Raw genomic sequence first — 57,671 nt, 5'->3', positions numbered from 1 at the left:
TTTAGTTTTTACAGGTCCATTTTTTGTACCTAATTTTAGATCAGAAGATCATAATAAAAATAAAATTATAGCATACATGGGCAACGGGACAATTTTACCAAAGAAAGTTATATACACTTTAACGCAAGCATTTGAGCAAACTAATTTTCAAATATATATTGCAACAGAACAAGTGAAACCATACAAGAAAAATAATATTAATGTAGATAAAAGATTTGATTTTAGTAAACTTATGCCAGAAGCCATAGCTTATATGAACCATGGTGGTCAAAATAGTATTATGACGGGTTTAATATATGGCGTACCTCAAATTGTATGCCCTGGAAATGTATTTGAGAGAAAGTATAATGCGGCTTCAATATCTAATTTGAAGGCAGGTGTCTCATTAGAAACAAATATTTTTAATGCAGAAACGATTAAGAAAATAGTCAATGAATTTAGTACAAATAATATATATGCAGATAATTCTAAGAAAGCAGGAGAAAAATTATTAAATCTAGGAGGGACAAGTAAAGCAGTACAGGCTATAGAAAATATAATATAATTAACAATATTTTTAAGTATTAGTATAGCAAAATGAAAGATATAATTATTTGGCTGATTACGTCTGTTATCATATTATTATAAAAAATTATGCAATTTTAATCTGATTTTAATCTTTCTTATATTTTAGATTAATTTTCTCTAAGTACTATATAAACATGATAAGTCAATACAAAGTTTTGGAGGATGATTAATATGGAAAGAAATGAAATGATTAAAATTTTAATGGGAAAGACTAAAGTAAGTTATGAAGAAGCAGAAGAAGTGTTGCAAGAATGTGACTTTGATCTTTTAGATGCTATAATTTATTTAGAAAGACAAGGAAAAGTTGAAAATAATGGAGCCAATACAATTATAGAAGTGGCTATAGATAATAATGAAGAAAATAAAAAAGAAAATGAGAAAAATCATAAAAAGAAAAGTGGGGGCATTGGAGAAATTATTGGTAGAATGTTTAAGTTTATAGGAAAGGTTATAAGCAAAGGTAATGAAAACTATTTTGAAATGAAAAAGGAAAATAAAAAGCCAATAAAGATATCACTTACGATAGCAGCGTTACTGTTAATAATCGGTTTTTGGCCTGTTTCAGTATTATTATTAGTTGGTTTATTTTTTGGATATAAATATTCAATAGCAGGTCCTGATATTAATACTGATAAGGTTAATGATATTTTGGATAAAGCTTCAGAATCAGCAGATAATATAAAAAGTGATTTTAAAGAAAGCTATAAAGGATAGGAGTAGTCTAATAGTACAGTACTAGGGGTTTTGAAATTATTCGAGGCCTCTAATTTTGTGTATATAAAAGAATTAGATTAAATGGTATAATTTATCAGATAGCTAGCATCCTTAACAGTCTATTTTATTCTAGTGGGAGATAACGGCTGCACGCTACTACACTAGGTGCCCCTTGTGGGTATAAGTTCAACTAAATTCAGCTGGAGTATGCTCCGCCTGGAAAGTTTCACTTTATCCGATAGCTATGGATATGGAGGGTTACTATGGAAGATTATAAGCTTGTAGAAAAATTAAAAAACGAAGCTAATATAAGTTATGAAGAAGCAAAAATTGCGCTTGAGCAGTCAAACTGGGACATTTTAGATGCGTTTGTTTATTTGGAAGAAAAGGGTAAAGTTCAAAAGCCCTCTGTTAATATCTTTTATACTAATGAATATAAGGAAAATCATAAAAATGGCGTGATAATTAATAATAAGGATCAAGGGAATAATTATAATAATTCAAAAAAGGATAATACCTTTGAAGGAATTTTTGTAAAAGTATGCAAAATAATAGATATATGCAATAATATTTTCTTTGAAATAAAGAAAGGTAATAAAGTATTTCTTAGGATTCCTGTTACAGTGATTATACTTTTATTAATATTCTCCTTTGGTATTGTTATTCCTTTATATATAGTAGGCCTTTTCTTTGATCTTGAATTTTCACTATCAGGAAAAAGGAGAGAAGTGAATAAGATTAATCATATATTTAAGTTAATATCAGAAAATATTAAAAAGATAAAAGGTAAATTAAAGAGGGGATTTAAAAATGGTTAAAATTTTAATTGTTGAGGATGATGAGAAGCTTGCAAGATTTGTAGAGTTAGAATTGTTACATGAAGGATATGAAATCTTAAAAGCGGACAATGGAAGATTAGGTCTTGAAATAGCTGAGAAGGGTGAAGCAGATTTAGTACTTCTTGATATAATGATTCCGCAAATAAATGGATTAGAAGTATTACGTAGAATTAGAAAAAATTCAGATTTGCCTGTTATAATGCTTACTGCAAGGGATGCTGTTATGGATAAAGTATCTGGACTTGATGCAGGAGCAGATGATTATATAACAAAACCTTTTGCAATAGAAGAGTTATTAGCAAGAATAAGAACAGCTCTTAAAAAGCGGACTGTTATTGAAAAAAGAGACACAGATATAATAAGTTGCGGATTATTGTCTTTAGATAAGATGAGACATAAGGTAATGTATGATAATACAGAAATAGAATTAACAAACAGAGAGTTTACTTTACTAAAAATTTTATTGGAAAATAAGAACATAGTATTAACTAGAGATGTACTAATGGAAAAAGTATGTGGCTATGATTATATTGGAGAAACTAATGTAATAGATGTTTATATAAGATTTTTAAGAACAAAAATAGACGATGCATTTAAAACCAAGATAATATCCACAGTGCGTGGGGTAGGATACGTTATTAAAGATGAATAAGGTTAATAAATCAAAAAATGTTACATCTATTGCAATAAAATTGAATTCTATTTTTGTAAGAAAGCTATTTTCAAAGTTTCTTTGGATTGATATATTTTTAATACTCTTTCTTATTGGATATTGGTGCATTGATTTGGAAATTAATTTCTATGGAGAATTTTTGTTAAATGCCAAAAGAACATTTGTCTTTTTTCCCATAGAAAGTTCCACATATACAGTAGTTTTTGATAACGGTAAAACTATGATTAAAGATGCAAGTAGTTATTTATATATAATTCAAAGGGTAGCTCAATCTATAGCTATTATAGAGGGAATATTTTTATTAAAGGAAATCATCTTTGGAACAATGAAAATTAGAAGGACGCTAAAACCTCTTGATCAAATAGCTGAAACTGCAAGCAGACTTAGTAATATGACATTTGATGAAGAAAAGTTTCAAAATCTTGAGGAGGCAATCTCTAAAATTAGTCCTGTAATCTCAGATGAAAGAATATATACAGGGGATAGTGAGCTTCATGGATTAGAGGAGGCAATAAATAATCTTTTGGAAAGAATGAGAGATTCTTATAAACAACAAGCAAGGTTTGTTTCTGATGCATCCCATGAACTTAGGACTCCAATTTCAGTAATTCAAGGTTATGCTAATATGCTGGATCGTTGGGGAAAAAATGATGAAAGTGTATTAAACGAGTCTATTGAAGCCATTAAAAGTGAATCTGAAAATATGAAAAATCTAGTAGAACAGCTGTTATTTTTAGCTCGAGGTATTAATGGTAAAACACAGATTAACCCTAAAGAGTTTTTACTAAATGATATGATGAATGAAGTACTTGAAGAGTCGAAGATGATAGATGAAAAGCACATATATAAATACTATAGTTCGGAAGAAATAATAGTTCAGGGTGATATTGGTTTACTTAAGCAGGCAGCTAGAATATTAATTGAAAATGCAGCTAAGTACACTGAAGAAAATGAAGTTATAATGCTAAAAACAGGAATAAATGAAAAAGGGGAACCTTATTTTTCAATTCAGGATAATGGTATAGGAATGGATGAAAAGGACATACCACATATATTTGAGCGATTCTTTAGAGCTGACACAGCAAGAGTTAGAAAGAACGGTGGTACTGGGTTAGGATTATCTATAGCAAAATGGATTGTTGATGGACATAAAGGATATTTCTCTGTACTAAGCAGAAAAGGCATTGGTACTAGGATAACAATATTTTTACCTGGCAGCTCGATAAATTTTTAACTGAAAGTATAAGTGAAGAAGGATACAGAAGAAGATATTTTAAAAATAAATCTATATAATAATATTTAAATTAAAATACTATTAACCACAATGTATATGTTGCAAAAATAATTCTTCATTATAATTCTAAAAATATTACAAGAATTTTAGCCGTAATTGTAAAATGTGCATTGTGAATTGTAATATATATGAAAACAGAACAAATGAATATTTACAAAATATGTTATAATTGGTTTATAATATATTTTGAGGAGGATATTAATATGAAAGTTTTATTAATCTATTCATCTATACATCATGGCAATACGGAAAAAATAGCAAGGGTAATGGGCGAATCTATAAATGCTGATATAATAGAAACAAGAGATTTAAAGATAAATACATTAAATGAATATGATCTAATAGGTTTTGGTTCTGGAATCTATTATGGGAAGTTACATAAAAATATTCTTGAGCTAATTGACAAGTTACCAACTTTGTCTAATAAAAAAGTGTTTGTTTTTTCTACGAGTGGACAGGGTAAAACCAAATATAATGATTTTGTTGAACAAAAGCTAAAAGAAAAAGGGTTTAATGTTGTTGGTAGCTTTGCATGCAAGGGTTATGATACTTTTGGACCATTTAAATTAATCGGTGGAATCGCTAAAGGTAGGCCAAATGATAAGGATCTTCAAAATGCAAAAGATTTTGCTAAAAAACTTATATCTTTATGATATTTTATCATTATGTACAAGCAAAAGTGGATAACAAATTGAAATATCACATTTAGAAAATGTGGTATTTTTTTATGCAGCTTTAAAGTGTGACAATGCGAGTAGGATTATTATATTTATTATAAAGGATTAAGAGATTTATAGACAATTATTTATAGGAATGGTAAAATTTAATATATTATTAATATTTATTAAGTTTTAGGGGATATAGGAGAGAAATATGAAAAAATTAAAATTAACAAAAGTAATAGCTAGTACATTAGTAGCAGCTTCAGTATTGGCATTAAATCCAATAGGAGCAAATGCAGAATGGAGACAGGATGCAAAAGGCTGGTGGTATACAGAAGGAAACTCATGGGTTGAAGGTTTCAGAGTAATAGGTGGGTATTTATATTTTTTTGATTCAAAAGGATATATTGATCATGGTAAGCCGAATGATTTTGGAGATAAAGTTGGATTAAATGATGATGGTCAATTTACAAATGTCACAATAAATGGGGCATGGGCTTTTTGCAAATTATCAGGTGAAATAGTAGCATATCTAGGTTCTGACAGCAATGTAGTAATTCCAGATAAAATTGATAATGTTGCAGTAACAGGTATAGGTAATAAGGCATTTTATAAACACAATAATATTAAAACTATAATTATTCCTAATAGTGTAACAAACATAGAAGACTCTGCATTTTATGGCTGTGCAAATTTGGCAAGCTTAAATATTCCAACAAGCGTTCAATCTATAGGGGAAAAAGCATTAATAGGTTGTAGTAGCTTAGCAAATATATCTGTAGATGATAATAATATAAGTTATAAAAGTGTTAATGGAGTGTTATATAGTAAAAACGGAACTAATATACTATGTTATCCGGCTGCAAAAGTAGATAAAAATTATACAATTCCGAGTGGTGTAATAATTATAGGAGATAGTGCGTTTAGTAAATGTACAAACCTAACAAGCATAGAAATTCCTGATAGTGTAAAAACCATAGATTACAGAGCATTTGAAGGGTGTATAGGCTTAACAGAGATAAAAATTCCTGATAGTGTAACAAGTATAGTAAATAGTGCATTTATCGGATGTTCAAACTTAACAAGTGCAAACATTCCAAGTGGTTTGACATCTATAGAACCTAGTATATTTGCAGGTTGCACTAACTTAACAAGCATGACAATTCCTAACAGTGTAACTCAAATAGGAATGAGTGCATTTGGTGGATGTAAAAATACCAACTTTTATGTAAAGAGTGAAGCAATGAAACAACTTTTACGTAGATCTGGTGTAAATCAAAATAAGATTGTAGTAAGCGTTTAGTCATAAACAATAATTAAATAAATAATCTTATAGAGTGGCTTAAAGCTGCTCTATTTTTATAAACAAAATTTCTATTTCACATATAGAGTATTTATGAGGTAAGGTATAAAATGATATTTAAAAATTTAGAAGTGTGGTGTTTAGAAGATATGTTATAATAAGTGAAAGAAAAAATAGTGATTTGTGGAGGAGAAAGACGATGGTTAGGGTTGCTACTGTAGATGATATTTTGGAAATAGAAAATATATATAATGAGATTTTGGATTATGAAGAACAAACAGTGTCTTATACAAATTGGCAAAAGGGGCTTTATCCAACAGTTGATTATGCTAGGAGTGCTATTGATAATAATACAATGTTTGTTGGTGAAGACAAAGACGGAATATATGGATGCGTAGTACTTAATAGTATTCAACCCAAAGAATATGACAATATTTCGTGGGTTACAAAGGCAAAACCAAGCGAAATTATGGTCATTCATACTTTGTGTATTCGACCTTCTGCAAGTGGCAAAGGTAAAGCAAAAATAATGATGGAATTTATTGAGAAATACGCTAAAGAGCAAGGATATAAAGTTATTCGCCTTGATACTTATGAAGGCAATATCCCAGCTGCAACGCTATATCCTAAGATTGGATATGTTTATGTAGGTACAACAAAATTTCATTTTCAAAATGTGATATGGGAAGATTTGAAGTGTTTTGAAAAATCATTATAGTAAAAAATATAAACCAAAAGGATATTTAGGAGGTAAAATTCCATGGAAAAATACACAAGAGAAGAATTGGTAGATGCACTAAAAGTTGTGTCTTCAACTATTAATAATTGTGAAAAAGCGAAGCTAAAATTTGCAGAAGGCACCTCACAACATACTCTTCTTAAAAATAGGCTAAAAGCTCTATATATTTCAAAATCATTAATAATAGATGAAGATATTGTGGATAAATATACAAAAGAAGAATTAATGGAAGCACTACCACCAGTAGCTTCTATTATCAGCAAATGTGAAAAAGCTAAACTAAAATTTGAGGAAGGTACATCTCATCATACTCGCCTTAAGAATATCATAAATGCAATGTATATTTCAAAATTGTTAATAACAGATGAAATTAATAAAAGAGAGAGCAAGATTTGATATTATTTTCATATGGTGGAGCAATCTGTAAAGCTTACATAACAAATAAAAATGTTTTTTGAATTGACTGATGTGTTACCTTAAATTGTGTTATAATAGGAATATATTTACAAGGGTGAATGTTAAATAGAACTTATAAAAGCACAAAGTTAGGGGAGAAATAAATACATGAAATATATAAACAATTGCAAAACAGTAGACAAACTGAAAAATATAATTTTTATAGCAATTATTTTCATCAGTTTTTTTATTATTTCATCTAATGTACAAGCAGCAACTCTTACAAATGATCAAACATCAAATTCTAAAATCGGATGGACAATTGATGGGAAGAAGATTAAATCAGGTAGTTTATCAACAGACTATAATACTGAACAAGTGCTAAATGATATAAATAAGTTTCAATTGAATACCTTAAATATACCTGTAATGATAGATATTGATAATATTTCTTCGAGTAATATGATAGTTGATAAAATAAGTGAAGAAAAGGCAATTGATTTAATTAAACAATTGAAGAATACAAATGCAAATATAAATGTAATATTAGAGCCATATCCTTGGATAGAGCAGGGGACAAAGGCTGAAACTGAATGGAAACCTAATAACATGAATGCTTTCTTTTTAAATTGGAAAACCAATATATTAAAGACACTGATAACTGATATTGCAGTGCCATATAATGTAACAGCCCTAAATATAGGAAGTAATCTAGTTAACATGGAATCAGAAGAAAGCAATTGGTGTGATATTATAGATTACGTTAGAACATATTATAAAGGATTGGTAACATACAGAACAAATAAATGGGATACTGCTTCATGGGCTCCTGACAGTATTACTGCATATAATAACAAGTTAAATAATAAGTTATTTTCAAAAGTTGATTTTATTTCTATAGCAGCTTATTTCGAACTTACAAATAATCCTACAAATACAGTTGGAAATCTTACAAGCGCAATAGAAAATTCTCAGATAGATTTTAATGGACAAGTTAGACACCAAAATATAAAACAAGAAATAAAAAACTTCTATGATAAATGGAATAAGCCTATTTTCTTTGGAGAACTTGGTTTTCCTAAATTTGATTACGCATCATATGAGCCATGGAACTGGAATCCATATAAGAATAATGGCATTAATAACGTTGAGCAAGCCAATTGTTTTGAAGCCTATAGAAGAGCGTTTCAAGACGAACCTTGGTTTTTAGGATTTTCTATATTTGCAGTGGGTGAACAAAGCAATGACAAACATTATTATCCAAGTCAAGAAAGTACAGAAGTCATAAAAAAATGGTATAGCAATGGGCAATAAATTATTGTATACAGTTATAAAAATAAATAGTAAATTGAAGTATCACGTATCATATGATATGTGATACTTTTTGTTATAGATTCAGTTAAAAGTTACGTTGAAGAAGAGGTATAGACAATGGCAAATAAAACAGAAAGTATAATATTTAGAAGTCTAATAATGTTATATTGTTAAAAAATGCTATAATAGAAATATAATTGCAATAGATTTATAGAATCTGCTTTTATGGCATGTAATGAAAAAGGATCATTTTTTGATTACTGTAATGTTAGTTATAGCTAAATGTTATTTGAAGATTTAATAGTGCGGCGTCTATAGTGAGAAGCTAATATATTATGAATGGGGGAATTTACATGAAAATATTAGTTTATGGAGCTGGTGTTTTAGGAAGTTATTTGGCTCATGTATTGATACGTGGAGGCAATGATGTTACATTACTTGCTAGAAACGAACGTTTTAAAGAATTGAAGAACAATGGACTTGTTATTCGCCATTATATACAGTGTAAAACTACCACTGACAAAGTAAAAGTGATAGATTTTCTTCCTTCAAATGAAGTGTATGAAATAATATTTGTGGTAATGCAATATACGCATTTAAATTCAATATTACCGTGTCTTTCAAATAATCAAAGTTCTAATATTATATTTGTTGGTAATAATGCAGATCCCCATGCAATTAAGAATTATATGCTAAAAAATAGCTGTAATGAAAAAAATATTGCTTTTGGGTTCCAAAGTACTGGCGGAAGACGTGAAAATGGAAAAGTTATTTGCGTGCGTATAATCGGACAAATGGAGTTAGGTGGACTAGATGGTAACTTATCATGGAAAAACATTATAGATAGAGCTTTTAAAAACACAAAATATAAATTAACTTATTTTGATGATATGGATTCGTGGCTTAAAAGTCATATTGCTCTAATTATGCCTCTTTGTTATGCTTCATATGCATGTGATGGAGATTTACATAAAGTTGCTAAAAGCAAAAAACTTTTAAATCAAATTATAAAAGCAATTGATGAAGGATATAAAGTATTAGAATCACTTGGTTACTCCATTTTACCTAGAAATGAAGAAAATTTTGTTAGAAAGAAATCATATATGTTCTATCTATTATTGAAAATTACTATGATAACACCTATGGGAAGACTAGCAATAAGTGATCATGCTATGTCAGCAGTTAATGAGATGTTCATGTTGAGTGATGCATTCAATATATTAAAGCAAAAATCAAATATTTCAACGCCAAATTGGGATGAACTCCAAAGTCATTTAGAAAAAAATCGTAACAAAGAAACATGCATCAACTGATAATAGATATGGGGGGGCTTGGTATGAAGAAAAAAATACTTTTAATAACACCTGAGAATGAGGAAATAAATAGATTTAGAAAAAATCAATTTAACAATTTTATTCAGATAACTATGCTTTACTTAGCAGCTTTCATAGATGAAAATAAATATGAAATAACTCTAGTTGATGAATATAATCAAAGAGTTCCTTTTGAAGAAAAATTTCATCTGGTTGCAATAACGGTAAACACATCAAATGCTGCCCATTGTTATGATATATCGAAGAAGTTTATGGATAAGAATATTAAAGTTGTAATGGGAGGTCCTCATGCAACATTATTACAAGAAGAGGTAAAAAAACATTGTGATTATATAATGGTGGGAGAAGGCGAAATTATATGGCCAGAATTTTTAGAAGATTTCTATGAGGATAAAGCAAAACCAGAATATATTTGCGAAGAAGTACCTAATCTAAAAAATATGCCAATAGCAAGAAGAGATCTAATTCATAAAAGATACTTTACAAAAGGGGCAGTTATTTCTTCGAGGGGATGTCCTTATAATTGTAGTTATTGCAATTTAAAGCAAATTTATTGTGAGCCGTTTAGAACAAGGCCTATTAAAGAAGTTATTTCTGAGATAAAGACCATGAAAAGTAAGTTTTTTGTATTTTGGGATGATAATTTCTTTGGGGATATAAATTTTGTGAAAGAATTACTGATAGAATTGAAAAAAATTAATAAAAAGTGGGCAGCACAAGTAACGCTAGAGAGATGTAAAGATGATGAATTATTAAAATTAGCTAAAGAGGCTGGCTGTGTATACTTTTTTGTAGGAATAGAATCTTTTTCACAGGATAGTTTAGGAAGCGTAAATAAAGGTATAAATGATGTAGATAAATATAAAAGCATGATAGATAAAATCCATAATAATGGAATTTGTGTACAAGCAGGAATAATATTTGGATTTGATACAGATAAAAAGGATGTATTCAAGAAAACTCTTGATGCCTGCAATGAGCTAGGAATAGATGGAGCTACTGTAAGTATATTAACTCCTCTCCCTAAAACACCAGTATATTCAAAGTTAAAAGAAGAAAATAGATTAATAACAGAGGATTGGAGCTATTACAATGGAAAAACTAGAGTAGCTTTTATTCCTAAAAATATGAGTGCAGAAGAGCTGTTTGAAGGCTATATGTGGTTTAGGAGAGAGTTTTATTCTTTAAAATCTATTTATAAGAGAATAAGAAAATCTAAAACAAACATATTATATAACTTAATTGTAAATTTAGGATATAAGATAAGTCTTAACGGTACAAAAAATAATTTTTAGTATATTAGAGAATTCTTTAAAGTAACTGGTTTATATGAATTATGAAGTTTGTTATAATTTAAACTTTAAATTATTCATATATCAATTGGGTTAATAATCAAAAGATAGGGTTTAGAATTATAAATGAAATACATTTTTTATAATTAAACAGAATGGTATTTATAAGATTTACTATCATTAGCTAAAAGATAAATTGTAATTTGTAGGGTAGTTTAAACTGCTAAATTATTTAGAAATAAAGAGGTGCAATTATGAAAATACATTATAAATGCTTGCCGTGTATGGTCAACCAAGTTATTAAAGTGGCAAATATTACAGGGGTTAACAATAAGGAAGAGTTATTGAAGGAAGTTTTTACATATCTCAGTAAAATGGATTTTGAGGCAACTACACCAGAAATTATTGGAGAAATTTTTGGCATGATAAAAGAACATACTAATAATCAAGATCCATATAAAGAAACTAGAAATTACTATAATACATTATTTTCAAAACTGTTACCTGAATTTGAAAGGAAGATTGAGCAAGATGAAAATTCGTTTCAATTAGCAGTAAGGTATGCCATTGTTGGTAATATCATAGATTTCAATCCTATTCACAATACATTATTAGAGGATATATTTGATTATTTTGAAAAAATGGAGCAGTTAGAACTTGCAATAGATGATTCTAAAGAGCTAGCGAAAGATATTTTAAATTCAAAAACATTATTATACTTAGGTGATAATTGTGGAGAAATATGTATGGACAAGATTCTTTTGAAAAAAATAAAAGAACTAAATCCTAATATTAAAATATTCTTTGGAGTACGAGGTAAACCTGTTGTAAATGACTCTATAGCTGAAGACGCATATGCTGTAGGAATTGATGAATATGCAGAGGTTATTGATAATGGGGATGGCTCTCTTGGAACGGTTCTAGATAGGACAAGTCATGAGTTTAAAGAAGTCTATAAAAAGGCTGATGTAGTAATTGCTAAAGGGCAAGCTAACTATGAATGTTTGAGTGAAGAAAAGAAAAAGATCTATTTTCTTTTAATGACTAAATGTGATGTTATTGCAAATGATATTGGTGTTCCGGAAAAGAAAATGATTTGTATGAAAAACAAATTATAATTACAGGAGGTGTGTAATGAGTAGTCTAATAGTACAAGCAATCCTAGGGATTATATTTAGAATTTTAGTATTAATCTTATGTGTGCTAGGAATATATGCTCTTGTCTTATTAATTAAGGCTATAAAGATCTATATTAAAAAGAATTCTTAGTTCTATACATAAATAAGATAAGCATTAATCAAGAAAGATTTAAAGATATCCAACTGAGAGTTTATCAGCTTTGAGATAAAGGATAATATAAATTTATATACTAATAATGGAGAACAATGAGGAAAAGTCGCTAATGCAATTGATGAGGAATTAGTTAGTGATGTTTTATTATATAAAAGCAGAGATGTAAGGAGAAAGATATTATGGAAAATAAAAATGGAAATCTATTAATGGCTCCGCTATGGTTAATGTATCCTGAAATCCCAAATGGAAGTATTGGATGGAGAATGGGATATGGTGAAGGATATGCTATAGATTTTTACCTATGGTTTAATAAATTAGAAGAGGATGAGAAGAAAAAGTATAAAGAAATGTTTCCAGAGCCTAAAAGATGGGAAAGAGAAGATAATATTTATGAATACAATAATTATTGGACATACACTTGGCAAAAAGATGGCAAGCCTGAATATGATTTAAATGACCTTATTTCAGATTATAAAGATAGAAAGAACTTGGAATATATTTATTTCTGGGGGCATCATCCTAAAAAAGATGGGGGGATTACAAAGTCTTGCTTTAGCCAGTGGTGGAAGAGCAGGTTCAATATTGGACATACTGAATATTTATTTATGGAACAATATATGATGGCAGAAAAAGCTAGATTTTTTGGAGACAAAGAAATAGAAGAAAAAATTATGAATAGTTATGATCCTAAGGAAATAAAGAGCTTTGGACGTAAAGTAAGAGGTTTTGATGAAGAAATTTGGAATAAAGCTAAATATTCAATTGTCATAAATGGAAATTATAATAAGTTCATGCAAAATGAAAGATTAAAAACATTTCTTCTCTCCACAGGGGATAAAATATTAGTAGAGGCAAGTCCATATGATAATGTATGGGGAATACAAATGTCTGAGGAGGATGTTAATATCAAAAATCCAGAATTATGGCGCGGGGAAAATTTACTTGGATTTGCGCTAATGGAAGTTAGAAATGAAATAAAAAGAGTATGTAAAAATAGCAATATGATTGATTGGGTTTCGTTGCATAAGAGATATAGTTAATGTATCCAGATGTATGGCATATTCATTTTATAAAGTAAATTCTAACCAAAATTTTTATTGACAAAATATAGGTTAGAGAATATACTGATAAAAAAAAGTAATCGTATAAAATTAGTATGAATTAAAAAATAAATATAATTATAATATATGCTTAATAAAAATAAATAAGAAATGATTGACTAGAAAGCTAGAGATCGTAGAAATTTAGGGTGGTTAAGTCTTTTTTGGACTTTTACTGCTTAGGGAGTTTTGCGATCTTTTTTGTTTTATTTTAGGCAATAGGCACTATCAAAAAAATTATTTGGCTGTGGGGATGTGTTTATGGATTTACAAAATTTTATTAGGAAATTTCAAATACCAGAGGTGGCTTATCCGTTCATCAACAAGATATTTACTAAAGAAGAAATTGAATTTGTAGATAAGATGGATAAGCATGCATTTACTAAGAAGGATATAGAGAAAATTATATATGAAAATTCAGAGGCGTTTATAAAAAATAGCTATAAAAGAGGTGTTATTTCACTTGTAGATGAAGAAACATCTACATATAAAATAGCAAATTTTTATAGTAGATTAGATATTTTTTCAATATCTGAGCAAGAGGTTTATAGAAGCATTCCAAAGGAAGAGCAACTTGCTATGGATGCCTGGTATTTTAAGGCTTATTATGATGGGCTAGATCTTGATTTTAGTGTAAGGCCTACAGAGGATGAAATCTTACCACTTAATAAAGTGTTAGAATTTATTGATACTCAGGATAGACCTGTTTATCTAAATTACTGTGATTGTAGAAGCCTTAGAGGAGAATGTGGAAAACCAACTAAAACCTGTATTACGTATAGAAATGGAATTAATACATTTGCACATAGAGGTTTATCAGAAGAAATAAATAAAGAAAGAGCAAAAGAAATAGTAAAAAATGCTGATAAGAAAGGTCTTATGCATACAGTTAATTCAAATGGTATATGTAATTGTTGCGGAGATTGCTGTTATTTATTTAGAAGCCAGGAGAAAAGAAATAGCAGTGGATTTTGGCCAAAAACAAATCAAATCATTGAACTTGATTCAGATAAATGTATTAAGTGTGGCGCTTGTATAAAAAGATGTCATTTTGATGTATTTACTAAGGTTGATGGAGTAATAAAAACAGATATTTCAAAATGTGTAGGCTGTGGAATTTGTTCAAATTCGTGTCCTACAAAGGCGCTTAAGTTACAGGAAAGAAAATAATATGCTTGAAGATACACCATATATTTTGAGTTAACAAAGAAAGTGCTTTTGTTTATATAGGGAGCGATTAAATAAACATTGAGTATTAAGTATGGTTCAAAAAGTTTAGGAATACGGTTTGATATATTTTGAATGTGATTAAATTAAAAGAGAGGGATTAAAATGAGTTACGAAGCATATAAAAATAATCAGTTAGGTTTTACTACAAGACAATTACATGCAGGTTATAATCCAGCAGAACATTATAGATCAAAAGCAGTTCCAATTTACCAAACAGCAGCTTTTGAACTTGGGGATTTTGAGAGATGTATTAGATTATTTGATTATTCTGAAGAAGGTCATTCTTACGTAAGATTTTCAAATCCAACTAATACGGTACTTGAAAGAAGATTAGCATCACTTGAGGGAGGCATAGAAGCAATTGCATTAGGTTCAGGAATGGCAGCAATATCTAATACTTTTTTGAATATCGCAAAATCAGGGGATGAAATATTAGCTGTTAATACTTTATATGGAGGAAGTACAACCTTATTAAATAGCATTTTACCTGACTACGGAATTGTTGGAAGGTTTGTAGAAGATGAAAATAATATAGAATCATACAGAAAAGTAATTACAGAAAAGACAAAGGCAATTTATATTGAAAGCCTTGGCAATCCTGGTATGAATATAATCGATATTGAAGCTGTAGCTAATCTAGCTCATGAACATGGAATACCATTAATTGTTGATAATACTTTTGCAACACCGTATTTATTAAGACCATTCGAATATGGAGCGGATATTGTTTGCTATTCTGCAACTAAATACCTTGCAGGCCATGGGACAACAATTGTAGGAGCTGTAGTTGAAAAAGGTGGTTTTGATTGGCTAAATGGGAAATTCCCTCAGTTTGAAAAATTTTATGATGAATATAAAGATACGATAGGTAAAGATGTTTTGGATAAAACCATGTTTACTAAGAGGCTTAGGATCAGATATTTAACTGATTTAGGTGCACACTTAAGCCCAACTAGTGCGTTTTATTTATTGCAAGGAATTGAAACTTTATCTTTAAGAATGAGAGAACATGCAGCTAATGCGCAAAAGGTGGCTGAATTCCTTGAAGGTCATCCGAAAGTTCTTTCAGTGGCTTACCCAGGACTTAAAAGTAATAAGTATCATGAGTTAGCTAAAAAATATTTTCCTAAGGGTCCAGGCGCAATAATGTCTATAAGATTAAAAGGTGGAATAGAGGCAGCAAGAAAAGTCCTTGAAGAAGTTAAAGTATTTGATTACATGGTAAATGTGGGAGATGCAAAATCACTTATTGTACATTCAGCAACATCAACTCATTTTGGACAATCTAAAGAAGAAAGAGAAAAAGCAGGAGTATATGATGATACTTTAAGATTATCAATAGGAATTGAAGAGGCAGAGGATTTAATAGCAGATCTTAAGCATGCGCTTGATTCAATAGATGAATAGAGAACATTAGATAATCAATATTTTTATATAAATCAAACTTATGTTCTGGGAACATAAGTTTGCATGGAAATATGTTATATGATATAATTATTGGAAGAAAAGAGGAAAGTTTCTAATAATTAATGATAGACTAAGCAATCAAAGATAGATGAACAGTTACAAATTTTATTCAATAATTACAATAATAATTTTGAATATGTCGTATATACTTACAAAGATAGGAATTATATATTATTATCTATTAAGCCTAAGCACAATTCAATGTATCTTTGACTTAGGAGCCGTATAATATTTTTTTAGGAACGTTAATACTTTTAATCTTTTTACCAAAGGTTTTATAAGAACTTAAAAATTTTAGGAATTATACTTTTTCAACAAGGGAAGTGAGAATATGTGGCAAAATATTATAGATTATTTTCAAAAGGATATGAATAATTATTTGCAGGCAATAGGGCAGCACTTAGAAATAAGTTTACTATCCTTATTTGTAGCAGCGATTGTTGGGATTCCCTTTGGAATATTATCTAATAAAAATAAAGTTTGGTATAGATGGGTAACAACTTGGTTTAATACTCTTAGAATTATTCCGAGCTTAGCTGTTCTTATAATGTTTATTCCTATTGTAGGAACAGGTGTTAAACCAGCACTTATTGCATTAGCATTACTTGGAATACCACCGATATTATTAAATACAGCACTTGCCTTTAACACAATTCCTGAATTTATGATAGAGACTTCAATGGCAATGGGAATGTCAAAAGCACAGAGTTTTTGGAAGGTAAAGGTGCCATTAGCTGCACCTCTTATGCTAACAGGAATTAAAACTGCAATGGTTGAGATAATTGCTAGTGCTACCCTTGCTGCTTATATTGGTGGCGGGGGAGTTGGGAACATTATTTTCACTGGATTAGGACTTAATAGAGCAGATTTACTTCTAATAGGTGGTGTTACTGTAGCAATTCTTTCAATGCTTGCAAATGTAATTATGTTAGGTTTGGAAAAATATCTGCTTAGATATAAGTATATTAATTCGAATATATAGTTTTAAGTCGCTTAATGATTATAGATTAGTGAAAGTATTAAAGAATCACATATGAGCTTTAGATAAGCTCATTAAAAGACAAGTAATAAAGATTAATTTAGATTGGGGAGTGATAATTATGAATAAAAATATTAAAAGAATCATAGGAACGTTATTAATTACAGTTACACTTGGAGGGCTTGTTGCTTGCGGAAATAGCAAAGGTTCAAGTGGAGATAAAAATACAATTCGCATAGGGTCAAAGGACTTTACAGAAAATTCAGTAGTAGGTGAAGTTTATGCATTAGCTCTTGAAGACAAAGGTTATAAAGTAGAAAGAGTACCTAATATAGCAAGCTCAGTTATTCATACATCGCTTGTAAATGATGAAATTGATTTATACCCAGAATATACTGGTACTGGATTATTGGCGATTTTAAAGAAGGATTTAATTACAGATCCAAAGCAAGTTTATGACACAGTTAAATCTGAATATGAAAAGCAATTTAATTTAGAATGGCTTGACTATTCGCCTGCAAATGATGGACAAGGTTTAGTAATTCGTACAGATGTAGCAAATAAACTTGGAATCAAAACTATTTCTGATTTACAAAAACATGCAGGTGAAATCAGATTTGCATCACAAGGTGAATTTGATAAGAGAGAAGATGGTATTCCAGGCTTAGAGAAAGTTTATGGAAAGTTTGATTTTAAATCTACAAAGGTATATGACAATGGGTTAAAGTACGAAGTGTTAGCGAATAATGAAGCAGATCTTGCACCAGCATCTACAACAGAAGGTCAATTAGTAAAACCTGAATTTACTTTATTAGAAGATGATAAACACGTATGGCCTCCATATAATTTAGCACCAGTAATTAAAAAATCAGTATTAGATGCTCATCCAGATATTGCTGATATTTTAAATAAAGTTAGTGCAAGCTTAGATACTAAAAAGATAACAAAACTAAATGCAGAAGTTGATGTAGATAAAAAAGAATACGAAGAAGTAGCTAAGGAGTATTACGATTCTATTAAATAATAGATAGAAGGAGATATTCAAGATGAGTATAGCAATAGAGTTTAAGAATGTTTATAAACAATTTAAAGGAGCAGCATATAGCGCAGTTGATAATGTAAGTCTAAAAATCGAACATGGAGAATTCATTACAATTTTAGGATCTTCAGGGTGTGGAAAGACAACACTTCTTAAGATGATTAATCGCTTGTATGATCCACATAAGGGAAGTATTGAATTTTTTGGTGAGGATATTAGTAGTAAAGATCCAGTAGAGTTTAGAAGAAAAATAGGTTATGTAATTCAACAAGTTGGGCTGTTTCCACATATGACCATAGCAGGTAATATAGCAACTGTTCCAAAGATACTTAAGTGGCCTAAGGAAAAAATAGAAGCAAGAGTAGATGAATTACTTGAACTTGTTGGGCTTGAGCCAAAGGAGTTTAGAAATAGATATCCAGCTCAGTTATCAGGAGGCCAGCAGCAACGTGTAGGACTTGCTAGGGCTTTAGCAGTTAATCCAGATGTTATGCTGCTTGATGAACCTTTTGGTGCTATTGATGCAATAAATAGAATAAATCTTCAAGATGAGTTATTAAAGATTTATAATACTTCAAAGAAAACATATCTGTTTGTAACTCATGATATTAATGAAGCATTTAAACTTGGAAGCAAAGTGTTAATAATGGATAAAGGAAAGATACAGCAATTTGATACACCAAGAAATATCGCTAAAAATCCTGCAAATGATTTTGTAAAATCACTAATTAATTCTGCAAAAGGGCAGGAAGTATTTTTGGAGGATTAAAAATTTATGATTGATTATTTATTAAAATATCCCGATAAATTATTAAAAGCATTTGTAGGACATATAGAAATTGTATTAATTACTTTAGTAATTTCTATAATATTATCAGCATTATTAACGATATTAGCGGCTTATTCAAAAATAGCATCTAAATTGCTGGTTAATATATTTGCTATGATATATTCAATTCCTAGTTTAGCATTATTTGCGATTTTGGTGCCAATAACAGGGCTTGGTAAAGTTACTGCAATTATAGTTTTAGTACTTTATAATCAGTACATACTACTAAGAAACACAATAGATGGTCTTAATAATGTCGATGCTTCCATTGTAGAAGCGGCAACTGGAATGGGAATGAGCAAAAGCCAAATATTATTTCAAGTTAAATTACCTTTAGTCACTAAGCCAATTTTTGCAGGAATCCATCTTGCAGTAGTATCTACAATAGGTATTGCTACAATTGCGGCCTCTATTAATGCTGGCGGGATTGGAAGTGTCTTATTAGACGGACTTAGAACAGTAAATACAGCTAAAATACTATGGGGAACCTTAATGTCAGCAGGCTTAGCTATAGTAGTAAATGCAATACTTAATATGATTGAAAAAAAGATCACTTAAAGCCATATATATTGCAAAAATAATTCTTCATTATAACTTCAAAAATATTGCAAGAATTTTAGCTCTAATTATGAATTGTGAAATGTGCATTGTTAATCGCAACATATATAAACCTTTATAAACCTTTGAGAAATTATATTTTTAATAAACAAATATCATATAATCAAAATAGGATTTAATATATTAAAGTGATATTATCAAAGAATTTAGAAAGATCTGTTAAAATTATTTTATAATTTTGATAGATTTTTCTTTTTTTATACGAATTAATATATGTAAGTACAAACTTACTAAATGCAAGCTTGCGTTATCCGATAGCGAGCATCTGTATCATTCCCGATTCTTCAATTGGGTGATAACAGCTGCACGCTTCTGGACATTGTACCCCTTGAGGGGATAAGTTCAACTAAATTCAGCTGGAGTATGAAACTCCACCTGAAAAGTTTACACTTTATGGGAAGAGGTAGAAAATGAAGGTGAATGAAGATAATTATATTAAAGAATTAAGAAATAGGAATGAAAAAGCCTTGGATTATGTTATTGATAATTATGGTTGGATTATAAAATCTATTGTAGGAAAGCATCTATATGGGATCAATAGTATTCAAGAAGAATGTATAAATGATATTCTTTTAGGAATTTGGAACAACATAAATAGCTTTGATGAAAGTAAAAGTGAATTTAAAAATTGGGTGGCTGGTATATGTAAGTTTAAATGCATTGATTACAAACGAAAGTATTTAAAAGACTTACAACATGAAAATATAGATGATTTAAATATCAGTGATGATGGTATTAAAATGAAGAATTTAGAAAATGAATTAAGTAATGAAGTAGAATCGCTGCTTGGATGTTTAAAGGAGAAGGATAGAAATTTACTTTATAAGCTATATGTTGATGAAATGGAGATTGATGAAATAAGCAACCAATATGGAATGAAAAAAGAAGTTATATACAATAGGCTATCTAGAGCAAAAAAGAAAATAAAAGATATTTTTAATATTAATAATAAAAGAGGTGTTAAGTATGAAAAATAGTGTATATAGTCTGCTTAATGATACAAATATTAATTTGGATGAATATAAAAAAGAGGATTTTAATGATATTGAGAAGAAATTACTTAAAAAGAATATTAGAAAATCTGTAAAGAAGAGTAGAAAACAAAATGTTGGAAGAAAAGTAATAGCTGTAGCTGCAATAATAGCAGTACTAGTTGGTATGTCTTTTGGAAATACGGGAGCTTACGCCATATCAAAAATAAATTTATTTAGCGAAAGTATTTCAAGTTTCTTAGGAATAGAGAAGAACTTAGAAGATTATAGTACTGTGATTAATAAATCTGTCATGGATAATGGAGTAAATGTCAAATTAAATGAGGTAATATTAGATGATAATGAATTAGTTATATCTACTAATATTAGCTCAGATAGGATTTTAAAAGATTACGAAACTTGGGATAGTGAAATGACCCTGTATATAAATAATAAGAAAGTTAAATTTACAGGAGCAAGCGGAGGTATTAAAAATTTAGATAATAATACTACGCAAGAAGTATTAGAATATGACTTAGATTCAATAAAAGATATTGATTTAAGTGGAGATTTAAATATGAAAATTATATTTTCTAAAATGGCAGTAAATTATCAAGATGATATAAATGGAACTTGGAAGTTTGAATTTAAAACTAATGGAGATAAACTTAAAATAGATACTAAAACAGTAAATCTTGACTATGAATTTGATATTGAAAATGGAGAAAAATATATATTAGAAAAATATACAGATAATGCTTTAGGTAAAAAAGTATATGGGAAAATCATTAATAATTCAGTCAATAATGGAACATACAAGATTTTATTAAAAGGATATGATGATCTAGGGAATAAGGTAGAATTTGATTTATCAAGAGGAAGAAAAAATTGGTTTGTATTAAAATATGAAAATGTATTAGTGGGAAATATGAGTGAAAAGGCAGGTAAATTAATTCTGACACCTTATGCAGTAAAAATGCCAGAAGAAGGTGGTGAGGAACCTAAATTTGATGAATATAAAAAAGTTGGAGATGAATTTACAATAAATATTAAATAAAAAAGTAATGGGGGAGAACCAAATCTAGATAGAGGAGGTTCTCCTTTTTAAGTAATATCTATTTAGAAAATAATCTAAATAGATATTGACTTTGAAGATAAGAATTGATATATTCTATTTAGAAATATTTCTAAATAGAATATAAAAGGGAGATGATAATTTGGGGTTTCCAGAAACTTTTAAAGCATTGTCAGATCCAGTTCGGAGAGAAATTTTAGTAATGCTGAAAAGTGGTAAAAAATCAGCTGGGGAAATTTCAAAAGAATTTGATATGACAGGTGCAACAATTTCATATCATATATCTCAATTAAAAAAAGCAGGTTTGGTTTTAGAGACAAAATACAAAAATTTTATATATTACGAAATCAATGTATCGGTATTTGAAGAAGTAATGCTTTGGTTTTCGCAATTTGGAGGCAATGAAGATGAAAAAAGATAACATTTTATGGATTACAACTATTATTTGTTTTTTGCCATTGATTCTTTCATTTGGATTATATGATAAATTACCTGAAGTAGTGCCTATTCATTTTAATTATGCAGGTGTTCCAAATAATTATGTGCCAAAAGCAGTTGGAGCGTTTGGAATGCCGGTTTTAATGGCGATAATTAATATTTTCATACACTTTAAGCTTAATAATGATCCAAAGAAAATGAATTCACCATCTGCATTGAAGTATTTAGGAAAGTGGTCTGCTCCAATTATTTCAGTCGTATTAGTACCAGTAACCTTATTTATTGCACTTGGATATAAAATTCCTATTCAAATTATTACATCAGTAGTCGTAGGAGTTATTATTGTAGCAGTTGGAAACTATTTACCAAAATGCAAACAAAATTATACTGTTGGTATTAGATTACCATGGACATTAAATAGCGAAATGAATTGGAATAAAACTCATCATATGGCAGGATATCTTTGGATACTTGGCGGTATTTGCATGATAATCTTAGGTTGTATGCAGATGAAAAGTGCTTTATTAACTCTAATTATTTTATTAGTTATTGTAGTAATTCCATGTTATTATTCATATTGGTTATATAAAAATGGGGTATAATAAAATACTTTTTTCATAAATAGTATATCCGCAAAAAATTTTTAGAAGCATACATGTAATTGGTTTACATAAACATATGTATGCTTTCTTTTCTACATTAAAGAAAGCATACAATATATGGATATTCGATTTCGGCTGATATCCACGTAAGTTCAATTCTCATTGTGGAACCCTATAGTATGTATTAAATCTTATAATAGCTTAACAGTTAAATTATTCAGCTGTTCTCTAATATCATTAGTGATGTTTGAATCTGTAACTATAGCATCAAATTCATCTATAGTTGCAAATTTATAGAGACTATCTGTATTAAATTTTTCTGTTTCAACAAGCAAAAATGCTTCTTTACTTGTTGAAACTATAAGTTCTTTAAGATTACCATCTTCTAACATAGAAGTACCTACGCTGTTAGTAATTAAATTTACACCGGAACTTCCTAAAAAGCCTTTATTAAAAGTATATTTAGATATGCTCTTAATGGCTTCTGAGCCTAAGACTCCGCCGCTTCTATTGTCATATACACCACCTATGCATATTAATACAACGGTTTCATTGTTATTGAAAAGTGGTGGAATTATAGACATATTAGTTATCAAAGTTATTTTTTTGGTACTATTAGCTATTAGTTTTGCTAATAAAAAATTTATGCTTGAGGACTCTAAAAAAATAATATCTCCATCCTCTATAAGTTCAAAAGCTTTCTTAGATATTAACTCTTTGCTATTTAAGTTAACTGTCATTCTGGTAGTTATAGAGCTTAATTTAGAAATTTTTCTATTTAATATAGCTCCACCATAGGTCCTTTGAAGATCTCCATTTTTCTCTAACCTTTGTAAATCCTTTCTTATCATACCTTCTGAAACATTAAATTGTTCACTTAGTTCTTTAACTTTCACTCTACCATGTTTATTAAGTATATTTAAAATCTGTTCTAGTCTTTCTTCAGTAAACATTTAGGCACCTCACCAATCATTATCGTTTAGTATTGTTGTTGATTAATATTATAACATTATTCTTTTAATTTATAAAATATATTGAATAGATATTTAAAAAGGTATATAATGATACCAAAAGTTAATAAACGATATACAATGGTAAAAAATAAACTCAATTAGTGGAATATTTTAAAAAAGATATAATTTAGCGTTATAGGGTAATGCCTAGCGTCATATTTTATATATTTAGGCATCTTCAAAGAATAGCTGTAATGTTAGCAATTTTTGAAGGTGCCTAATTTAATAGATATATACAGAATAGCATATAAATATGAATCAACTTAAAATAACATTGCAAATAATAAATATATAGTATTATAAATACAGGATAATAGTTCAATGTAAGGGCAATATCCTGTATTTTTATTCATAAAAAGCAAAAAAATTGTTATTTGTTGTGAAGTATCTCGTTATTACTCCGTATTTATAGATGAAATATATAAGATAAGAAAGGAGTTAAGCAATGGCTATCAATGAAGATAATGTTTTATTAGAACTTAAAAAAAGAAACACTAAGGCTTTAGAATATATAATAAATACTTATTCAAATCTCGTTTTTAAGGTAGTTATAAATGTTTTAGGAAATGATAATTATGAAAGTGCTAAGGAATGTCTTAATGATATATACCTCTTAGTATGGAATAAGCATCAGCTTTATAATCCAGAGAAGGCTTCCTTTAAAAATTGGATCTTAGCTGTCAGTAAGTATAAGGCTATAGATTATAAGAGAAGGTTAAAGAAAACAAATAATGTAAGCATCGAAGATGAGTTTTTATTTTCTTCTAATAATGTTGAAAATGAATATATCCTAAAGGAAAAGAAGAAGGAATTACTTGAGCTACTAGATAATGAAAGTAAAACAGACAGGGAAATATTCATAAGAAAATACATTTTTGATGAAGATATAAACAGTATAACCCAAAAATTAAAGCTATCAAAAGGTGCAGTTTATAACAGGCTATGGAGAACAAGGAATTCTCTTACAGAAAAACTAAATGTTCAGTGCGAGGGGGAGGTAGTAAAATGAAATCAAATTTTAATGAAGATGAAATTTTAGTTCTATTAAATGATGTTACTATTACTGATAATGAATTAAGTTCCTTGGAATTTAATGATATAGAAAAAAGAAAGTTACTTTGTAAAGTGATTAATAAGGTTAAAGAAAATAGTTCAAAGAGAAGGCGTATTTCAGTAGCTGCATCTCTTATCTTAGTATGTTTAATGGCATTAGCAGGCAAATCAGTAATTGCAACCATAAATGCAGAGATATTTGGAGACAATAGAGGACTTGAACAAGCAGTGAAGCATAACTATGTACAGGAAGTAAATGAAGGTATTGTCAATGATAGTGGAGTAGGAATTCAAGTAACTCATATGGTAATAGATAAAGCAAAATTTGCTTTATCCTTTGATTTAAAATTTGATAATCCAGAAATCTTAAAGAAGAATTTACAATGGTTAAATATGGATTTAGAAATAAAAGATGATAAAGGGAGAATAATTAAGGGATATTGCGATCAAGACCTTTCTGATAAAAATGTACTGGGAGTTATTAGTTCGAGTTCTGATAACTTTGAAGTTCTAAATAAAGATACAGGGGAAGCAAGATATAATCTTATACTAGATTCTGATGATAAGAATATTCCAGTTCTAAATAATATAGATATAAATATAAAAACAATTTCTTTTGATTCTACTGATGACCAAAATGATAGCATAGATAAGGAGATAAAAGGAAAATGGCAATTTAGCATAGATGTAAATAGTGAATTCAAAAATAATAAAAGTATATTTTTTACTGGAGAAAATACTGAAAATGAGATTAAGGTAAATTCTGTAGAAACGACTCAAACAGGTACGGTACTAAAGTTTACTCCTTCTAAGAATTTAGATTATAAAGATATATTTAAGAATGTTTATCTTATTGATGACAAGGGCGTAAGCAAAAATGTTACAGGAAATGTAGGTTATATGGATGATGAAAATAATAAGTCAATTTATACAGTAACTTTTCCTATAACAACTTTTGATAATCCTAAAGATTTGAGGTTTGTAATTAAAGATTACGATGGAAGAAATGTTGAACTAAAACTAAATAGAAATTAGTTTTAGTTAGAAGAAATAAAGGAAAAATATATATATTTAATTAGATTAAAAGCTTAAGCTAAATTAAACAAAAGCAACAATTGAATGGTTTAATAATAGCAAAAAGTAATTTAAGTAGTAAAAATTAAGAATATAATGGATTTAATACTACTCTCATTTAGAGGTTATATGGTGAAGCAAAAAACTATAACCATACTTTTAAATTTAAATGGTCTATAATACTATATATGTTGTAATTGGATTTCTACATTTTGATTTTCACTTATGGCCTATCTAACTGAAATTTTAAATGTAAATTTATTATTGCAACATATATATTCATATTTTCTATAAAGTTAATAATGAAGATATGTTAGTAATTAATTTCTAACTTTAATAAACCTTCCTACATTAACTTTTTTTAAGATAATTAGGAAGGTATAAGTTTCTTATTTTAGTATTAAATATACTAACTATTATTTTTAAATGTAAGTAGTTGTGTTACTATTTATAAGCTATAACATACGGATGCTTGTGTATCTAAGACACTGCCAATAAATTTAGCAACTTCTAAGTGATTTGGATGAATAAGATATTTATCTAAATCTTCTAATGATGCAAATTTTGTAATCAGAATTATATCATAATTACTTTCACCAGGACGAATATTTATTTCTGCCTGTATGTCTATCAGAACATCTATTTTTCCTCTCATGCTTAGAAGAATTTCTTGAGTTTTTTTAATACTATCAGTATCTCTATTCTTTAATTTTAATAATAAATTGTTTATGATCATATTATTTTACCTCCTAGAATATTTAATGTAGTTTGTGCGATTTAATGACCATTGATTTAGAAGAGAATTTTCTTCATAACATGCAAGCTGCTACGAGTAGCAAGGATTACAAAGTTCTTGACACTAATAAAGTGATTACTAAATAATACAATAGGCCTATGTTGAATTATTTAGTAGATCGTCTTTATAGACTATATAGTCCTTATTATTCCGCCATCAATAATATGCTCACTACCAGTGATATAAGATGCTCTGTCTGATACAAGAAATGCAACAAGTTCAGCGATTTCTTCAGGCTTTGCTGGACGACCAAGTGGTATGCCGCCAAGGTTATCCATTAATTCTTGACGTGCGTCATTATAGTCAATTCCGGAATTTTGTGCCATTCTTTCAATAAGACGCTCAGCAGCTTTTGTTTCTGTAAAACCTGGAGCAACTGTATTTATTCGTATTCCATTTCCACCAAACTGTGTAGCTAGATTTTTGCTGTAATTTGTTAGAGCTGCTTTAGCAGCAGAGTATGACATAGTCATTATCCCAGGTAGTCTCCTTTGAATAGATGATATGTGAATTATTACACCTTTCTGTTGTTTAATCATAGATGGTAGAAAACCACGATCCAAGCGTACAGCTGAAAAAAGATTTTGGTTAAAGGCTTGCAACCAGTCGTCGTCACTTAAACTTAATGCTCCAGAAGTGGAGGATGAAGAACCACCTACATTATTTATTAAAATATCTAATCCACCAAGTCTTTCAAGAGTCTCTTTAATGATTCTCTCAGCACCCTCTGGTGTGCTAACATTTGCTTGAATGAACCCTATAGAATCTGGCAAATCATTAGGCATAGTTCGTGCAGTTGTTATTATTTTTGCACCCGCATTAAGCAAACGATTAACAATTGATCTACCAATACCTTTAGTTCCACCTGTTACAAGTACGCGTTTACCCTCAAGTTCTTTATTAATATCAAATGATAAAGTATTTTGCATAATTAAAAATACCTCCCTTTAAATAAGTTTATCTACTTAATCAGTATAATTAAGTAAACTTGACGACATCACGTCAAGTTTTGGAATGGTATTTATTTACTTAAGCAAAATCATTATAGGGAGATAGGTCGTATCATATAATTTAATACTTTTATCTTTTGGAAAGTGGGTAAATAGGAATTCTAATTTGATAACATTATGCAATATTATGTGATTTTATTTTCTTAGTTATACAGCGGATTTTATTCATTTTGATTCAGCGATTATAACTTGACATAATGTGGTCAGGTTATGCTTGTTATAGTTAGAAAGATCGATTATATAAAATAATCATTAGAGAAATAGTATTACATAACGGTTGCTACAGCTAAAATAGATGGTGATTTTGATAAAACTGGACTTCCAGATATTCTATTATTAGATTTTCATTTCACTATATTAAAGGGAATGGTGGCTAGCTTAGAAATATTGTTTCCTAAAAATATATAAATTAAGTAAAACAATACGATGAAGGAGAGAATTGTATGAATAATTTTATTAAAGTTAATTCTGAAAAATGCACCAAATGTGGTCTGTGTGTGAAAATATGTAGAGGAACATTGGTGATGAGTGATTTAGGACCTAAAGTAGACAAGGATCTTTGTATTGAATGTGGTCATTGCGTAGCTATTTGTCCCAATGGTGCTTTAGACAGCACAAAAACTCCATTAGATAATCAAGTGCAAATACAAAAAGAAAAGTTAATAGATTCAGATATTGCGGCCACTTTTCTTAGATCAAGAAGATCTATTCGAACATTTCAGAAAAGGGATGTATCTCGAGATATAATTAGTGAACTTCTTAATATAGCTAGATTTGCACCAACAGCTTGCAACTCTCAAGGTCTTTCGTATCATGTTATTGATAATCATGAGATTCTACATGAAATTACTTCGATTATAGCTGACTGGGCGGAGGAATCTATAGAAAATGGTGTTTTAAAGAATTCACCGTGGGTACAGAATACTGTTTCGACAATAGAGCAGTATCGTAATGATAACAAAGATACCATATTAAGAGATGTTCCATGTTTAGTGATTGCAACAGCTCCAAGAGAACAAAAAGAACTTGGTCGTGACAATACACACTTTTCATTAACATATGTGCAATTATATGCACAAACATTAGGATTAGGAACCTGCTGGTCAGGACTATTTGAATATTGTTCTATGGCAGAATATGAACCTCTTTTAAGATTGCTGAATATTTCTAAAGATAGGGTAGTAACAGGTGCACTATTAGTAGGTTATCCACTTTATAATTTTAAAAGACTGGTAGATAGAAATCCTTTAGAAATCACATGGCAGTAAAAAGTAGTAATTTCTAGGAGTGAAATGTTTTAATTTATAAAAATCAACTATTCCCCTCAACTTTATTATACCATATGAAATTTTTAAATAACAGGCTTATAATATGTGCTTATTCTGTGTATCATAGGAACAGAATCACTTCGTAGAAAACTGCTTCACCCGTATATAGAAAATATATTAAAAGTTTAAATGGTTTTAACGGAAGTATAAGCGGGTGAGCAAGTGAATTAAACTACTCAGGGTTCCGACTTAAAAGAGGAAGGGGAATGTGTATGAATTCATATGTACTTAGCTTTCAGGAGATTGATAAAACAAAGATTTCCATGGTTGGAGGGAAAGGCGCTAATCTAGGAGAATTATCTAGAATTACTGAAATTTTAGTACCAGAAGGTTTTTGTGTTACAACAGAAGCGTATAAAAAAATAACTGAAAATAATGAAGAACTTAAAGGTTTATTAGATGAATTATCGCATTTTGGAGTAGAAGACATAGAAAAAATAAGAGAAATTAGCAGTGAAATTCGCAAGGTAATTGAAGGGATAACTATACCTGAGGTTATTAACGAAGAGATTGCAAGATCTATATTAAGACTTGGTGAAAAAGATTCATATGCCGTACGTTCTAGTGCAACCGCAGAGGATTTGCCGACAGCTTCTTTTGCAGGTCAGCAGGATACGTATTTAAATATTATTGGAAAGGAATCAATTTTAAAACATATCAGAAAGTGCTTGGCATCACTGTTTACAGAGAGAGCAGTAATTTATCGTATTCAAAACGGATTTGACCACAATAAAGTGCACCTTTCTGTGGTTGTTCAGAAGATGGTATTCCCTAAGGCGGCAGGAATTTTGTTTACTGCTGATCCTGTTACTTGTAATAGAAAATTGGTGTCCATTGATGCAAGCTTTGGGTTAGGGGAAGCCTTGGTTTCTGGATTAGTGAATGCTGATAATTATAGAGTACGCAATGATAAAATAGTAGATAAGAAAATATCTACTAAGAAGCTAGGTATCTATTCTTTAAAAGATGGTGGTACCGAAAAGTTGGAGATTGAGCCTGAAATTCAAAATAGTCAAGTGCTGACAAATGAACAGATTTTGAAACTTACACATATGGGGAGAAGAATTGAAGAGCATTTTGGCTGCCCACAAGACATAGAATGGTGTTTGGCTCACGATACATTTTATATTGTTCAGAGCCGACCAATTACTACTTTATATCCAATTCCTGAAGCTAATAATGAAAAAAAACATGTATATTTATCTGTGGGACATCAACAAATGATGACCGATCCTTTGATGCCACTCGGAATGTCTTTAAAGGAGTTGATATCTTTCGGCCGATGGTTTAAGGCTGGTGGAAGATTTTTTGTTGATGTGGCACCAATGCTGGCTTCACCAGATGGCAGAAAAAACTTATTAAATAATATGAAACAACTTGAACCTCTCACAGAAGACGCAATTATGACCATAATAGAGCGAGATTTCATAAAATGCTTACCAAATGATAAAGAGGAACAGAGTGACATTAAAAGGAATAAAAGTATCTCAGCTGCAGGTTCAGAGCCACAAAAGGAATTGGATCCGACAATCGTTTCTGAGCTGATTAAGAAGACTCAATCATCCATAGAGGAGTTAAAACAAAATATCCAAAAGAAATCAGGGGTAGATTTAATTGATTTTATTCTAGAAGATACGAATGAGTTAAAGAGAATTTTATTTGATCCACAAAGTACAGCTGTATTTATGTCTGCTATAAATGCTTCGCTTTGGATTAATGAAAAGATGAACGAGTGGTTAGGTGAAAAAAATGCAGCCGATATCCTTTCTCAATCTGTACCAAACAATATTACTTCGGAAATGGGTCTAGAATTAATGGATGTGGCAGATGTGATACGTCCTTATCCAGAAATAGTTGATTTTTTGCAGCATGTAAAAGATGATAACTTTTTAGATGAAGTGATTAAATTTCATGGTGGGAAGGAAACAAGGGATGCAATCTTGTCTTATCTTAGGAAATTTGGAATGCGCTGCAGTGGAGAAATCGACATTACTAGAACTCGATTCAGCGAAAAACCAATTACACTTGTCCCTATGATTTTAAGCAATATCAAAAACTTTGAGCCGAGTGCTGGCAAAAAGAAATTTGAGCAAGGGCGACAGGAAGCTTTGAATAAAGAACAAGAGTTATTAAGTCGCCTAAGAGAGTTACCTGATGGTGAAGAAAAGGCCAAAGAGACAAAACGAAATATCGACTTGATCAGGAATTTTATAGGTTATCGCGAATACCCAAAATATGGCATGATTAGCCGATATTTTGTTTATAAGCAGGCTTTAATGAAAGAAGCGGAACGACTCGTACAAGATGGCGTTATTCATAAAAAAGAAGATATTTATTACCTTACTTTAGAAGAACTTCGTGAAGTAGTACACGCAAATGAACTTGATTATGATATTATAATTAAGCGTAAAGAAGAACATAAATTAAATGAAAAGCTAACACCACCACGTGTTATGACCTCTGATGGTGAAATTATTACAGGTAAATACAAGCGAGAAAATATTCCAGCTGGCGCGATTCCAGGGCTACCTGTTTCTTCTGGGGTCATAGAAGGAAGAGCACGCGTAATCTTAAACATGGAAGATGCTGTGTTAGAAGCTGGAGATATATTAGTCACATCATTTACAGACCCTAGCTGGACACCATTATTTGTATCAATAAAAGGTCTAGTTACTGAAATTGGGGGACTCATGACTCATGGAGCTGTTATAGCACGTGAATATGGATTACCAGCAGTTGTAGGAGTAGAGGATGCTACCAAACTGATAAAAGATGGAGAGTGGATTCGTGTAAATGGTACAGAAGGTTATGTAGAAATTTTATAGCGGAGAAGAGGCTATAAATTGAGATTACCGAATAGACAAGTGGAAACTTAAAAAAATTATTACCAAGGATCAATATTCATTTGACTATAACATTGATTCTAAAGAAGTCAAAAATGAGAAAATAAAACTTGATGAGATAGACTTCTAAAAAATTGAAGTGTTCAGACATTGGATTTAAAGATTAATTATGTTATACTCATATATATCATTTTATAGGACTTTGGAGGTGGTAGGTATGTTTATAAATTTAAAAAATGAAAATAACTTACAGAGTGCTTATGCCCATGCAGAATAGTAGAAATGCAACAAACTGCGTGGGATAAAAAGTTGCATTAGCTGCTGATTCTGCACTTTATTTATTAATTAAGTAAAGGGGTAGGAGCATGAAATATATCAATGCAGCAGATGTGCTTCCAAAAGAATTATTGAATGAAATTTTAAATTATGTAGATGGAGAATTGTTATATATTCCTGCTTCTAGAAAAAAACGAAAGTGGGGAGAAAATAGTGGTTCAAGAGAATATTATAAGAAACGTAATAGTGAAATAATCAATCAATATAAAAATGGAGCGACAATAACTAATATTGCCGATAAATATTGTTTATCATATGATTCAGTAAGAAAAATAGTGAATAAATAAAACAAGAGATATCTAAAATTATGCCTATGGAATAGACACATGAAAAAAGTGTTTAATCTATAGGCATTTTTTATTCTCTAGAAAACCATATTGGAAAATCTGTGGATATTGTATCACTTGAGGGGATAAATTATGAGAAAGGCTGATTTTGAAGGGGAACTTTTAAAAGATGATAGAAGAAAATATTGACCTGCGATTTTGTTATTCTTTAGGAAAGAATAATTATAACTATTCTTAAGGCTATTATATTAGATCAGAAAATCATAAAATAAAAGCATGCTTTAGTAGTAATTAAGCAAATACTAAGATTGATATTTCTATTTAGAATAAATAATATCAATAACAAAATCCACATACATTTTAAATAATAACCTAGGCTTGCACTAATGTTTGCATTATTTATCAAAGGCTAATATTTTATTATCTTCAAGTACAAAGTCTATAATAATAAAGACTTTAGCTATATGCATATGTTCAAATAATAAATCTAATATGATAATTAATAAACCTCGATTTTAAGGAATTTCGAAGATTTATCAGTTAGTACATAGGTCGATTAATAAAATTAAAGTGTAGTCTAGAAAGTGGATTGATAAACAAGGAGGAAAAGATAATTATGATAAATTCGTTTTTAATGGTTGGTCAATCAAACATGGCTGGCCGAGGATTTTTAAAAGATGTTCCACTAATTTGCAATGAACGTATAAAGGTAATGCGTAATGGGATATGGCAAATAATGACGGAGCCTATAAACTATGATAGACCTTATTCTGGCATTGGTCCGGCGGCTTCTTTTGCTGCTGCATGGTGTAGAAAAAATAAAGATGAAGAAATAGGTTTAATACCTTGTGCTGATGGTGGTACAAGTTTAGATGATTGGTCAGTGGATGGTCCATTATTCAAACATGCTATATTACAAGCAAAACTTGCTAAAGAAAGTAGTAAGCTTAAGGGAATTCTATGGCATCAAGGTGAAAGTGATTCTCTTTCAGGGCTTTACAAGGTTTATAATAAAAAGTTTTCAGTAATTGTTGATGCATTTCGTAGAGAGCTTGGTGAGCCAGATATTCCTATTATTATAGGTGAAATTGGAGATTATTTAGGAAGTGGATTTTTAGGTGCGTATTTTCCAGAATACCCTAAAGTAAATGAGGAACTCTTAGAGTTTGCCAAAGGCCACAAGAATTGTTATTTCGTAACAGCATCAGGCTTAACAGCTAATCCTGATGGTATTCATATAAATGCAGCTTCACAGAGAATATTTGGGCTTAGGTATTTTGAAGCATATGATAAATTAAATCATATATTAACTCCACTAGAAGGTGAAGAAGATGCTATTAACATAGACAGTGAAAGAGTTTTAACAAAGACTGAAAAGATGACAATACTAGAAAATAAATTTGCTGGAGGACATATATCATTAGAAGACTATCAAATACAAATGTCAAATATTAATAATGATAATAAGGTCTTCTTGAGTTAAAAGTATAATACAGAGTTAAATGTAGTGGACAGATGTTTTACGAGTTTTCTTTAATTCAGATTCTAAATAAAAATGAGTCAGTAGAATCACTATATTCTAATATTCTTTACCATAAATATGGTGAAGAATATGCTTGAATAATGCGGGTTAGAAGGCTGTAGGTTCAAAAAAAATCTGGATTTTTATGTGATTTAAGATAGAAGAACAGTTTTTATATTGAGATATAAGAAGTTTGAAGAGAGAACAAAATTGTAGAAAGTTAAATGATTTAGGGCGGAATCTAAAAAGAGAGAAGTCTTTGCTAAAAAAATAGAACATGATCAAATACTAAGACATAAACCAATGATATTAAAAGTATCATTGGTTTATGTTATAATTTTTTTAATCAAAGATGTGTATTAAATAAAGAACTTATAATTAATTATACAAAATGATATAGTTACGCAAATTTATTTAGTAGGATTAGGTTATAAGATGTATTTTAAGACTACATCCTATTCTTTATAAAAAATATAACTGAAAAAGAGGTATAAAGTATGATAAAACCAATAGTAAAAGATATATTATTTTTAGGGCAAAAATCAGAAGAGGCAACTAAAAATGATATGGTAGTAATTGATAATTTAATAGATACATTAAGAGCAAACTTAGAGCATTGTGTTGGATTGGCGGCTAATATGATTGGAATAAAGAAGCGCATATTAGTATTTACTGTAGGCAATTTTATTGTACCTATGATAAATCCAGTTATATTAAAAAAGGAAAAGCCTTATGAAACAGAAGAAAGTTGCTTATCTTTAATTGGATTTAGAAAGACAAAGAGATATGAAACGATAGAGGTTATGTATCTTGATAGAAACTTTAATAAGAAGAAACAAGTGTTTAATGGATTTACAGCACAAATAATTCAACATGAAATGGATCATTTTGAAGGTATAATAATCTAATTATCAAGTTAAAAACGTAGCTTGAGCATACTAAAAATAAATGCTGAAATGCAAAGGAAAGCACAATATTCAATTTATATTTGCTTTTAATAACTGCATTTACATCAGCATATATGTATGTTAGAATTTGGTACAAAAATGAAATCTTTTAGAAAAAGTAAGATGGTTTGAGGTGTTAATAATGAATATAAAGATAGTTCCTGGCCTTAATAATTCTGGGCCAGAGCATTGGCAGAGTATTTGGGAGAAAAAATATGGATTTAAAAGAATAGCCCAAGAGGAATGGGATTATCCAGTATATAAAGAATGGGAAAAAAATTTAATAGAAAATCTTTCAATAGAAAATAGCTGCGATGTAGTATTAGTTGCACACAGCCTTGGCTGCTTGCTTACTGTAAAAGCCATGCCTAAGATACGAAAGTACTTGAAAGCAGTCTTCTTAGTGGCTCCACCAGATCCAAACAAGGAACAATTTCCAAATTTTTTAGACTCATTTGAACATTTGCCAGAGGATAACCTGGAGTTGCCTGGAATGCTAATTTATAGTGAGAATGATCAATATTCCTCATCTCTGTTTTGTATAGAAAAAGGCAAACAGTGGGGCCTTGAAACAGTATCTGTGGGTAGAAAGGGTCATATAAATAGTGAATCCAATATAGATGATTGGAATGAAGGATTTAATTTATTTCAGAAACTATTGGAAAGAATTCGATAAGATTAATCACTTTTAATTGTTAATTGTACAGTGTTAATTTGAAGGGAGTTACGATTTTATGCATGATGTAGTGGCAAAAGGTATATTATCTAGTAGTAATGGAATGAATATTTATAGAGGATGTACTCATGGATGTATATATTGTGACGCCAGAAGTCATTGTTATGGAATGGATCATATATTTGAAGACATTGAGGTTAAGGCTAATGTGCTGCAGTTATTAGAGGACGCACTTAAGAAAAAAAGAAGAAAGTGCATGATTGGAACAGGTGCAATGAGTGATCCATATATTCATCTAGAAGAAAATCTTCAAAATACAAGAAAATGTTTGGAGATAATTGATAAGTATGGATTTGGACTCGCGATACAAACTAAATCAAATAGAATTTTAAGAGACTTAGAGTTGCTAACAAGTATAAATAAAAAAGCAAAGTGTGTTGTGCAGATGACATTAACAACTTATGATGAAGAATTATGTAAGATTATTGAACCTAATGTTTCTACAACAAAAGAACGATTCGAAGTTTTAAAAATAATGAGGGATAACAAAATTCCTACGGTAGTTTGGCTAAGTCCTATTTTACCTTATATAAATGATACAGAGGAAAATATAAGAGGAGTTTTAGATTATTGTATAGAAGCTAAAGTTAAAGGAATTATAGTATTTGGTATTGGATTAACATTAAGAAATGGAAATAGGGAATATTATTATAAGAATTTAGATAAGCATTTTAAAGGTTTAAAAGAAAAATATATAAGAGAATATGGGAATAGTTATGAAGTGTTAAGTAAGAATCATGAAAAATTAATGAAAATTATTAAAGACACCTGTCAGCAGAATAATATTATTTTTGGAGTGAAAGAAGTTTTTAATTATATGAAAGCTTTTGAAGAGGAGAATAATGAAGTTCAAATAGGTTTTGATATATAGGAAATAATTTATATGATAAAAAGGTTTTCTCTACTTTGTATATAATATTCATATACAAAGTAGAATAAAGGGTTCTTATTTTTATTGCAGAAAAACTATAACTGATTGAGCTTGCTTTCAGGCTCTTCACCATTCTCTACACGCTTTATATTATTCACGAAGAAATCATATCTTTTTTTATGGAATTTGAGACCATCAGGCAAGCCTGCCGTATGAGGAGTAAGTATCACATTTCTTAGATTTCGGAGTTCACTGTCAATTGGAAGAGGTTCAGATTCAAACACATCAAGGCATGCTCCTGAAATGTCTCTATTTTTTAATGCATCTATCAAGTCTCTTTCATTGACAATTCCGCCGCGGGCTGTATTGACAAAAAGTGCAGTATTCTTCATTTTCTTGAATACATCTTTGTTGATTAGCTGTTTGGTTTGCTGATTTAAGGATACATGCACACTTACTATGTCTGATGCGCCTACAAGAGTATCGAAATCCGTCATTTTCACAAAACCGTCAGACTGTACAACGGGATTTCTAGCATAAACCAGAACATTCATATCAAAGACCCTGCAAAACTCAGTTACTTTTTTACCGACGGAGCCAAAACCTATAATCCCGATGGTTTTGCCTTTTAATTCACTCCCTGTATACTGCAATTCATTTTCATCTATCTTGTTCTTCATGAAAGCATCAAGAAACGGTATATTTTTATAATAAGACAATATCAGCGCCATTACGTGCTCTGCAACTGCCTGTGCATTCACTCCTGCAGCATTGGCCGCCCAAATACCGTACTGTGTGCAGGCATCTATATCTACATTGTCAAATCCAGCACCCGTCTGTACCAACTTTAATTTTTTTGCTATAGAAAGCAGACCGCTGTCCACTTTAATATGTTCAGGTATGAGTACCTGACAATCTTCAATATGATGCAACATTTCTTTTCCAGGCTGGACAATTACAATGTCCCAGTCTTCTGGAAAATGCCTTACAATATTTGATTTTGAGGTCTCAGTATAATATCCGACTATAAGAATTTTCATTTTTAAACCACCTTTCATGCTCTATATCTATTTCGAAGAAAATCCGTTTGATATTTACAATTATAGTCTTTGCAAAATGTCTACACTGCTATCTGGATAACAATTGCAAAATATTTGAAGTTATATCTTTACTGAATTGATACTTTTCTTGTGATGCAACAGGATTAATTGCTGCTAAAGGTATTTCCATTTCATAAAGGGAGCCGTGAGTTCGTATGTCTTTAGTATTTAAATAAATACCTTCAATTTCAGCAAATGCATAATCTTCAGAGGCAAAAATGACGTAGTCTCCTATACTATTTATTGGCAAATGATAAAGTTCAGCAGCTTCTTTGTTATTCATAATTTTGTCAACTGATATTTGAGCAGACACAAATTGGAGATACTTTTCCATTTCATCTGCATTTTTCATATACACATAAAGTGTTCCACCTTCCTGATATGCATGATTTTCAATATATCTATCTTTCATTGGAGGTACGCATACAACATGAAAACCTGCTTGTTCAGATAAATTTTGAAAATTTACAAGAGTAGTTTTTTTATTCATTCCATGGTCAGCAGTAATATAAATCTGGCGGGTTGGTTCTAATTCGTGTATTTTTTTGATGCAGTTATCAATATCGCTTATTTGCTTTTTAGCCTGTTCAGAGTTTGGTCCATAATGATGCATAATATAGTCATTAGTAGTGCAGTACACAATTTCAGGAGATTCTTTTTGTATGCACGTATAGGCTGCATCTAAAATCCATTTGCTACTTTCTACACTTTGTATTTTTGGCGGCATAGAAATGCCTAGCTGCTCTAAAAGGTTAAGGTCAGGCTTTTCAGCACTAATTCCTAAATCAACATCTTCTCCATATACTTCAAGAATCTTTCCTTTTACTGTCAATAAAGCAGTTTTACCACCAATACTTTTAATGTGCTGTAATATTGTAGTAGCTTTCATAAATCCTTTCTCTTGTATAAATCCAGACTTTCCTGTTATGTGATCATAAAAGAAATTTCCTACCATTTGTGTCTCATTTGGCCAAAGTCCTGACAGAATAGAGGCATGATTAACATTGGTTACAGTAGGAACTGCACCATAGATATTTTTTATGAATCCTTTTTGCTCACATAAACCATAAATATTTGGTGCATTTTCTAAAGTAAAATACTCTGGAGAGCACCCATCAATGACAACAATCAATATTTTTTGCATAATTTACATCCCCTTTAATCAAGGCACTTATTTGTTTTTAGATTATCACCTCTATAATGCTTTGTAAAATATGAATAATATTATATAATGATTAGTAAATACTTAACTATATGGAATGGGGGATTTCAATTGACAATTCGTGATTTAGAAATATTTGTAGAAGTTTGTACTCAAATGAGTATGAGTAAAGCCGCTCAAAAATTATATATATCGCCATCATCCGTTAGTCAGTCAATATCAGCGCTGGAGAATGAATATAATACAAAGTTATTTGAGCGATTATCTAAAAAACTATATTTGACTTCTAATGGAAAGGAATTGCTTTTCCATGCAAAACAATTATTATATGATTTAGGGCAAATGAACTTAAAAATGAGAAATCTTTCCTATCAAGGACTAGTACGCATTGGAGTTTGTACCACAATTGGTCATAAATTAATTTACCCAATATTAGAGAAATTCCAGAACCTTTATCCTTCCGTAAATATTCAAGTTGAAATTGGAAATAGCTCCTACATAGAACAAAAGATATTATCATATGATTTGGATGTAGCCATTATTCAAATGGAATCTCCTTGCAGTGAGTTAACATATGTTGATTTTTTAGATGATAAACTAATGCTTGTTTGCCATCCAGAAAATCCCCTTGCTGAACAAACAATTAAAATTAATCAATTAAGCTCAGAACCAGTAATAGCCCGTGAACCTGGAAGCAGAACTCAAAAAATGCTTCAAGATATTTTTGATGAATCGCATATTATTCCTAATGTTACATGGATTTGCAAAAGTATTGATTCTATAAAAGAAGCTGTAATTCATAATAAAGGAATAGCACTTTTATCTCAATACTTAATACAAGACGAATTAAAAAACAGAAAAATCGCAAAAATAAATTTAGAAGAATATAATTTTACAAGGAAGTTCTATATTTCATATCATAAAAACAAGCATTTAACAGAATATATACATAACTTTATAATGCTGTGTAGTACAATAAAGGATGAGAATCCCCTAAAGGTACAATAGTACTTTGGATATATTATGTATATGTTGGAGAAAGTACATTCTATTTGCAGTCAACCTTATATATTAATTTAAATAAGATTTGAAATGCCTCATAACAATGTGGTCACGTTTTGATTTAAAGAGCATTTTCCATATGATAATAAAAAATGGATGTTTATCCCGATAAAGGATAAACATCCATTTTTATTTAAATACTAAGCAATTTAATACTTAGTAACTTGTCTTTAAGTCAATTGAGCAACAGATTTCTTAACTTGTGAGAAGATCAGAAAATAATTTTAAGAATAGATAATAAATTTTAAAGTTATGAATAGTATTTAATTGATAATATATTAAAGATTTATATATATTTATCTGCTATTAAATAGGTTTAATTAACAAGGAGGGTAATTTAATGAATTTTAAGTTGACTAGAGAACAACAATTAGTACAACAAATGGTTAGAGAATTCGCAGTAAATGAAGTTAAGCCAATAGCTGCTGAAATCGACGAAACAGAAAGATTCCCTATGGAAAACGTTGAAAAAATGGCTAAGCTTGGAATGATGGGGATCCCATTTTCAAAAGAATTTGGCGGAGCAGGCGGAGATGTTCTTTCATATATAATTGCTGTGGAAGAATTATCAAAAGTTTGTGGTACTACAGGAGTTATTCTTTCAGCGCATACATCATTATGTGCAACAGTAATTAATGAAAATGGAACTAACGAACAAAGAGCAAAATATTTGCCTGATCTTTGTAGTGGTAAGAAAATTGGTGCTTTCGGATTAACAGAACCAGGTGCTGGTACAGATTCTGGAGCTCAACAAACAACTGCTGTATTAGAAGGGGATCATTATGTATTAAATGGTTCAAAAATCTTTATAACAAATGGTGGAGTTGCAGAAACTTTCATAATATTTGCTATGACAGATAAGAGCAAGGGTACTAAAGGTGTTTCAGGATTCATAGTTGAAAAATCATTCCCAGGATTCTCAATAGGAAAAATAGAAAACAAGATGGGTATTAGAGCATCTTCAACAACTGAATTAGTTATGGAAGACTGTATAGTACCAAAAGAAAACTTACTAAGTGTTGAAGGTAAGGGATTCGGAATAGCAATGAAAACTCTTGATGGAGGAAGAATTGGTATAGCTGCCCAAGCTCTAGGTATTGCAGAAGGTGCTTTTGAAGAAGCAGTTAACTATATGAAAGAAAGAAAACAATTTGGTAAACCATTATCAGCATTCCAAGGATTACAATGGTATATAGCTGAAATGGATGTTAAAATCCAAGCTGCTAAATACTTAGTATACCTAGCTGCAACAAAGAAGCAAGATGGTGAGCCTTACTCAATAGATGCTGCAAGAGCTAAATTATTTGCCGCAGATGTTGCAATGGAAGTTACAACTAAGGCAGTTCAAATCTTTGGTGGATATGGTTACACTAAAGAATACCCATTAGAAAGAATGATGAGAGATGCTAAAATATGCGAAATCTACGAAGGAACTTCAGAAGTTCAAAAGATGGTTATCGCAGGAAGAATTTTAAGATAGGAGGACTTTTAAAATGAATATAGTAGTTTGTGTAAAACAAGTTCCAGATACTACAGCAGTAAAAATTGATCCTAAAACTGGCACATTAATAAGAGATGGTGTTCCATCAATAATGAACCCAGAAGATAAGCATGCTTTAGAAGGTGCATTACAATTAAAAGAAAAAGTTGGAGGAAAAGTTACTGTAATAAGTATGGGACTTCCAATGGCTAAAGCGGTTTTAAGAGAAGCATTATGTATGGGAGCTGATGAAGCTATTCTTTTAACAGATAGAGCACTTGGAGGAGCTGACACATTAGCAACTTCAAAAGCATTAGCTGGAGTTATTGCTAAATTAGATTATGATTTAGTGTTCGCTGGAAGACAAGCAATTGATGGAGATACTGCACAAGTAGGACCAGAAATAGCAGAACATTTAAACATTCCTCAAGTAACTTACGTTCAAGACGTTAAAGTTGAAGGAAATACATTAATAGTAAATAGAGCACTAGAAGATGGACATCAAGTAGTAGAAGTTAAAACTCCATGTCTATTAACTGCAATCGAAGAATTAAATGAAACAAGATATATGAATGTTTTAGATATATTCGAAACTTCAGATGATGAAATCAAAGTTATGAGCGCAGCTGATATAGATGTAGATGTAGCTGAATTAGGGCTTAAAGGCTCACCTACAAAGGTTAAGAAGTCAATGACTAAGGAAGTTAAAGGTGCAGGAGAAATCGTAAGAGAAACACCTAAAAATGCAGCATACTATGTTGTAGGAAAATTAAAAGAAAAACACTACATCTAAGATAATAGGAGGGTAATTTATTATGAATATAGCAGATTACAAAGGCGTTTGGGTCTTTGCTGAACAAAGAGAAGGCGAATTACAAAAAGTATCTTTAGAACTACTTGGTGAAGGTAGAAGAATTGCTGATGAATTAGGAGTAAATCTTACAGCTTTATTATTAGGTAGCAACATAGAAGGATTAGCAAAAACTTTAGCAGAGCACGGTGCAGATGAAGTTTTAGTTGCTGATGATAAAAACTTAGAACACTATACAACTGATGCTTACACAAAAGTTATTTGTGATTTAGCAAATGAAAGAAAACCAGGAATATTATTCGTAGGAGCTACTTTCATCGGAAGAGATTTAGGTCCAAGAATAGCTGCTAGATTATCAACAGGATTAACAGCAGACTGTACATCAATTGACGTTGATGTTACAAATGGCGATCTTTTAGCTACAAGACCAGCATTTGGTGGTAACTTAATGGCTACAATTGCTTGTCCGGAACATAGACCACAAATGGCAACAGTAAGACCAGGAGTATTTGCAAAGATTACAACTGATCCATCTAAATGTAAAATTGAAAAAGTTGATGTTAAATTAGCAGATAGCGATGTAAGAACTAAAGTTTTAGAAACTATAAAAGCTAAGAAAGATATCGTTGATATAGCTGAAGCAGATTTCATCGTATCAGGTGGTAGAGGAGTTGGAAACAAAGAAAACTTCCAATTACTTAAAGAATTAGCAGAAGCTTTAGGCGGAACTGTAGCTGGGTCAAGAGCAGCTGTAGAAAAAGGATGGATTGATGGAGCATATCAAGTAGGTCAAACTGGTAAGACTGTTAGACCTCAAATATATATAGCTTGTGGTATTTCTGGAGCTATCCAACACGTTGCTGGTATGCAAGATTCAGATTTAATCATTGCTGTAAATAAAGATGATTCAGCTCCAATAATGAAAATTGCTGACTATGCAATAGTTGGTGATCTTACTAAAGTAATACCAGAATTAATAGATCAAGTTAATGAAATAAAGAGCGCTGAATAATATAGAACTTTTTCAGGTGGAGTTATACTCCTGCTGAATTTAGTTTAATTTATTGAAGATGTTAGATATCAGATAAAAGGAGAGCTGAAATGTAAGGAGGCCGTTGACCTCTAAACATTTCGGTGTGTATAGATTAAAATAATAGGAGGTTAAAATAATGCAAGGATTAAGTATTGACAAGATAAAAGTAGGAGATAAAACTTCAGTCGTAAAGACTATTGGTGAATCAACTAAGTTAGAAATTGATATGCTCCCTTTATAAAAACAGTTTTTTATTTTTACTGTCTACTATAGGGGGAGCATATTAATTTAGTAGGGGATTTAACTGATAAAATACATGTGAAGTTTTAATTTAGATGTGTTAATCATATATCTAAGCTAATGCTTTTAAGTTCGAATAAGATTTATATGCTTGTAAAATACCTCCAATAAATAATCCGACGGAAAAGCCAGATAATAATGAATACAAAATATTAAAGAAAAGTGTACTGTATAACAACGGATTAACAGCCATAGCAACATTTAATAGATATTTAGCAAAAAAATTAGTCATCATAATAGTTATTGGTAAATATGAGCCAGTTTTATATAGAGAGCCATCCTTTATATATATTTTTCTATATCGAGAATATAAATAATATGATATTAAAGTACCAAAACACATACAAATGATATAAAAAATCATAGAAAGACCTAAATAGCTAAATTTAGTTAGCAATTTTTCTAAGCCCCAAATAATAAAAATGGATGGCATAATGAACATTTTAGCAAATGATAACTCACCATCTTTACTAGCATTAATTCCACGCTTTAAAAGGTAAATAAATATAACCAAAACATAAAAAGGAGTTTGGCTAAATACCTCTGAAACAATATTAATAATCATCATAATAATAACCTTCTTTCTTAATTCATATCATGCTGTAAGAGTACAATATAAATTAAATAAGGACAATACGTATTTACGTAAGCGGTATATTTATATAACTAAGCGGTATTAAAACTAATATAAAAATAAACAAAAATCTACTGTTGGTTTTTATTTTTTCTATTTCTATCTAAAATCTCATTCATTTTCTTCACGTCTATTTTCTCATATTGATAATTAATAAGTCTTACGCATATGTAAATGAATATAACTTCAATAAACGTTGAAAGCATTAATAATAAGGACATATTCCAGTTAAAAAGATAATTTGATGCAGCAATCATTAACCAAATTATAATTATATATAATAATGGGTTAAATATTGAGTCCTTAGAAATAATATATTTATTAATAACCATCTTTATTAATGACAATGATAATGATAAAGCTAGTAATTCACAAAGCTTTTTATTATCTAAAGATTGTTTTGTAATAAGCTGAAATAATGTTATTACTGTAAAAACTACTGAGGTTAATTTTAATATTTCTTTTAAATATTTAAAGGTCATTTGCCATCCCTCATTCCCAATTTGTTTTTTAAATTTGCAACATATCTTCTTGAAATTATTACTTTTTCATTATTAGTTAAAAGGGCCTCTAGATTTCCGCTTAACTTTGGATAAAAAGAGTGTATTTTATCAATATTGAGTAGCAAAGATTTAGAAATTCTAATAAAATTCATGCTAGCTAATTGTTCCTCAAGAACATACAATTTCTCAGAAATTTCATATGTTTGAGTTTTCGTATAGATGAATACTTTTCTGTCTATTGATTCTATATAAAAAATTTCATCTACGTTTACTTTGTAATATTTTTCTTCTTTTCTTCCAAGTAAGTGTTTAATAACTTCATTTGATGATGTCAGTAATTCTATGGCTTCAGTAACTTTTTCTTGAACATTGTGTACGTTAAAAATAACTTCTTCCTCTAATTCAGAAGAGATAATGTTTATACTAACCTTCATTTTTACACTCCTACAAATTAAATGGTACTGTCAAAGTTTTTTATCTAACTAAGGCAGCAACCCTTTAATTTTTCTTATTTTTTATATAAATAACTTGCCACCCCCAAAAAGTTAAGATATTTTATACTTGCAAAACAAAAACACTGAACTAAAAAAGGAGGCAAGCTATTACCATGATTAATAAGTTTCTTCTTGAAACTGTAATTTATCTTATTGAAATTATAAAGTATCTCATGACTTTGCTGGTTGGCAAAAACTTGCTTAAAAGCATTTCGGACGAACCTGTTAAGAAAGAATACCGAAAGCTTCAAGTAGATGATCAACCAATCTTTGATGTTCCCGAAAAACTTAACTATAAGCTTCTAATAGCTGAATATGAGTTTAAGCACGGCAAAGAATTTGCTCCTGTGAAACCTCGCAAAAACAAAGCGTTAGCTCCTAAGGATGTTATCTGTCCTAAGTGTGGTGCTCCACATACCTATCTTTACGATAATAACGGAGGCCGAGGACAATATCTTTGCAAAGTCTGTGATACCACATTCAATCCTAAAAATTACTATCAGAAATCCATAGTGTTAAGATGTCCTCACTGCAGTAAAACACTTGAAAGAATCAAGGCGCGTAAGGATTTCTACGTTTATAAGTGTAAGAATGATAATTGCTCTTTTTACCAAAATAATCTTAAATCAATGACAAAATCTGAAAAACAAGATTTTAAGAAGAATCCTGGTAAGTTCAAAGTTAGATACATATTTAGAGATTTCACTTTTGACTTTAAGCCACTTTCTAAAGAAAGTCCGGTAAAATCAAAGGTTTCTCTTCCAAACATTATGATTTCTTCTTACACCTTAGGACTCATTCTAACTTACTACGTTAACTACGGTTTATCTTCCAGAAAGACAGCTGCATTGCTTAAAGATATTCATGATATTAAAATATCTCATCAAGCAATTTTAAACTATGTTAATGCCGTTTCAATTGTAGTTAAGCCATTTATAGATAACTACGATTATAAACTTTCTGACTCTTTCTGCGGCGATGAAACCTACATAAAAGTTAACGGTAAGTGGAACTATATTTTCTTCTTTTTTGATGCTGTTAAAAAGATTATTCTATCTTACAGAGTATCACCACATAGAGATACCGAAACGGCTGTAAAAGCCATCGATGATGTTCTAAGTAAGTTAAAAGAAATACCTGAAGATCTTAATCTTATAACTGATGGTAACCCTATATATCTTCTTGCACAGCACTTCTTTGCAAGCCATAGTATAAAATTCGATGTTACTCAAGTTATAGGCTTAACCAATAAAGATGAAGTTTCAAAAGAATATAGGCCATTGAAGCAAATTATTGAACGTCTTAACCGAACCTTTAAAGGCAATTATAGAGCTACTACTGGCTTCGGAAGTCCTAACGGGTCGGTTGCATTTGTAACTATGTTTGTGGCATACTTTAACTTTCTAAGACCACATTCTGCCCTTGAAGGCAAAACTCCTGTAATCCTTGAAGAGTTAGAGTCAATGTCCAACATGCCTACTAGATGGTGCAAATTTATTGAACTATCTCAAGACTTTGTTCTAAATAACTGTACAATAACTGCCTAATGATCTAAAGCAGTTGGTGAAACGCACCCTTGACACGCCCACAAAGATAAATGGTAAAATATCTCAATAGGCGGGTCTATTAGTCATGTTCAAAATTATCATTCACCCGTCCTTAACTGCCTAAGACCATTTATCTTTAGGTGTGTCAAGGGCAACTAGCAAACATAATTTAACATTAAATGGTAGTTGGATTGATTTTTCATATATTTTTTACACTACCAATTAAATACTGTTAATATATAAAATCATATAGCACAGTTTCATAAATAATCATTATTTTTATTTAAACATTCTTCTAAACAAAATATGATAATCATTTTCCATAAAGTACATACTTATTTATATATAAAATATCATATAGACTAAAATAAGTAAATTGCAGAAATTACTTCCTTAAAGAATAGAAATTTAATATTTTATATAGTAAGTTTTTTTTATATTACGTTTTAAATGTAAACTTATTATGGAAATATATATTGTATAAAAGCCTATGTTAGATTTAGTATAAATCCGACATAGGCTAAATTTAATAATGAAATAGAAGTTAATTTTAGGAGAAAGAAAGCACAAAAAAGTTAATTAAAATTTATTATATTTCTTGTCGATAAATAGATGGATTCTTATTCATTTTCTTTTTAAAGCAGGAACTAAAATAATATTGATTTACATAACCAACCTTTTCGCTAATTTCTTTTAAAGATAGATTTGTATTTTCTAGGAGTTTGCAAGCATTTTCTATTCGTACATTTGTTATAATAGTACTTATGTTTTCACCAATTTGTTTTTTAAATAATGCACTTAAATATGCTGGACTAACATTTACATATAAAGCAATTTCATTTAAGGATAAATCTTTTTTGCTATAATTATCTTGAATATATGTAATTACGTTATTACAAAGATATTCATGCTGATTTTTTATTGATTCATCAAGTCTATTACAAATAATCTTGAAAATATCAAAAAGCCAATTAATTATTTCGGAACTGTTACAAATTGTACTTAAGTTACTGTATGTATTTACTATAATATTTTCAATATCATTAGTATTTATAGACATGTTATATAATAGTTTTAGCACATTACTTAGAATAGAATATATATTGTTAAATATTAAATACTTATTGTTACAATTTATTAGAATTTCTTCATAAAAATCTTGTATCCAGTTTTTTATGGAGTTTAAATCCTTTTTGTAAATAAGCTGAATTAGCTTATCTTCTTTGGCATAAATATAAACACTATTATTTGCATTATTTTTTCTAACAATATCATGAATATCAAATATGTTTTTTTGAGGAAAGAAAAAATTATATTCAAGTGCTTTACATGAATTATCATAAGAAATTTTCATGTTCCAAAAAGAATCAATAACGCTTCCTATGCCTATATTTAATTCAAATATATCACTTTTATAGTGTTCCATGAATGAATTAAGTATATCGTGAACTTTATTCAGCAAGTAATTTCCATTTGGGTAATTTTCACCAATAATTGTAATTATATCGTCCCGTTCGATTAAAAGATGATATAATTTAAACTTAGAAAAAGCAGATTTAATATGATCACCTAAGTCTATTAATGAAATATGATATTTTTCAATTCCTAAATCATTTTTTAATATTTTAGAGTTTGTTATTTTAAAATTTAATGTCAAAAAATATTTTGAATTTAAATCTATATTTAAGTAATCCGGATATTTAGAAAGATTGTATTTTGCTTCATCAGTGTTTAAATGTATTAATTCTGAAAAAAACTTACTTATCATTAATGGGCGACTTTCATTTAAGATTTTACGATTCCTTTTTTCTTTCTCTAATTGGACGAATGCATTATTAATAATTGTGCTGAGATAATTATAATCAATAGGTTTTTCTATGTAATCATAGACCCCAACTCTGATAGCCTCTCTTGCGTATTCAAATTTATCAAATGCGCTTATAAGTATAATCTTTATATTAGGATTAAATTTTAATATTTGCTTTGACATCTCTAGTCCAGATATTATAGGCATTTCTATATCTGATATTATTAAATCAATATTAGCAGATTTAACAGCATCAATAACAGATTGTGAATCATAAAACATATATGCTACTTCTGAATTTAAAGATTTCCAGTCTATATTTTTATAAATACCTTCAACAGATAAATGATTATCATCTACTATAATTACTTTTCTCAAAAATACGTCTCCTTACATATATATTTTAAATAATTTGATTTAATATCATTTGAATTTTGGTGCCACTGTTTAGATCACTAGTAATTTTTATACATTCTTTAGATATCTTTGAAGAAGCTAACCTAGCATTTACATTACTTAATCCTAGATATTTATTATCGACACTATTATTTTTTAGGATAGATTGCATGTCAATAAGCTTATCAGGATTAATACCAATTCCATTATCTTTAATGGTAATTAAAATATAATTTTCATAATAAACAATAGATATATCTATACTGATTTTATTTTTACCTTGTCCAATTCCATGCTTAATGCAATTTTCAATAAGTGGCTGAAGTGTAAGTTTTGGAATTAGAAAGTTTTCGATACCTTCATCCAAATAAAAATTCCAAGCTATATTTCCATCTTTGCATATGCTCTCCATTGATAAGTATAATTTAGAAATTTCTAGTTCTTCCTTAATTGTTATTAAATTTTCAGAGGTACGAAGTACGTATCGATAGAACTTTGATAAGTCTATAATAATTTGATTTGCAATATCAAATTTGCCTATGGAGTTACATATGTGAATAGAATCCAGTATATTATATAAAAAATGAGGATTGATTTGTGTTTGTAGTAAATCATAATTCAATTTTTCTTTTTTTATTGATAAATCTAAGATGGTATTGAAATTATCGTTTATTGTATTTATCATATCTTGAAAAATTAATGCTATATAATCAATATCGTCACAATGTACGGAGTTAGGATCTATCAATTCATTAAGATTGTCAATTTGTATGCTATTATTATTAAGCTTAGCAGATTTTATTATTGTGGATAGTTTATTAAGCCTTTTTGTCAGTTCTTTTCCAAGAGAGATAGCAATAAATATGAATACAGGAGTTAGCAGTAAAATAGAAAAGAAAATTAACTTAATAAGCGGAAAAGTGTTATATAATATATATTTTTGAGGAATATCAGTAACAATATACCACTTATTCACTAGTTTTGAAGATAGAATTTCTGAATCCTTATATGAAGATAAACCATTGTGAAGATCATTTTGTTTAATAATTGAAAGTTTTTCATTATCTAAAGTACTGCCTACTTTACTTTTATCAGAGTGAGCTACAACAACTCCATCATCATCAATAATATAATTAGATATTGAATTATCTACAGTAGAGTTTTTTAGTATATCTGAAAATTCATCTGATTTAATACTTACAAAATATGCGTACAATAAAGAATCATTTTTATTGTATTTAACGCTCCTATAGCAAAATATAGAATCCACTCCTAAGTTAGTATTAGAAATCATATATGGGAAGACTTGTTTTGATCTAAAAACCCATTTTGGAGATATACCTAAATTTATCAATTCGTTTTCAGAAACCCCATATTTCTCAATTGCTTTTAGGTTGTTAAAATTTAGCTTATTATTGCTTATAATTAAACTTGGATCTACAAAAGCATTTATATAAAATATATTAAAATTATTTTTTAATACATCTATATTATTAGAAGTATTGTTAAAAGTATTTAAATAATTTGATAGAGGAAAGACTGGAGTATTATTTAAAGAATACAAATAAAATTGAATGGAATCAGCAACATGCTCAATTTGCATCATACGATTATTAATATCAACTTTTAACTGATTATTTATAAGTAGATTACTATTAATTATCTTATCTCGTGCTATTTTTACAGATGTATGATAAGAAATTAAGCCAATAGCTAGAAGAGGAATGGTAGTACAAAGTATAAAACACACTATTATTTTATTTTGAAAATTAGAAAGATATTTTTTTATAAATTTATTTACAGACTTTAATTTATAAATAATAATCATCAAGTATCCCTCTCCTTTGGTTGTGTAATATTTTACCATTAATGTTATTATAGATAATAACTATGTACATTACAATATTTATAAATTGTGAAAATCAAAAACAAAAAAAATTATAAATTATAAGAAAAATAATATATTTAAATTTACTATTGGATTTAATAAAATGAATATGAAATTTAACTGAAAACGTTATATATTTAAGGGGGAAAGTTTATGAAATTAACTAAAATCATGTGTTTATTGACTTCGACAGTTATGGCAGTAACATTTTTTACAGGGTGTGGAAGCACAAAACCATCAAGTACTGAAACTTCAGCAAATAAAACTGAAAAAATAACATTAATGACAGTTGATACAACTTTTAATGAAGATTTTCAAAAGTATATTGAAAAAGCAGAAAAGGCTACAGGAATAAAAATAGATACTATTGCTTGCCCAACTAATACAGACGATAGGCAAGCCAAAATTACGACTATACTTTCATCAAAAGATTCTAGTGTAGATGTTATAACAATCAATGATGAAATGATCAGTGCATTTAAAAATACGGGCTTCTTAGAGCCTCTACAAAATACTGTTATGAAAAATGATGTAGTATCACAATTTCCTAAAGATTATATAAAAGATTTAATACAAGTAGGAGACAATATATATTCTGTACCTATGTATATGGAGATATTAGGCTTTTGGGTTGATCAGTCAAAAGTAAAAGCACTTGGCTTAGATGCAATAAAAACCAAAGAAGATTTTGAAAAGTATGTTAAGGCCTACAGCAAAGATGGGAAGTATGGATATGGTGGTGCATGGGAAAAAACTTATGTATTTAATGAAATCGGAACTTTTGTAAATTTGTTCGGTGGAGACTATTATGATTGGACAAACCCTAAAACAAAAGAAGCAGTTAAATTCATGCATGATATGGCTAAGAATGGTGAAACTCCTATAGCTCAATTGGCTGATCAATATGATCCAATGATGCAAAAATTCTTTGATGACGACTATGCATCAATATTTATGTATACAGGTGCTATGAAAAATTTTGTTAATTCTGGTAGATATGGTAAAAACGGAATAACTTTAGCGCCAATGCCTACTTTTGAAAAAAATAGTGCCTATATAGCTTGCTGGAATTATGTATTAAATTCAGCATCAGAAAATAAGGAAGCTGCAATTAAATTCTTGAATTATGCAGCAAGCCCACAAGGAGAAAAAGACTATTATGAGATGACTTCAAGATTGCCTGCAAGGTCTGATGTAATAAATGATTCAAACTTTAAAATAGAAGGGCTTAGTGCAATTAAGGGGTATTTACAAAATACTGAACTACACGGACGCCCAATGGCACCTCAAGCAATGGAATTTATAAGTTCTATGGGATCATTATTCCAAAGATATGCCTCTGATGAAATATCTCTAGACGAGTTCTGCCAAAAGGCACAGGTAGAAGTAAATAAATATGCTAAAAAATAATTAGATATAAATATTGAAAGATTCATACCTAAATTAAATAGTAGTAGCATTAAGAGTTGTTAGTTTATTTAGGTATGAGTTAATTATAAAAATACGCTATAATCTTATTTTTTAACAAAGGAGTTTATGGTAATAGAAAATTCAAATTATTATAGCAATTATCAAAGATTGGAGGAGAATATGAGTAATAAACGTAATAAGATATGGATAGCTTGGATGCTAGTAGCACCTGTATTAATACTAAGAGGTTTTACAACAATATATCCAATATTCACTACCTTTAAGAATAGTTTTTTTGATATGAGCTTACTAAGAGGTGGAGAAGCGAAATTTATTGGTACTCAGAACTTCATACAAATGTTTACTGATGAAAAACTAGCTACATCAATAGAATTCACTGCTATATTTACAATAGCTTCTATGATATTACACGTTGTATTAGGTGTAGGACTAGCGTTAATGTTAAATATAAAATTTAGAGGTAGAAAGTTTTTAAGAACAATTGTCTTAATACCATGGGCAATGCCAATGGTTGTTGCAGGCCTTGCTGCAAGATGGGCTTTTAATGATACTTATGGCCTTATAAATGATTTAGTAAGGCGAATATTACCTAATTTTCACTACGATTGGTTAATTAATGAATTATCTGCAAGGATAGCGGTAATTTCAGTTGATTTATGGAAGGATGTCCCTTTCTTTGCGATACTAGTATTAGCAGCATTGCAGTTTATACCATCAGACCTTTATGAAGCAGCTAAAATAGACGGAGCAGGAATAATTAAATCATTTTTTTCAATTACATTGCCAGGAATAAAAAATACAGTATTAACACTATGTATCTTTTTTACAATGTGGAGGCTCACTAGTTTTGATGTTGTATATTCAATGACATCAGGAGGGCCAGGAGACTCAACAACATTACTATCTTATAGAATAATGACAGAAGCATTTACAAATTTAAATTTGGGATATGCATCATCACTAGCAGTAGTTTTATTTGCGACAATGGTAGTTTTAACATTAATTGATGTTAAATATATAAAGAAAATAAACAAATAGGGGTGATAATTATGAATTTTAAAATAAATAAGACTGTACCTTTTGTTGTAAAATGGGGGTTAACTGTTATTATATCTGCTGTTATATTAATACCTCTATATTGGATTTTTATATCCTCCATTAAACCGTCAAATGAATTATTCACAGCACCTATAAAATATATTCCCGATAATATTACCTTTGAAAATTATAAAAAATTATTTTTTGAGTTAAAGTTAGGAGAAAAAGCTTTAAATACATTATTTATAACTACAGCTGCATTAATAATATCTACTGTTATTTGCTTAGTAGGAGCTTATGCATTTTCGAAATATAAGAGTAGAGGTTTAAAAATAGCTTATGGAGCTATAGTGTCTTCAGCATTAATACCAGGAATAGTAACTGCAAGACCATTATACGATTTTATGAACAAATTCAATTTGGTGGATACTTTTTTAGGGTTAATAATATTATATACAAGCGCATTAATACCATTCACAATTCTAATATTGAATAATTTCTTAAATGAAATACCGACATCAATATATGAAGCAGCAGAAGTAGATGGATGCAGAGCTATACAAAAAATGTTTTATGTGACACTACCTTTAATGAAGCCAGCTATAGCAACCATAAGCATAATTAATTTTATTACATGTTTAAATGACTTATTTACACCATTGTTTTTTGCAAGAAAAATAGAAGTATTAAGTGTTGGAATAACTACAATACCTAAAGAAACAACCTATAGTATGCCTTGGGATCTAATTAGTACAATGGGATGGATAATACTTATACCAATAATATTATTTGTATTATTATTTGAAAAGCAAATCATGGACGGTATAATGGCTGGCGGTGTAAAAGAATAATTGATTAGAGAGGAGATTTTATTATATGAGTAATTATTTATTTGCAAATGGACTTACTAGTTTATCAGTGCTAAAAAATGCACGTTCTCGTGCTATCAATGCAGAAAATCCAAACGGAGAAAAAGGTAAAGGGGGAATGGCTGCAAGTTATTTAGGACCTTCAAGAAAAGGAAGCCCTTGTTTAAGAGATATAGAGCCAGGAAAAACGGTGACATTAGCTGAAGTAGATGGACCAGGGATTATAACTCATATATGGATTACGGTTGATAATAAAACAACTGATGCAGATTGTAATGTTTTAAGAGATTTAGTTTTAAGAATGTATTGGGATGAAGAAGAAGCACCTTCAGTGGAAAGTCCTCTTGGAGATTTCTTCTGCTGCGGCTTTTCAAGAGAGTGTATTGTAAATTCAATGCCAATAGTAGTAGTTCCGTCTAGAGGGATGAATAGCTATTTTCAAATGCCTTTTCATAAAAAAGCTAAAATTACACTAGAAAATCAACATGATAATACAATACCAGCATTTTTCTATCAAATAGATTACTGCTTGTATGATGAATTACCAGAAGATATTGCTTACTTTCATGCTCAATGGAGACGTGAGCGTATAACAGAATTACAGAAAGACTATGTAATTATTGATAATATAAAAGGAAAAGGGCATTATGTAGGAACATATATAGCATTGACAACATTAGAAAGATATTGGTGGGGAGAAGGAGAAGTTAAATTTTATATAGATGGCGATAAAGAATATCCTACAATTTGTGGAACAGGAATGGAGGATTATTTCGGAGGTTCTTGGAGCTTTGCATCACAGGTTGATGGCAAGACAGTAGAAAATACTTATTGTACGCCGTTTCTTGGATATCCATATTATTCAGCAAATGATGATTTAATACACAATCCATATCATAATAATGATTGTCCACCGATGCGAGGATTCTATCGTTGGCATATAGCAGATCCAATTTATTTTCAAGATGATTTAAAAGTTACAGTGCAACAAATAGGAGTATGTTACAAAGGATTATTTGAGCGACAAGATGATCTTGCATCAGTTGCATATTGGTATCAATCAGAGCCACACAATAAATTTGAAAAATTAATGGATAAGAAACAACGTTGGCCAAGATAAATAAAAAATTTAGAAAAGATCAGATTGATGTTAGAATTTTAAATATAGATAACCCAACTATAATCTATACTTATGCGTATCACTCATTTTTGGTTGGAAGATATTTCATAGTTTAAGTATAGTTGATGATTATGATATCTATATATAAAGGGGGGAATTATTATGAAATATGGTGCGATTGAAGCAGGTGGAACAAAATTTGTTTGTGCAGTAAGTAATGAAAATCTTGAAATTATAGAAAGAGTAAGTATACCAACGACAACACCTGATGAAACAATGAAATCTGTATTTGAGTTTTTTGACAAATATAATTTAGAAGCTATAGGTATAGGCTCATTTGGGCCTATTGATGTGAATAAAAAATCAAAAACTTACGGATATATAACAACCACACCCAAATTAGCTTGGGCAAACTATGATTTTGTTGGAATTATAAAAGAAAGATATAATATTCCAATTGGTTGGACGACAGATGTAAATGCAGCGGCACTCGGAGAATTAAAAAAAGGTGCAGCATTTGGATTACAGAGTTGTGTTTATTTAACAGTAGGAACTGGAATAGGCGGAGGTGCAGTGATAAATGGTCAACTCTTAGAAGGATATGGTCATCCGGAAATGGGCCATATTTTAGTTCGTATGCATTCTAATGATAAATATGAAGGTGCATGTCCTTATCACTCAAATTGCTTAGAAGGAATTGCATCAGGCCCAGCTATAGAAGAGCGATGGGGGAGAAAGGCATATGAATTAGAAGATAATAAAGAAGTATGGAAAATAGAAGCTTTTTACCTTGCGCAAGCAGTAATGACATATACATTAATTTTAAGTCCAGAACGTATTGTTCTGGGTGGTGGAGTAATGAAGCAACGTCAATTATTTCCACTAATAAGAAAAGAATTAGAACAATTAATGAAAAAGTATGTTGCAATGCCGAATTTAGACGAATATATTGTACCTCCAGCTCTTGGAGATAATTCAGCAATTATAGGATGTTTGCTTTTAGCTCAAAAGACAAATGAGAATGGATAGACTAGATTTTTTTATGGACTTTTTGAAATAGAAGTATTAATCTTCTATATAAATTGTTCGTTAAAAATTAAGTAACCTAACTTTGAAAAGAATAATCTGCTGAATTAAAATCAGCAGACTATTTTTTTTAGAGGGTTAAGGTTCTATTGATTGTGGGAATCTAAAAACATTTTCTGGGTCATAAATCTTTTTTATTATTCTAAGGGTTCCATAATTCTCACCATAGTATTCATAGCCATAATATTTAAGCTGAGCATAAGGGAAATTCACATAAGAGCCATTTGTTATGGTTTCCACATATTTAAAAACTTTTGATACCCAGTTTTTAAATACATTGCCATCTTCATATTCTTCCCAATCTGCTGTTATTCCAATAATATAGCTGGCATCTCTATAGTAGTAAGCTGAATAATCACTGGAGAAATCTTTTATCTTACCGCCTAAAGTATAAAGTCTGATAAAACAATCATCTCCAGGGCTACAATCTATATACTTAATTAAATTTCTGATATTTGTTTTATTTAGATGACAGTAAACAAACCTTCCAGTAGCCTTAAATCTATCAGGAGGCCCATAAAAAGCACCAATGGATTTAACAGCATCTATAAAAGGTACATATTCTATTAAAGAGTTATCTAGTAAACCTGGGAGAAGCAAAAACTCTTTTAAAATCTTTTCAGCTTCAGACTTAGGTCCATAGAAGAATCCATTTAAATATATGCCTTTTTTACTTAAACCAGCAAAACAACTAATCCTTTTATCAGCAGTTCTTAGCCAGCTTTGCCATAGGTTAATAAATTTTTCCCTGGAAATATTATTCCATCTAAGCTGTATAAGAGTAATATAATTTACCTTATGAAGTCTAAAAGTATAGCTAGTTACAACTCCAAAGTTTCCTCCACCGGCTCCTCGACAGGCCCAGAATAAATCACGGTTTATATGATTATTTGCAGTTATTAGATCACCTTTCGCATTAACCAATTGCAGCTCTATAAGGTTGTCCGATGCTAAGCCAAAGTTTCTACAGGATAAACCTATTCCTCCACCTAGTACCAAACCAGAAATTCCAACCGTAGGGCATGTTCCGCCATTAAAGGCATACCCTTTTTCAGAAGTTATTGAGTATATATTTCCAAGTCTTGCCCCAGCTTGAATTTTTACAGTATCACTTTTAGTATTAACTTCAATCTTGTCCATAGGAGTCGTATCTATTACTATTACGCCATTATCTGTTGAATAGCCTTCATAATTATGCTTCCCTGTACGAATGCGAAGTCCTACATGATGCTTTCTACACCATTTAATAGCGTTGGATACATCTGTTGGTGTATAACAATAAACGATAGCTAATGGAAATTTATTAATAGATAGATTATATTCAAG

Annotated in this window: 55 protein-coding genes (2 of these 55 cut by a window edge); 44 read left to right on the top strand and 11 right to left on the bottom strand. The window is 29.8% G+C overall.

Features of this window, described 5'->3' with window-relative positions; translation table 11 throughout:
• The 25 genes from PZA12_RS18135 to PZA12_RS18015 form a co-directional block, all read left to right on the top strand.
• Positions 1-544: the 3' end of a glycosyltransferase gene (locus PZA12_RS18135; protein ID WP_103698014.1), read on the top strand. 614 nt of this gene lie to the left of the window's left edge; only the last 544 of its 1,158 coding nucleotides appear in the window; its start codon lies beyond the left edge, outside the window; it ends in the stop codon at positions 542-544.
• A gap of 194 nt (positions 545-738) precedes the next feature.
• Positions 739-1,281, top strand: coding sequence for a DUF4342 domain-containing protein (locus PZA12_RS18130; protein ID WP_103698015.1), 543 nt, complete (start codon positions 739-741; stop codon positions 1,279-1,281).
• A gap of 263 nt (positions 1,282-1,544) precedes the next feature.
• Positions 1,545-2,099: a ubiquitin gene (locus PZA12_RS18125; protein ID WP_103698016.1), complete on the top strand. Its 555-nt coding sequence runs from the start codon at positions 1,545-1,547 to the stop codon at positions 2,097-2,099.
• A complete protein-coding gene (locus tag PZA12_RS18120; RefSeq protein ID WP_103698017.1) occupies positions 2,092-2,772 on the top strand; it encodes a response regulator transcription factor in 681 nt (226 codons plus the stop codon). Before PZA12_RS18125 ends, PZA12_RS18120 begins: the two co-directional genes overlap by 8 nt.
• Positions 2,765-4,027, top strand: coding sequence for a sensor histidine kinase (locus PZA12_RS18115; RefSeq protein ID WP_103698018.1), 1,263 nt, complete (start codon positions 2,765-2,767; stop codon positions 4,025-4,027). The genes PZA12_RS18120 and PZA12_RS18115 overlap by 8 nt, the downstream gene beginning before the upstream one ends.
• Before the next feature lie 263 nt (positions 4,028-4,290).
• Complete coding sequence (locus tag PZA12_RS18110; RefSeq protein WP_103698019.1) at positions 4,291-4,740, top strand: flavodoxin family protein; 450 nt, start codon at positions 4,291-4,293, stop codon at positions 4,738-4,740.
• A gap of 220 nt (positions 4,741-4,960) precedes the next feature.
• Positions 4,961-6,052 carry a leucine-rich repeat domain-containing protein gene (locus tag PZA12_RS18105; RefSeq protein ID WP_103698020.1) on the top strand — a complete coding sequence of 364 codons (1,092 nt, stop codon included), beginning with the start codon at positions 4,961-4,963 and terminating at the stop codon, positions 6,050-6,052.
• 199 nt (positions 6,053-6,251) lie between these two features.
• The gene (locus PZA12_RS18100) at positions 6,252-6,770 is read left to right on the top strand and encodes a GNAT family N-acetyltransferase (protein ID WP_103698021.1); all 519 of its coding nucleotides are present in this window, start codon (positions 6,252-6,254) and stop codon (positions 6,768-6,770) included.
• A 42-nt stretch (positions 6,771-6,812) separates the two neighbouring features.
• A complete protein-coding gene (locus tag PZA12_RS18095; RefSeq protein WP_103698022.1) occupies positions 6,813-7,187 on the top strand; it encodes a hypothetical protein in 375 nt (124 codons plus the stop codon).
• A 168-nt stretch (positions 7,188-7,355) separates the two neighbouring features.
• Positions 7,356-8,501, top strand: a complete 1,146-nt coding sequence (locus PZA12_RS18090) for a glycoside hydrolase family 113 (protein WP_103698023.1) — start codon at positions 7,356-7,358, stop codon at positions 8,499-8,501.
• Positions 8,502-8,854: 353 nt separating this feature from the next.
• Positions 8,855-9,814: a ketopantoate reductase family protein gene (locus PZA12_RS18085; RefSeq protein WP_103698024.1), complete on the top strand. Its 960-nt coding sequence runs from the start codon at positions 8,855-8,857 to the stop codon at positions 9,812-9,814.
• Positions 9,815-9,837: 23 nt separating this feature from the next.
• Entirely contained in the window at positions 9,838-11,130 is a 1,293-nt protein-coding gene (locus tag PZA12_RS18080; RefSeq protein WP_103698025.1) for a B12-binding domain-containing radical SAM protein, read from the top strand.
• A gap of 251 nt (positions 11,131-11,381) precedes the next feature.
• On the top strand, positions 11,382-12,245 hold the full coding sequence (locus PZA12_RS18075; protein WP_103698026.1) for a damage-control phosphatase ARMT1 family protein: 864 nt from the start codon (positions 11,382-11,384) through the stop codon (positions 12,243-12,245).
• A gap of 16 nt (positions 12,246-12,261) precedes the next feature.
• On the top strand, positions 12,262-12,396 hold the full coding sequence (locus tag PZA12_RS18070; protein WP_271813349.1) for a hypothetical protein: 135 nt from the start codon (positions 12,262-12,264) through the stop codon (positions 12,394-12,396).
• Positions 12,397-12,599: 203 nt separating this feature from the next.
• On the top strand, positions 12,600-13,460 hold the full coding sequence (locus PZA12_RS18065; RefSeq protein WP_103698027.1) for an NADAR family protein: 861 nt from the start codon (positions 12,600-12,602) through the stop codon (positions 13,458-13,460).
• Positions 13,461-13,781: 321 nt separating this feature from the next.
• A complete protein-coding gene (locus PZA12_RS18060) occupies positions 13,782-14,690 on the top strand; it encodes a 4Fe-4S binding protein (protein ID WP_103698028.1) in 909 nt (302 codons plus the stop codon).
• A gap of 162 nt (positions 14,691-14,852) precedes the next feature.
• Positions 14,853-16,157 carry an O-acetylhomoserine aminocarboxypropyltransferase/cysteine synthase family protein gene (locus tag PZA12_RS18055; protein ID WP_103698029.1) on the top strand — a complete coding sequence of 435 codons (1,305 nt, stop codon included), beginning with the start codon at positions 14,853-14,855 and terminating at the stop codon, positions 16,155-16,157.
• 391 nt (positions 16,158-16,548) lie between these two features.
• Complete coding sequence (locus tag PZA12_RS18050; protein ID WP_103698030.1) at positions 16,549-17,199, top strand: ABC transporter permease; 651 nt, start codon at positions 16,549-16,551, stop codon at positions 17,197-17,199.
• Positions 17,200-17,317: 118 nt separating this feature from the next.
• Positions 17,318-18,220 carry a glycine betaine ABC transporter substrate-binding protein gene (locus PZA12_RS18045; protein WP_103698031.1) on the top strand — a complete coding sequence of 301 codons (903 nt, stop codon included), beginning with the start codon at positions 17,318-17,320 and terminating at the stop codon, positions 18,218-18,220.
• Positions 18,221-18,242: 22 nt separating this feature from the next.
• Entirely contained in the window at positions 18,243-19,004 is a 762-nt protein-coding gene (locus PZA12_RS18040) for an ABC transporter ATP-binding protein (protein ID WP_017210444.1), read from the top strand.
• Positions 19,005-19,010: 6 nt separating this feature from the next.
• Positions 19,011-19,622: an ABC transporter permease gene (locus PZA12_RS18035; RefSeq protein ID WP_103698032.1), complete on the top strand. Its 612-nt coding sequence runs from the start codon at positions 19,011-19,013 to the stop codon at positions 19,620-19,622.
• A 470-nt stretch (positions 19,623-20,092) separates the two neighbouring features.
• On the top strand, positions 20,093-20,659 hold the full coding sequence (locus tag PZA12_RS18030) for a sigma-70 family RNA polymerase sigma factor (protein ID WP_103698033.1): 567 nt from the start codon (positions 20,093-20,095) through the stop codon (positions 20,657-20,659).
• Positions 20,649-21,710 (top strand): DUF4179 domain-containing protein, encoded by a 1,062-nt coding sequence (locus tag PZA12_RS18025; protein WP_103698034.1) that lies wholly within the window; start codon positions 20,649-20,651, stop codon positions 21,708-21,710. Before PZA12_RS18030 ends, PZA12_RS18025 begins: the two co-directional genes overlap by 11 nt.
• 160 nt (positions 21,711-21,870) lie before the next feature.
• Positions 21,871-22,149, top strand: coding sequence for an autorepressor SdpR family transcription factor (locus PZA12_RS18020; protein ID WP_012059708.1), 279 nt, complete (start codon positions 21,871-21,873; stop codon positions 22,147-22,149).
• The gene (locus tag PZA12_RS18015) at positions 22,136-22,768 is read left to right on the top strand and encodes an SdpI family protein (RefSeq protein WP_103698035.1); all 633 of its coding nucleotides are present in this window, start codon (positions 22,136-22,138) and stop codon (positions 22,766-22,768) included. Before PZA12_RS18020 ends, PZA12_RS18015 begins: the two co-directional genes overlap by 14 nt.
• Before the next feature lie 191 nt (positions 22,769-22,959).
• On the opposite strand, the gene PZA12_RS18010 is transcribed toward PZA12_RS18015, so the two are convergent.
• The gene (locus tag PZA12_RS18010; protein WP_103698036.1) at positions 22,960-23,721 is read right to left on the bottom strand and encodes a DeoR/GlpR family DNA-binding transcription regulator; all 762 of its coding nucleotides are present in this window, start codon (positions 23,719-23,721) and stop codon (positions 22,960-22,962) included.
• Positions 23,722-24,226: 505 nt separating this feature from the next.
• Here PZA12_RS18010 and PZA12_RS18005 point away from each other — a divergent pair.
• Complete coding sequence (locus tag PZA12_RS18005; protein WP_103698037.1) at positions 24,227-24,790, top strand: sigma-70 family RNA polymerase sigma factor; 564 nt, start codon at positions 24,227-24,229, stop codon at positions 24,788-24,790.
• Positions 24,787-25,869 (top strand): DUF4179 domain-containing protein, encoded by a 1,083-nt coding sequence (locus PZA12_RS18000; RefSeq protein WP_103698038.1) that lies wholly within the window; start codon positions 24,787-24,789, stop codon positions 25,867-25,869. Before PZA12_RS18005 ends, PZA12_RS18000 begins: the two co-directional genes overlap by 4 nt.
• Positions 25,870-26,356: 487 nt before the next feature.
• On the opposite strand, the gene PZA12_RS17995 is transcribed toward PZA12_RS18000, so the two are convergent.
• The gene (locus PZA12_RS17995; RefSeq protein WP_103698039.1) at positions 26,357-26,644 is read right to left on the bottom strand and encodes a Dabb family protein; all 288 of its coding nucleotides are present in this window, start codon (positions 26,642-26,644) and stop codon (positions 26,357-26,359) included.
• A 191-nt stretch (positions 26,645-26,835) separates the two neighbouring features.
• Positions 26,836-27,633: an SDR family oxidoreductase gene (locus PZA12_RS17990; protein WP_103698040.1), complete on the bottom strand. Its 798-nt coding sequence runs from the start codon at positions 27,631-27,633 to the stop codon at positions 26,836-26,838.
• Between the two features lie 524 nt (positions 27,634-28,157).
• Here PZA12_RS17990 and PZA12_RS17985 point away from each other — a divergent pair.
• The 7 genes from PZA12_RS17985 to PZA12_RS17955 all read left to right on the top strand — a co-directional run bounded on the left by PZA12_RS17985 (position 28,158) and on the right by PZA12_RS17955 (position 36,584).
• Positions 28,158-28,982 carry a nitroreductase family protein gene (locus tag PZA12_RS17985; protein WP_103698041.1) on the top strand — a complete coding sequence of 275 codons (825 nt, stop codon included), beginning with the start codon at positions 28,158-28,160 and terminating at the stop codon, positions 28,980-28,982.
• Positions 28,983-29,254: 272 nt separating this feature from the next.
• Positions 29,255-31,867: a phosphoenolpyruvate synthase gene (ppsA, locus tag PZA12_RS17980; protein WP_103698042.1), complete on the top strand. Its 2,613-nt coding sequence runs from the start codon at positions 29,255-29,257 to the stop codon at positions 31,865-31,867.
• 383 nt (positions 31,868-32,250) lie between these two features.
• Positions 32,251-32,508 carry a CD3324 family protein gene (locus tag PZA12_RS17975; RefSeq protein WP_103698043.1) on the top strand — a complete coding sequence of 86 codons (258 nt, stop codon included), beginning with the start codon at positions 32,251-32,253 and terminating at the stop codon, positions 32,506-32,508.
• A 616-nt stretch (positions 32,509-33,124) separates the two neighbouring features.
• Positions 33,125-33,991, top strand: coding sequence for a sialate O-acetylesterase (locus PZA12_RS17970; RefSeq protein ID WP_103698044.1), 867 nt, complete (start codon positions 33,125-33,127; stop codon positions 33,989-33,991).
• Positions 33,992-34,527: 536 nt separating this feature from the next.
• Positions 34,528-34,938, top strand: coding sequence for a peptide deformylase (locus tag PZA12_RS17965; RefSeq protein WP_103698045.1), 411 nt, complete (start codon positions 34,528-34,530; stop codon positions 34,936-34,938).
• A gap of 181 nt (positions 34,939-35,119) precedes the next feature.
• Entirely contained in the window at positions 35,120-35,653 is a 534-nt protein-coding gene (locus PZA12_RS17960; RefSeq protein WP_103698046.1) for an RBBP9/YdeN family alpha/beta hydrolase, read from the top strand.
• Positions 35,654-35,711: 58 nt separating this feature from the next.
• Positions 35,712-36,584 carry an SPL family radical SAM protein gene (locus tag PZA12_RS17955; protein ID WP_103698047.1) on the top strand — a complete coding sequence of 291 codons (873 nt, stop codon included), beginning with the start codon at positions 35,712-35,714 and terminating at the stop codon, positions 36,582-36,584.
• 95 nt (positions 36,585-36,679) lie between these two features.
• Here PZA12_RS17955 and PZA12_RS17950 read toward each other — a convergent pair whose 3' ends face one another.
• Together PZA12_RS17950 and PZA12_RS17945 are read right to left on the bottom strand one after the other, a co-directional pair.
• Positions 36,680-37,624, bottom strand: coding sequence for an NAD(P)-dependent oxidoreductase (locus PZA12_RS17950; protein ID WP_181005984.1), 945 nt, complete (start codon positions 37,622-37,624; stop codon positions 36,680-36,682).
• A gap of 88 nt (positions 37,625-37,712) precedes the next feature.
• Complete coding sequence (locus PZA12_RS17945; protein WP_103698049.1) at positions 37,713-38,828, bottom strand: alkaline phosphatase family protein; 1,116 nt, start codon at positions 38,826-38,828, stop codon at positions 37,713-37,715.
• A 129-nt stretch (positions 38,829-38,957) separates the two neighbouring features.
• Here PZA12_RS17945 and PZA12_RS17940 point away from each other — a divergent pair, with 129 nt between their 5' ends.
• From PZA12_RS17940 to PZA12_RS17925, 4 genes are all read left to right on the top strand, one after another.
• Entirely contained in the window at positions 38,958-39,854 is an 897-nt protein-coding gene (locus PZA12_RS17940; protein WP_242984817.1) for a LysR substrate-binding domain-containing protein, read from the top strand.
• A gap of 394 nt (positions 39,855-40,248) precedes the next feature.
• Positions 40,249-41,388, top strand: a complete 1,140-nt coding sequence (locus PZA12_RS17935) for an acyl-CoA dehydrogenase (RefSeq protein WP_161224329.1) — start codon at positions 40,249-40,251, stop codon at positions 41,386-41,388.
• Positions 41,389-41,401: 13 nt separating this feature from the next.
• Positions 41,402-42,181: an electron transfer flavoprotein subunit beta/FixA family protein gene (locus PZA12_RS17930; RefSeq protein WP_173708402.1), complete on the top strand. Its 780-nt coding sequence runs from the start codon at positions 41,402-41,404 to the stop codon at positions 42,179-42,181.
• 22 nt (positions 42,182-42,203) lie between these two features.
• A complete protein-coding gene (locus PZA12_RS17925) occupies positions 42,204-43,211 on the top strand; it encodes an electron transfer flavoprotein subunit alpha/FixB family protein (protein ID WP_161223314.1) in 1,008 nt (335 codons plus the stop codon).
• A 373-nt stretch (positions 43,212-43,584) separates the two neighbouring features.
• Here PZA12_RS17925 and PZA12_RS17920 read toward each other — a convergent pair whose 3' ends face one another.
• The 3 genes from PZA12_RS17920 to PZA12_RS17910 form a co-directional block, all read right to left on the bottom strand.
• Positions 43,585-44,100, bottom strand: coding sequence for a DUF1453 domain-containing protein (locus PZA12_RS17920; protein WP_103699412.1), 516 nt, complete (start codon positions 44,098-44,100; stop codon positions 43,585-43,587).
• A 137-nt stretch (positions 44,101-44,237) separates the two neighbouring features.
• Positions 44,238-44,648, bottom strand: a complete 411-nt coding sequence (locus PZA12_RS17915; protein ID WP_161223315.1) for a hypothetical protein — start codon at positions 44,646-44,648, stop codon at positions 44,238-44,240.
• Positions 44,645-45,103, bottom strand: coding sequence for a LytTR family DNA-binding domain-containing protein (locus tag PZA12_RS17910; protein WP_103699411.1), 459 nt, complete (start codon positions 45,101-45,103; stop codon positions 44,645-44,647). The genes PZA12_RS17915 and PZA12_RS17910 overlap by 4 nt, the downstream gene beginning before the upstream one ends.
• Positions 45,104-45,276: 173 nt before the next feature.
• Here PZA12_RS17910 and PZA12_RS17905 point away from each other — a divergent pair, with 173 nt between their 5' ends.
• Positions 45,277-46,710 carry a DDE-type integrase/transposase/recombinase gene (locus PZA12_RS17905; RefSeq protein WP_168983577.1) on the top strand — a complete coding sequence of 478 codons (1,434 nt, stop codon included), beginning with the start codon at positions 45,277-45,279 and terminating at the stop codon, positions 46,708-46,710.
• A gap of 589 nt (positions 46,711-47,299) precedes the next feature.
• Here the strand turns inward: PZA12_RS17905 and PZA12_RS17900 are convergent.
• Together PZA12_RS17900 and PZA12_RS17895 are read right to left on the bottom strand one after the other, a co-directional pair.
• On the bottom strand, positions 47,300-48,895 hold the full coding sequence (locus PZA12_RS17900) for a response regulator (protein ID WP_161223316.1): 1,596 nt from the start codon (positions 48,893-48,895) through the stop codon (positions 47,300-47,302).
• A gap of 25 nt (positions 48,896-48,920) precedes the next feature.
• Positions 48,921-50,741 carry a sensor histidine kinase gene (locus PZA12_RS17895; protein WP_103697804.1) on the bottom strand — a complete coding sequence of 607 codons (1,821 nt, stop codon included), beginning with the start codon at positions 50,739-50,741 and terminating at the stop codon, positions 48,921-48,923.
• Positions 50,742-50,954: 213 nt separating this feature from the next.
• Here PZA12_RS17895 and PZA12_RS17890 point away from each other — a divergent pair, with 213 nt between their 5' ends.
• The 5 genes from PZA12_RS17890 (at position 50,955) to PZA12_RS17870 (ending at position 56,288) form a co-directional block, all read left to right on the top strand.
• Entirely contained in the window at positions 50,955-52,211 is a 1,257-nt protein-coding gene (locus PZA12_RS17890) for an ABC transporter substrate-binding protein (RefSeq protein ID WP_103697803.1), read from the top strand.
• Positions 52,212-52,391: 180 nt separating this feature from the next.
• A complete protein-coding gene (locus PZA12_RS17885) occupies positions 52,392-53,270 on the top strand; it encodes a carbohydrate ABC transporter permease (RefSeq protein ID WP_103697802.1) in 879 nt (292 codons plus the stop codon).
• 11 nt (positions 53,271-53,281) lie between these two features.
• The gene (locus PZA12_RS17880) at positions 53,282-54,121 is read left to right on the top strand and encodes a carbohydrate ABC transporter permease (RefSeq protein WP_103697801.1); all 840 of its coding nucleotides are present in this window, start codon (positions 53,282-53,284) and stop codon (positions 54,119-54,121) included.
• Between the two features lie 25 nt (positions 54,122-54,146).
• Positions 54,147-55,259: a glycoside hydrolase family 172 protein gene (locus PZA12_RS17875; RefSeq protein ID WP_103697800.1), complete on the top strand. Its 1,113-nt coding sequence runs from the start codon at positions 54,147-54,149 to the stop codon at positions 55,257-55,259.
• A gap of 162 nt (positions 55,260-55,421) precedes the next feature.
• Positions 55,422-56,288 (top strand): ROK family protein, encoded by an 867-nt coding sequence (locus PZA12_RS17870; protein ID WP_103697799.1) that lies wholly within the window; start codon positions 55,422-55,424, stop codon positions 56,286-56,288.
• 135 nt (positions 56,289-56,423) lie between these two features.
• Here PZA12_RS17870 and PZA12_RS17865 read toward each other — a convergent pair whose 3' ends face one another.
• Positions 56,424-57,671: the 3' portion of an FAD-dependent oxidoreductase gene (locus PZA12_RS17865; RefSeq protein WP_103697798.1), read on the bottom strand. It continues 66 nt past the right edge of the window; the window shows 1,248 of its 1,314 coding nt (coding positions 67-1,314); its start codon lies beyond the right edge, outside the window — the gene reads right to left on this strand; its stop codon occupies positions 56,424-56,426.

This window comes from Clostridium beijerinckii (assembly GCF_036699995.1).
In the GTDB taxonomy this organism is placed as follows: Bacteria; Bacillota; Clostridia; order Clostridiales; family Clostridiaceae; genus Clostridium; species Clostridium helianthi.
The sequence above is the reverse complement of the archived record's forward strand: the minus strand, read 5'-3'. Positions and strand labels throughout refer to the sequence as shown.

Bases quoted from the DNA above. Each gene is read 5' to 3' on its own strand.
- PZA12_RS18075 (WP_103698026.1), top strand. From the start codon at position 11,382: ATGAAAATACATTATAAATGCTTGCCGTGTATGGTCAACCAAGTTATT.
- PZA12_RS17990 (WP_103698040.1), bottom strand. From the start codon at position 27,633: ATGCAAAATACTTTATCATTTGATATTAATAAAGAACTTGAGGGTAAA.
- PZA12_RS17945 (WP_103698049.1), bottom strand. From the start codon at position 38,828: ATGCAAAAAATATTGATTGTTGTCATTGATGGGTGCTCTCCAGAGTAT.
- PZA12_RS18010 (WP_103698036.1), bottom strand. From the start codon at position 23,721: ATGTTTACTGAAGAAAGACTAGAACAGATTTTAAATATACTTAATAAA.
- PZA12_RS18000 (WP_103698038.1), top strand. From the start codon at position 24,787: ATGAAATCAAATTTTAATGAAGATGAAATTTTAGTTCTATTAAATGAT.
- PZA12_RS17875 (WP_103697800.1), top strand. From the start codon at position 54,147: ATGAGTAATTATTTATTTGCAAATGGACTTACTAGTTTATCAGTGCTA.
- PZA12_RS17925 (WP_161223314.1), top strand. From the start codon at position 42,204: ATGAATATAGCAGATTACAAAGGCGTTTGGGTCTTTGCTGAACAAAGA.
- PZA12_RS17935 (WP_161224329.1), top strand. From the start codon at position 40,249: ATGAATTTTAAGTTGACTAGAGAACAACAATTAGTACAACAAATGGTT.
- PZA12_RS18090 (WP_103698023.1), top strand. From the start codon at position 7,356: ATGAAATATATAAACAATTGCAAAACAGTAGACAAACTGAAAAATATA.
- PZA12_RS17950 (WP_181005984.1), bottom strand. From the start codon at position 37,624: ATGAAAATTCTTATAGTCGGATATTATACTGAGACCTCAAAATCAAAT.
- PZA12_RS18120 (WP_103698017.1), top strand. From the start codon at position 2,092: ATGGTTAAAATTTTAATTGTTGAGGATGATGAGAAGCTTGCAAGATTT.
- PZA12_RS18130 (WP_103698015.1), top strand. From the start codon at position 739: ATGGAAAGAAATGAAATGATTAAAATTTTAATGGGAAAGACTAAAGTA.
- ppsA (WP_103698042.1), top strand. From the start codon at position 29,255: ATGAATTCATATGTACTTAGCTTTCAGGAGATTGATAAAACAAAGATT.
- PZA12_RS18065 (WP_103698027.1), top strand. From the start codon at position 12,600: ATGGAAAATAAAAATGGAAATCTATTAATGGCTCCGCTATGGTTAATG.
- PZA12_RS17870 (WP_103697799.1), top strand. From the start codon at position 55,422: ATGAAATATGGTGCGATTGAAGCAGGTGGAACAAAATTTGTTTGTGCA.
- PZA12_RS17955 (WP_103698047.1), top strand. From the start codon at position 35,712: ATGCATGATGTAGTGGCAAAAGGTATATTATCTAGTAGTAATGGAATG.
- PZA12_RS17905 (WP_168983577.1), top strand. From the start codon at position 45,277: ATGATTAATAAGTTTCTTCTTGAAACTGTAATTTATCTTATTGAAATT.
- PZA12_RS18025 (WP_103698034.1), top strand. From the start codon at position 20,649: ATGAAAAATAGTGTATATAGTCTGCTTAATGATACAAATATTAATTTG.
- PZA12_RS17960 (WP_103698046.1), top strand. From the start codon at position 35,120: ATGAATATAAAGATAGTTCCTGGCCTTAATAATTCTGGGCCAGAGCAT.
- PZA12_RS18060 (WP_103698028.1), top strand. From the start codon at position 13,782: ATGGATTTACAAAATTTTATTAGGAAATTTCAAATACCAGAGGTGGCT.
- PZA12_RS18110 (WP_103698019.1), top strand. From the start codon at position 4,291: ATGAAAGTTTTATTAATCTATTCATCTATACATCATGGCAATACGGAA.
- PZA12_RS18005 (WP_103698037.1), top strand. From the start codon at position 24,227: ATGGCTATCAATGAAGATAATGTTTTATTAGAACTTAAAAAAAGAAAC.
- PZA12_RS18040 (WP_017210444.1), top strand. From the start codon at position 18,243: ATGAGTATAGCAATAGAGTTTAAGAATGTTTATAAACAATTTAAAGGA.
- PZA12_RS17930 (WP_173708402.1), top strand. From the start codon at position 41,402: ATGAATATAGTAGTTTGTGTAAAACAAGTTCCAGATACTACAGCAGTA.
- PZA12_RS18050 (WP_103698030.1), top strand. From the start codon at position 16,549: ATGTGGCAAAATATTATAGATTATTTTCAAAAGGATATGAATAATTAT.
- PZA12_RS18115 (WP_103698018.1), top strand. From the start codon at position 2,765: ATGAATAAGGTTAATAAATCAAAAAATGTTACATCTATTGCAATAAAA.
- PZA12_RS18080 (WP_103698025.1), top strand. From the start codon at position 9,838: ATGAAGAAAAAAATACTTTTAATAACACCTGAGAATGAGGAAATAAAT.
- PZA12_RS17965 (WP_103698045.1), top strand. From the start codon at position 34,528: ATGATAAAACCAATAGTAAAAGATATATTATTTTTAGGGCAAAAATCA.
- PZA12_RS17885 (WP_103697802.1), top strand. From the start codon at position 52,392: ATGAGTAATAAACGTAATAAGATATGGATAGCTTGGATGCTAGTAGCA.
- PZA12_RS17880 (WP_103697801.1), top strand. From the start codon at position 53,282: ATGAATTTTAAAATAAATAAGACTGTACCTTTTGTTGTAAAATGGGGG.
- PZA12_RS18105 (WP_103698020.1), top strand. From the start codon at position 4,961: ATGAAAAAATTAAAATTAACAAAAGTAATAGCTAGTACATTAGTAGCA.
- PZA12_RS18015 (WP_103698035.1), top strand. From the start codon at position 22,136: ATGAAAAAAGATAACATTTTATGGATTACAACTATTATTTGTTTTTTG.
- PZA12_RS17995 (WP_103698039.1), bottom strand. From the start codon at position 26,644: ATGATCATAAACAATTTATTATTAAAATTAAAGAATAGAGATACTGAT.
- PZA12_RS17910 (WP_103699411.1), bottom strand. From the start codon at position 45,103: ATGAAGGTTAGTATAAACATTATCTCTTCTGAATTAGAGGAAGAAGTT.
- PZA12_RS18055 (WP_103698029.1), top strand. From the start codon at position 14,853: ATGAGTTACGAAGCATATAAAAATAATCAGTTAGGTTTTACTACAAGA.
- PZA12_RS18100 (WP_103698021.1), top strand. From the start codon at position 6,252: ATGGTTAGGGTTGCTACTGTAGATGATATTTTGGAAATAGAAAATATA.
- PZA12_RS17985 (WP_103698041.1), top strand. From the start codon at position 28,158: ATGAATAATTTTATTAAAGTTAATTCTGAAAAATGCACCAAATGTGGT.
- PZA12_RS18070 (WP_271813349.1), top strand. From the start codon at position 12,262: ATGAGTAGTCTAATAGTACAAGCAATCCTAGGGATTATATTTAGAATT.
- PZA12_RS18035 (WP_103698032.1), top strand. From the start codon at position 19,011: ATGATTGATTATTTATTAAAATATCCCGATAAATTATTAAAAGCATTT.
- PZA12_RS17920 (WP_103699412.1), bottom strand. From the start codon at position 44,100: ATGATGATTATTAATATTGTTTCAGAGGTATTTAGCCAAACTCCTTTT.
- PZA12_RS18030 (WP_103698033.1), top strand. From the start codon at position 20,093: ATGAAGGTGAATGAAGATAATTATATTAAAGAATTAAGAAATAGGAAT.
- PZA12_RS17895 (WP_103697804.1), bottom strand. From the start codon at position 50,741: ATGATTATTATTTATAAATTAAAGTCTGTAAATAAATTTATAAAAAAA.
- PZA12_RS17975 (WP_103698043.1), top strand. From the start codon at position 32,251: ATGAAATATATCAATGCAGCAGATGTGCTTCCAAAAGAATTATTGAAT.
- PZA12_RS18125 (WP_103698016.1), top strand. From the start codon at position 1,545: ATGGAAGATTATAAGCTTGTAGAAAAATTAAAAAACGAAGCTAATATA.
- PZA12_RS17890 (WP_103697803.1), top strand. From the start codon at position 50,955: ATGAAATTAACTAAAATCATGTGTTTATTGACTTCGACAGTTATGGCA.
- PZA12_RS17970 (WP_103698044.1), top strand. From the start codon at position 33,125: ATGATAAATTCGTTTTTAATGGTTGGTCAATCAAACATGGCTGGCCGA.
- PZA12_RS17915 (WP_161223315.1), bottom strand. From the start codon at position 44,648: ATGACCTTTAAATATTTAAAAGAAATATTAAAATTAACCTCAGTAGTT.
- PZA12_RS18085 (WP_103698024.1), top strand. From the start codon at position 8,855: ATGAAAATATTAGTTTATGGAGCTGGTGTTTTAGGAAGTTATTTGGCT.
- PZA12_RS18095 (WP_103698022.1), top strand. From the start codon at position 6,813: ATGGAAAAATACACAAGAGAAGAATTGGTAGATGCACTAAAAGTTGTG.
- PZA12_RS18045 (WP_103698031.1), top strand. From the start codon at position 17,318: ATGAATAAAAATATTAAAAGAATCATAGGAACGTTATTAATTACAGTT.